Raw genomic sequence first — 42,439 nt, 5'->3', positions numbered from 1 at the left:
TTTGTTTCGGCATTTGCCATCAAGGAGCGGTAGGGCTCCCTGATGGCAAGAAGCCGGCGGCGTCAGGCCGCCGGGTCCGCTTCTGCGGTCTATGCTTTTGCGAGACGGTGTCCTTGCAGGATGTTGTTGGTGAGGGCGTACCAGAGCACGACGGCACGAATCTTCTCGATGCCGCGCACGGTCAATTGCCTGAGGTCCCAGTTCCGCCATCGGGCATGGATGCATTCGCAGATCGTGCGGGCTTGGTACTGTGCCTTGCCGGCTTCGCTGGCCATGCGAGCACGCCAAGCCGCTACCCCAGGACCGTCGCTGCTCCGGGGTAAAAAGGGATCGACACCGCTCCTGGATTTGGGGGGAGGACAGTAAATCTCAACACCTTCGCCATGCGCCCATTCGATGTCCTCGCCACTGCAGAACCCGCCATCGGCGAGGTAGCGGCCTGGCAAGCGCTTCAGCCGAGCGCGCGTTCGCTCCAGCATCGGCCGCATCAAGCCACGATCTGAGCCGCTGTTGTCGACATCGATCGCGACCACGAGCAGTTCGCCGGCTGCACTGGCGACCTGCACATTGTAGGCCGGGCGGAAGCCGGCATCCGCCATCTTCATCACCCGTGCTTGCGGATCAGTGGTGGAGGCACGTGATTCCTTCGGCTTTTTGCCGTTGCCGCCCTTGTCGTCGAGCTGCTTTCGCTTGCGCCTGATCTCAGCCAGCGCGGCTTGGGCCGCTTGCACCCGCTCGCTGCGTTCCCGCGCCGCACGCTCCCTGGCAGCCCGGATGCGCCGATTGCTGGCTTCCGGATCCGCATCAACCTCGCGCCTGAGCTCTTCCACTACGGCCTTCGCCTGTGCCATCTGCCGATCCAGCGTCGCCTCCCGCCGGAAGGAGCCAGTTCCCGCACTCGCCCGTATCCGCACCCCGTCCTGAGTCAGCTTCTCCAGATCGACCAGCCCTGCCTCATTCAGGGCCATCAGATGTTCGACCAGCAAACGGTCGAGCAAGTCGGCACAGCCGACCCGGAAGTCCGACAGCGTATGATGGTTCAAAGACACGCCGCCGCAGAGCCAGCGATAGACGTCGTGACTATCGCAGAGTCGGTCCAAGGCACGCGCGCTGCCAACGCCATCGCTCGTGGCGTAAAGCCAAAGCGCCAGCAACAGCCGCGGCGACGGTGCTGGATGGCCGGGCGTGTTTTCCCTCGCCTTGACCCGATCCTCCAGCTCGCTCAGGTCCAGCCCCTCAACATAAGCCCAGATCACCCGTGCCGGATGATCCTGCCCGATCAGGCTATCAATATCGACCGCTCGCAACTCGATCTGATTGCGAACAGGCTCGCGCAGCCGAGGTCCACCCCGCGGCACCTCCTCGGTTCGTGGCCCCGACTGTTCCGGCAATTCGCCAAAAAGTCCGTCGTCAGACATCACTGCCTCCAGCAATCAACCTGCTCAGAGAATCACATCCGCCCAACGCCCGGTACAAAAAGATTCACAGTCTCGTAGGGTGGGTAAAGGCGCACTCGCGCCGTGCCCACCATCTTTTCGCGAGTGCAACGAAAGTGGTGGGCACGCTTCGCTTTGCCCACCCTACAGTCGCTCGCTATAATCGCCGGCAAAAAGGTCCGCCATGATCCACGTCTGCTCCCTCGCCGCGCTTCCCGAAACTGTCCGCCTCACCGGAGCCAGCCACGTGCTGACGGTGATGGCCAATGTCGAGCAGGTGGCGCGCCCTGTCTCGGTGCTGCCGGCCAATCATCTCAAGGTGTCGATGGACGACATCACCGAGGAGATGGACGGCTTTGTCGCGCCGTCGGAAGCACATATCGAGCAGGTGCTGAACTTCGTGCGCGGCTGGGACCGCATCGCGCCGATGGTCGTGCATTGCTATGCCGGCATCAGCCGCTCCACCGCGAGCGCCTTTGCCGCCGCCTGCGCGCTCAACCCGCAGCGCGACGAGAGCGAGATCGCCAGAAAGATCCGCGCGGCCTCGCCGATCGCCTCGCCGAACCGGCGCATCGTCAGCCTCGCCGACCGCGCATTGGGGCGCAACGGCCGCATGCTGCGCGCGCTCGACGAGATGGGCCCAGGTGCGATGCTGGTCGAGGGCCGCCCCTTCGCAATCGAGCTCGAATGACCCCAACGCGCCACATCGCAGGTGCGCTCCCTCTCCCGCTTGCGGGGGAGGGTTGGGTTGGGGGTGCTTCCTCAATGAACACTCCCCGAGCGGAGACAGCCCCCACCCGGATCGCATCTTACGATGCGATCCGACCTCCCCCGCAAGCGGGAGAGGTGCAGCGAGTTCGCGGACACATCGAGCCGATCAGCATGACCTCCGTTTCAGTAACGCTGTCGGTTGCCGGATGAGCGACAAGCTGCTGACGCCGATCGAGATCGGCCTGACTGCCGCGATTGTCGCGATCGAGCACCATGAGCCGCTGGTCCTCACCGCGCGCGGCGACGACGGGCTCATCGGCCTGCCGTTCGGTCCGTTCGATGCGCTGAGCCATCGCACTTTCGAAATCGGTTTGCGCGCCTGGGTCGAGGAGCAGGCGGCCTTAAGGCTCGGCTATGTCGAGCAGCTCTACACGTTCGGCGATCGCGGCCGCCATGCCGAGGTCGCCGACACCGGCGCGCACACCGTGTCGATCGGCTATCTCGCGCTGACGCGTGCGGTCGACGGAGCGGTCGCCGCGACGGCGGCGAGCTTCGAGCCCTGGTACCGGTTCTTTCCCTGGGAGGACTGGCGCGAGGAGCCGCCCGCGATCATCGCCCACGACATCGTCCCGCCGCTGACGAAATGGGCAGAGGAGGAAACGCCGGAGACGACCCGTGCGCTGCCGCGCAAGGATCGCGTGCGGCTCTATTTCGGCGTCGATGGCGCGGCCTGGGACGAGGAGCGTGTGCTCGACCGCTACGAGCTGCTCTATGAGGCCGGCCTGATCGAGGAGGCGCGACGCGACGGCCGCCCTGCGGCATTAGCGCGCAAGACGCTGCCCGCGCTCGGCACTTCGATGCGGTACGACCATCGCCGAATCCTCGCCACCGCGATCGCCCGGCTGCGTGCAAAACTGAAGTATCGTCCTGTCGTCTTTGAACTTTTGCCTGCCGAGTTCACACTCACCGAATTGCAGTACACGGTGGAGGCGATCTCCGGCCGGCACCTGCACAAGCAGAATTTCCGCCGATTGGTCGAGACGGAAGCCTTGGTCGAACCGACCGGGGTGATGTCGACACAGACTGGCGGACGGCCGGCAGCGCTCTATCGCTTCCGGCGCGAAGTGCTCCAGGAGCGGCCGGCACCCGGCTTGCGCGTGCGCTCCCGGCGCTAGACCATTTGCGTGATCGGCCGTTGTGCGCCGATTGCCTGGAGGCCTTATGTTCGACGCCCCGTTCGACGTCTTTGCGGTGATGCTCGCGGTCGCCGCCTTCCTGATCGCGATGAAGGCCTCCAATCAGGCAACCGAGCTGCGCAGGCGGCTGAGCTCGCTGGAGGCAGCGCTGCAAGGCCAGCGGCCGATCCAGCCGCCGCCGCTGGTGCCCTTCCAGGAGCAGGGGTCGGCGCCCGCCGAAGCCGCGCCAGAGCCGCCGCCCATCGCGCCCGAGGCCGAACTGGCGCCGCCTCTCGTCGCTGATGCCGCCGCACCGCCGCCGCTCGAGCCGAGCCCCGATGTGCCGCCGCCGGCACCGACTGCCGGGCCCGGCTTCGAGGAGCGCCTCGGCACGCGCTGGGTGGTGTGGATCGGCGGCCTTGCGCTCGCGCTCGGCGGCTTCTTCATGGTGCGCTATTCGATCGAGGCCGGCCTCGTCGGCCCCGGCGTGCGCGTCTTCCTCGGCGGCCTGTTCGCGCTGGCGCTGCTCGGCGCCGGCGAATGGACGCGGCGCAAGGAGAGCATCTCCAACATCCAGGCGCTGCCGATCGCCAACATTCCGGCGATCCTCACCGCGGCCGGAACGGCGGTGGCGTTTGCGACCATCTACGCCGCCTACGCGCTCTACGGCTTCCTCGTTCCCGCGACAGCCTTCGTGATGCTCGGCCTCGTCGCGCTCGCCACGCTCGCCGCTGCGTTGCTGCATGGACCCGCGCTCGCCGGCCTCGGCGTGGTCGGCGCCTTCGTCACGCCCGTCCTCGTCTCCAGCGGCAAGCCGGACTATTGGGCGCTCTACGTCTATCTCGCCGTCGTCAGCGCCGCGAGCTTCGGTCTTGCCCGCATCCGGCTGTGGCGCTGGCTCGCGGTGACCACCATCGCCTTCGCCGTGCTCTGGACCTTCCCCGGCCTCGATGTCGCCGAGTTGCAGGTCGCGCCGCATGCCTTCCACGTGATCGCAGGCTCCGTGCTCGCCGCGCTCCTCGTCGTCTGCGGCTTCATGTTCGGCCCCACGATCGACGACGGCCAGATCGAGCCGGTCTCGTCGAGCGCGCTCGCCGCGTATCTGTTCGGCGCGATGCTGATCGTGCTGTCGAGCGCGCATGCCGATCTTGCGCTGATCGCCTTCACGCTCCTTGTCGCGGCAACGCTCGCCGTTGCCTGGCGCGCACCGGCGGCGACCGGCGCGCTGGGCGCGGCCAGCGCCACCGTCTTCATCGTGTTCGCCGAATGGGCGGTGCGCGCCAATCCGGACATGCTGGTCCTGCCGGGCGGCCCCCTGCCCGGCATCGGCCCGACCGCGACCGACAGCGCAGTGACCTTGCATCTTGTGATGGCAGCGATCTTCGCGGCCGGCTTCGGCGTTGCCGGCTTTCTCGCACAGGGCCGTTCAAGCTCGGCGATCATCCCGATCGTGTGGTCGGCGACCGCGGTCGCAACCCCGATCGCGCTTCTCGTCGCGCTTTACGCACGCATCGCCCATCTCGACCGCTCGATCCCGTTTGCGATCCTTGCGGTGCTGCTTGCCGCTTCGTTCGGCGCAGCGACTGAAGCGCTCACGCGCCGCGAGACCCGGCCGGGTATTGCGATCTCCATCGCCCTGTTCGCCACCGGCACGCTCGGCGCGCTCGCGCTGGCGCTGACCTTCGCGCTGGAGAAGGGCTGGCTGACAATCGCGCTGGCGCTGATGTCGCTCGGCACCGCCTGGATCTCGATGCAGCGGCCGATCCCGTTCCTGCGCTGGCTCGCCGCCATCTTCGCAGGCATCGTCACCGCGCGGATCGCCTACGATCCGCGCATCGTCGGTGACGCCGTGGGCACCACACCGATCTTCAATTGGCTGCTGTGGGGCTACGGCCTGCCCGCGCTGTCGTTCTGGGCGGCGAGCCGCTTCCTGCGCCGCCGTGGCGACGATCCGCCGCTGCGGATGGTGGAGGCCGCCGCGATCCTGTTCACGGCGCTGCTCGCCTTCATGGAGATCCGTCACCTCGCGACCGGCGGCCGCATGACGTCGCCGCCCTCGCTACTCGAATTCGCGCTCCAGCTCTGCGTCACCCTCGCGATGGCAATCGGGCTGGAACGGCTGCGGTTGAGGACCCACAGCATCGTGCACAATGTCAGCGCCGTCGCCCTCACGGTGATCGCCGGGCTGATCAGCGTGTTTGGCCTCCTGATCCTGGAGAATCCGTGGCTGCTCAGCAGCGTCGATGTCGGCGGCCTCGTGTTCAACCTGCTGCTGCTCGGCTACGCGCTGCCGGCGGTGCTCATGCTGCTGCTGTCCTATGCGGTGGCAGGACATCGCCCCGCGCCTTACGCCAACACTATTGCGGGCGGCGCGCTGGTATTCGCGCTCGCTTACGTGACGCTGGAGATCCGCCGCTTCTATCACGGGCCGGTCCTGCTCTACGGCGCAACGACGGGCGCCGAGCAATACACCTATTCGATCGGATGGCTCGCTTTCGGCGTGGTGCTGCTCGGCGTCGGCATCCTCGTCAATTCGGAGCGTGCGCGGCTCGCCTCCGCCGTCGTGATCGCGCTCACGATCCTGAAAGCCTTCGTCGTCGACATGTCGACGCTGACGGGCGTCTATCGAGCGCTGTCGTTCATGTGCCTCGGTATCGTGCTGGTCGCGATCGGCTGGCTGTACCAGCGCATCCTGTTCCGGCGGCAGGCATCGCCGCCGCCGGCACCGCAGACAAGCGCGTAAGGGTCAAGCCGCGCGGACCGAATCCAGGAACTGCGCGACTTCGACCTTGAGACGCGTGCTGTCGCTCGCGAGCGACTTGGCGGCCGACAGCACCTCCGTCGAGGCCGAGCCGGTCTCGATCGCGCCGCGCTGCACGTCGGTGATGTTCGAGGAGACCTCCTGCGTGCCGACCGAGGCCTGCTGCACGTTGCGCGAAATCTCCTGCGTGGCTGCGCCCTGCTCCTCGACGGCCGCTGCGATGGCGGAAGCCACCTCGGACAGCCGTTCGATGGTGCCGCCGATCTCCTGGATGGCGCTGACGGACTCCTGCGTTGCCGCCTGGATGCCCGCGACCTGCTGGCCAATCTCGCCCGTCGCCTTCGCGGTCTGCTCGGCCAGGGCCTTGACCTCGGAGGCGACCACAGCGAAGCCGCGGCCGGCTTCGCCCGCGCGCGCCGCCTCGATGGTCGCGTTCAGCGCCAGGAGGTTGGTCTGACCCGCGATCGTGTTGATGAGCTCGACGACGTCGCCGATGCGCGACGCGGCCTGCGACAGCGCGTTGACTCGCTCATTGGTGCGCGTCGCCTGCTCGACGGCCTCGACCGCCATCCGCGCCGAATCCTGCACCCGACGGCTGATCTCGGTGATGGAGGACGACAGCTCTTCCGAGGCCGACGCCACCGCCTGCACGTTGGTGGACGCCTCCTCGGACGCGGCGGCAACGACGGTCGCGAGCTCCTGACCGCGCTGCGCGGTGCTGCTCAGTGTCGTCGCGGATGCCTCGAGCTCGGTCGAGGCCGACGACACGGTCCCGACAACCTCGCCGATCATGACCTCGAACTTGCGGGTGATGGCGTCGACGCGGCGGCCGCGTTCGATCTTGGCTTCGGCATCGCGCGCCGCCGTCTCGTCAGCCGCCTTCTTGGCGATCAGCGCTTCCTTGAAGATCTGGAGCGCATCCGCCATCGAGCCGATTTCGGTCCTCTCACCGCGATGCGGCACCTCGGCCGAGAGGTCGCCCTCACCGAGCGCCTGCATCGGGCGGATGATGGACGCGACACCTCGAGAAACGTCGCGCACGAGGTAATAGGCGGCGCCGATCGCGACCACGACGGCAACAACGATGACGCCAACCAGCAAGCGGAAGATGGTGGCATAGCTGTCGGCCGCCTGCTTCGTCTCCATCTCAGCGCCTTGGTTGTTGAGCTCGATGTCCTTCTGGAGCAGCGGATCGGCCGCCTGGGCCATCTTTGCGACCTTGGTCTGCAGCAACTCGTTGGCATCGGTCGGGAAGCGGCCGACGCCCTTGCGCGACAGCGCCGTCACCTCCTGCACGCCGTTCAGATACTCGGCCCACGCCTTCGTCCACTGCTCGTAGAGGGATCGCTCTTCGGTCGACGTGATCAGGGGCTCATAGACCTTGCGCGTCTGCTCGATGCGCTCGCGCAGCGAGGCCAGCCGCTTCTCGGCGGCATCCTTGCCGCCAGCGGTGTCCTGCATGAGGTGCAGGCGGAGCGCTACGCGCAGCTCGTTGATGTCGGCTCGCAGCGAGCCGAGCGCGCGCACGCTCGGCAGCCAGCTTTGCGCGATCTCGACGGTGTGGGCATTGATGTTCTGCATGGTGCCGATCGCCATCACGCCGACGCCGGCGAGCGAGAGCACGAGGACCGACAGAACGGTCAGAATCTTGAAAACGATCGACAACTTCGACATCAGACGAGGTCCCGGACGGTGATGATACCTGGCCACGCGCAGCAAACTCGCGCCGCCATCGTCGCGTCGACGAGGGGACGGAGGTCAGTTCAACAATGCTGGCTGGTTCTTGTCCGGTAGGATTGCGCTCATAGTTGCAAACAGCCGTTAACGGGAGCCTCCGTAAAATTACGGATATGGCTCGCCTCAGGCCGCCCGCACCGAGTCAAGAAAGCGCGCGACCTCGCTCTTGAGCCGGTTGCTCTCGCGCGACAGCGATTGCGCGGCCGAATGCACCTGTGCGGACGCAGCCCCAGTCTCGCCGGCGCCGCGCTGGACGTCGCCGATGTTGGCCGAGACCTCGAAGGTGCCGCGCGCGGCGTGCTGGATGTTGCGGGAGATCTCCTGCGTCGCGGCGCCCTGCTCCTCGACCGCGGCGGCGATGGTCGACGAGATCTCCGACATCCGCGCGATGGTGTCGCCGATCTCCTTGATCGCGCCGACGGAGTCCTCCGTCGCCGTCTGGATCGCGCCGATGTGCTGGCTGATCTCGCCCGTCGCCTTCGCGGTCTGCTCGGCGAGCGCCTTCACCTCAGTCGCCACCACGGCAAAGCCCTTGCCGGCCTCGCCCGCCCGCGCCGCCTCGATCGTCGCGTTCAGGGCCAGGAGGTTGGTCTGGCCGGCGATGGTGTTGATCAGCTCGACCACATCGCCGATGCGGCCCGCGGCCTTCGTCAGCTCGGCGACGCGCGCATTGGTGCGCTGCGCCTGCTCCACCGCGACGTCGGCCACGCGCGCCGATTCCTGCACCTGACGGCTGATCTCTGAGATCGACGACGTCATCTCCTCGCTCGCGGAGGAGACCGACCGCACGTTCGCGGACGCCTGCTCCGAGGCCGCAGCCACGGCCGTGGCAAGCCCGTTGCCGCGCCCGGCGGCCTGCGTCAGCGTGTTGGAAGAGGCCTCGAGCTCGGTTGCTGCCGACGAGACGGTCTCGATGATCTCGCCGATCGCGCCTTCGAACGTATCGGCGAGGCGCTGCATATCCGCCTTGCGCTGCGCGCGCCGATGCGCGTCCGCTTCCGCCTGCTCGGCGCGCAGCCGCTCGGCTTCCGTCATGTTGGTCCTGAACACTTCGACCGCGCCCGCCATCTCGCCGATCTCGTCCTTGCGACCGATGCCGGGGATAGTGATCGACAGTTCGCCGCGCGCAAGCCGCGTCATCGCACCGACCATCGCGGAGAGCGCCTTCGAGATCGAACGTCCCAGCAAGAAGCCCACCGCGGCGAGCACGACGACGGTGACACCGAAGGCGACCATCATCCACAGGCGAACGGCCTCTTGCGTCGCGGCCTCGGCGGCGTCGGCCTGTCTATACATCGCTTCGACGGCGGTCCGCACCTCCGCCATCAGCGGCTCGAGCTCGCGAAACGTCTTCATCATGCTCGCGTCATAGGCCGCGCTCTGCTGCGCAGTCTCCGCCCATGCGAGGAACTCCGACTGGTATTTCTGCAGCTTCGCCGTGATGTCGGTCATGACCGAAGCGGGCACCGCCGCGGCTTCCATGGCCTTGGCGAACTCGCCTGCAGCCTTCTTCAGCTCGGCAATGTATTTCGGATCGCGCCGAAGCATGAAGTCCTTCTCGTGCCGGCGCATCATCAGCATCCAGCTCGTCAGCCGCGGATTGTCGAGCTCCTTGAGCTTTGCCTCGATGTCATGCACGGCGCCGCGGAGCGAGCCGGACAGGCCGACCGTCTCGTTGAGGCCGAGCTTGATTTCGGCGCCGAGCAGCGCGGCGAAATCCGCGGCGTAGCGCTTGAAGCCGTCCTGAGCCTGCCTCGTCTTGTCCGACAGCGCGCTCATGCCGCCGGCCGACATCAGCCGCTCCACCTCGTCAAGATCCCGGTTGATCGGCCCGATCAGCTCGGCATGAGCCTTGGCGTAGCTCTCGTTGCGGCGCTGCTGAAAATTCTTCTCGTTGCGGCGCGCCTCGAGCATCTCGATCGATATCTGCTTGTTCAGATCGACGATCGCGCGGGCGCGATTGGCGGTGGCGCGGGAGCCGTCCTGGGACAGGCTGCCGATCAGATAGATCGCGCCGAAAGCAACCAGCCCGACGAGGCCGAAGAAGCCGATCGCCATGACCTTGTGGGTGAGGCGGATGGAAAGGCCGCTCATGAATGTGCTCCAGTACGATCGAGACGCAATACAGGGAGGGCTCGGCAACGGCCCGGAAAATCGCGGCGATGATGACTGCTTCGCTTTTCTGGAAAGTTAACCTTGCGCATCATTCGTCGCGGCGTCGCAACATGAACGCGCACGAGCGCTACGCGGCTACGCGCGACGGTTGTGCAATCGCCGAGGGATCTCGAAAGAAGCGGGTGAGGAAGAGCGAAGCGATGGGGCGCTATCTGTGTCGCACCATCCAGCGCGACGCTGCGTGCTCAATCGATGTTGTTGGGAAGCGGATAGGTCTCGCCGACCAGGCTGATGCGAAACACCGGCCTCTTCTCTTCGTCGAGCAGCTCCATGCTCCATTTGGCATTCGGCTTCAGGCTGCGCGCGATGCCGCCGAGCAGGTTGGCGCAGACCTCGGTCATCTCCGTCCAGGCCGCTGCGCGATCGTCGAATTCATAAGGCTGGTCGGCGGCGCCGGAATACCGACCCGTACTGATGCGAAAAAAATAAAGCGACATCGTCGAACCCTTCATAGGGCTGCCCCCCGGCCGTCACCCAAACTGGGCGCGAGTCGCTACCAAGGCATGAAAGAAACCGCCCGTATGACTACGGCGCGGCGGCCCGAGGGCTGCTGAATATCGTCGACAAGGCGTGCGCGCACCTCCCGCGCGCGGCCCAGAAACTCAATCGGTCGAGCGGCGCAGCTCGAGCGGACCTTCGCTCCTGGCGGGCTCCGATTTGACCGGCTCGAGCCGGCCGCGCTCGACGCGCGGCGTCTCAACCCGTGCGGCGACTTCGGTGCTCGACGAGGCGACCGAACCGGAGCGCTCCGACGCGCGCAGCGAGCGCGGCCGCGCAGCAGCGCGCGCCATCAGCATCTGGTTGCCACCCTGGTGATGGAAGTCGCAATAGGCGAAGCCCATGCCCGATACCGAGCCGCGGAAGCTGCGCTCATCGGTCTTTTCGAGGTTGAAACACGGCTCGAATGGAATGCCCTTGATCGAGGCGCAGACGTTCTGGCCACGAATCTGGAGCGTGTTGCCGGGCAGGCGGATGTGGCGCACCGGACCTGCGCCGGAGAACTGCACCGCGCCGGCAGCGCCGAGATCGTCGAGAATACGGCCTGCGCCGCGGGTACCGTCGAAGCAGGTGAAGGCGAAGACCTTGCCGGCAACGAAGCGGCGCGCCTCATCGGCGTTCATGCTCCCAGCAATGGCCGGCGTGAACGTCGCTGCCGCCGTGACAGCCCCCAACACAATACGCGCAAGCATGCTCAAACTCCGAACAACCCCCGCAGCGGGCGATGCCTGATCTCTCTTTACCCGCTGATTACCATACTAACCATGGCAACAATGGAGCAGCTTGGTTGGTAAAGTCTGAACGCCGTTAGAGAATCTTTACCACGATCCGGCCGCGGACCTCGCCGGCAAGAATTTTCGGGCCCCATTCGATGGCCTCGCCGAGCGAAATTTCATGAGTGATTTCAGATAGTTTCGTCCGATCCAAGTCGGACGCCAGGCGCAGCCAGGCGGCCTTCCGCGGCGGAAGCGGGCACATCACCGAATCGATGCCGAGAAGGCACACTCCGCGCAAAATGAACGGCGCGACCGAGGACGGCAGGTCCATGCCGGCGGCAAGGCCGCAGGCCGCGATCGCCCCGCCATACTTGGTCATCGACAGGAGGTTGGCGAGCGTGGTCGAGCCGACGCTGTCGACGCCTCCCGCCCAGCGCTCCTTGGCTAGTGGCTTCGCCGGCGCCGACAATTCGCTGCGGTCGATGACTTCGGCTGCTCCCAGGTGCTTCAGATAGTCGGCTTCAGAGGCGCGGCCGGTGGAGGCGATGACGTGATAGCCGAGCTTCGACAGCACGGCGGTTGCGACTGAGCCGACGCCGCCGGCCGCGCCCGTCACCACCACGGGGCCGCTCTTCGGCGACAGCCCATGCTTTTCCAGCGCCAGCACCGAGAGCATCGCGGTGAAGCCTGCGGTGCCGATCGCCATGGCGTCGCGCGTCGATAGCCCCTGTGGCAATGCGACCAGCCAATCGCCCTTCACCCGCGCCTTCTCGGCATAGGCGCCGAGATGGGTCTCGCCCATGCCCCAGCCGGTGCAGACGACCTTGTCGCCCGCTTTCCATTGCGGATGCGAGGATTGCTCGACCGTGCCGGCAAAGTCGATGCCGGCGATCATCGGGAAGCGTCGCACCACCGGCGCCTTGCCGGTGAGCGCGAGGCCGTCCTTGTAGTTCAACGTCGACCATTCCACGCGCACAGTGACGTCGCCGTCCATCAGTTCGGCTTCGTCGAACTGCGTGAGCGCGGCGGTGGTGCCCTTGTCCGCCTTGTCGATCCGGATCGCCTTGAATGTGGCCACGGCTGAACTCCCTGACTTTGTTTCAGGGGATGTTTAGCCGATCAGGCAGGCTGTGCAACCGCCCGCTGGACCGGTTTCTCCACGATCGGCAGATTGATCAGCGCCGAGAGCACGCCGAACAGGATCGAGAGCCACCAGATCGGCGTATAGGAACCGAACCGCTCGAACACGATGCCGCCGAGCCAGACGCCGAGGAAGCCGCCGACCTGATGGCTGACGAAGGCAAAGCCGTAAAGCGTTGCGAGCCAGCGCGTGCCGAACATCAGCGCCACCAGCGCAGAGGTCGGCGGCACCGTCGACAACCAGGTCAGGCCGGAGACCGCGCCGAACGCGATCGCCGAGAACGGCGTGATCGGGAACGAGATGAAAGCCAGCGTCGCGAGCGCACGCGTAAAGTAGATCGTCGAGAGGATGTAGCGCTTGGGCAAATAGTTCTGGAGATAGCCGACGCTCAGCGAGCCCATGATGTTGAACAGGCCGATCGCCGCGATCACCCAACCGCCGGTTTGCGTCGAGATGCCGCGGTCGACGAGGAACGCCGGCAGATGAACCGTGATGAAAGCGAGTTGGAAGCCGCAGGTGAAGAAGCCGAGCACCAGCAGCACATAGGAGCGATGACCGAAGGCTTCTGCGAGCGCCTTGGTGAAGGACTGCTCATCCGCGGCCGTCGCGCTGGCGGAGCTTTCGATCGGCGGCGTGGAGAGCGCCAGCGATAGCGGGATGATCAGCAGCATCAGTAAGCCGAACACAGTGAGCGCCTGCTGCCAGCCGAAATTGTCGATCAGCGCCACACCGACCGGCGCGAACAGGAACTGGCCGAATGAGCCCGCCGCGGTGCCGGCGCCAAGCGCAAGGCCGCGCTTCTCGGCCGGCAGCAGCTTGGTGAACGCCGACAGCACCAGATTGAACGAGCAGCCGGCGAGACCAAAGCCGATCATGACGCCCGCACCGAGGTTCAGCGACATCGGAGTCGACGAGTAGCGCATCAACAACAGGCCGCCGGCATAGAGCACTGCACCGACGCACATCACCCGGAACAGGCCAAAGCGGTCGGCGACCGCGCCGGCAAACGGTTGGCCCAGTCCCCACAACAGATTCTGCACGGCAATCGCGAGACCGAACACATCGCGGCCCCACGCGAACTCATGGCTCATCGGCTGCACGAAGAAGCCGAGCGCAGATCGCGGGCCGAAGCCGAGCATGCCGATCGCACAGCCACAGAGAATGATGATGGCCGGCGTGCGCCAGGTGGAGGAACGTGAAACCGGACCGAGCTCGCTCGCTTGTGTCGACATGCAATTCCTCATGTGTCGCTGGCGGGTCCGGGATAGGCAACGCCGAACAGCGATTTAATGCAGTTGCATGAAAATCCCAAGTCAAAAGTGATTGCGTTCCACGAAGAGCTGTCGCGGGAGCATTGCGTTTCAACGAGGCCTCGCCTGACGCGCGAGGCGCGATTTGACGAGAATGTGTGCGGCAGGACCTAGCGGCCCCCACATCGGCGTGCTATTTTAGATTTACTCAATTTGAGTATATCAAGAGCTCGACGAAGTCCCACCGGCCCCTCGGCCGGATTTCTCAGGCCCCATATATACTCACCTAGAGCATAACCATGCACGGGAGGCTTCGATGCCGATCACTGGAATTTACGGCCCCGACGATTTCACCAGCCGGCCTCAAGGCCAATCCGCCACCTCTGCCCGCCCCGCGCCTGTCCGCACGGCGCCAGCGCTGCCGATGCCGTCGCTGGCATGGACGGCCGGGGTCGAAGCGGCGACCGCTCATCTCTACGAGCGGGTCAAGCACGTGATCCCGCCGATCGAGTGGCCGCTGATGGCGCCGACCATCAAGGCGATCAACGAATTGAAGCAGGCGCGGGGCGCGGTGATCCTCGCGCACAACTACCAGGCGCCCGAGATCTTCCACTGCATCGCCGACATCGGCGGCGACTCGCTCCAGCTTGCGGTCGAAGCGACCAAGGTGAAGGCCGACATCATCGTCCAGTGCGGCGTGCACTTCATGGCCGAGACCTCGAAGCTGCTCAACCCGGACAAGACGGTGTTGATCCCCGACACGCGCGCCGGCTGCTCGCTTGCCGCCAGCATCACGGGCGCCGATGTGCGGCTGCTCCGTGAAAAGTTTCCCGGCGTGCCTGTCGTCGCCTATGTCAACACGTCGGCGGAAGTGAAGGCCGAGGTCGACATCTGCTGCACTTCATCGAATGCTGTGCAGGTGGTCGAAAGCCTGAACGCGCCCAGCGTGATCTTCCTGCCCGACCGCTATCTCGCGACCTATGTCGCCTCAAAAACCGATGTGAAGATCATCGCCTGGAAGGGCGCCTGCGAGGTGCACGAGCGCTTTACCGGCGAAGAGCTGCGTAGCTATCGCGACGCGGACCCGTCCGTGCAGATCATCGCGCATCCCGAGTGCCCGCCGGACGTATTGGCGGAAGCCGACTTCACGGGCTCGACCGCGCACATGATCAATTGGGTGCGCGAGAAGCGGCCGAAGCGGCTCGTCATGATCACGGAATGCTCGATGGCCGACAATGTGCGCGCCGAGCTTCCCGACGTCGAGATGCTGCGCCCCTGCAATCTCTGCCCGCACATGAAGCGCATCACACTATCCAACATTTTGGACAGCCTGCTGACGCTTCGCGAGGAGGTGACGATCGATCCCGCACTCGCGATGCGCGCACGGCGCTCGGTCGAGCGGATGATCAATCTGAAGAATTAGCGACACACGCGCCGTCGTTCCGGCGGAGAGTTTGGAGAAAAACCATGACCAACATCCACAATCTCACCCGCACCACCGACGACGTCGTCATCGTCGGCGGCGGGCTTGCCGGGCTGTTCTGTGCGCTGAAGCTGGCGCCGCGGCCGGTGACGCTGATTTCGGCGGCGCCGCTCGGACAGGGCGCATCGTCGGCTTGGGCGCAAGGCGGCATCGCCGCGGCGGTGGCCGAAGGCGACAGCCCCGAATCACATGCCGCCGATACCGTCGCAGTCGGCGGCGGCCTCGTCGATGAAGCGGTCGCACTTGGGATCGCGCGCGAGGCGGGCCTGCGAATCCACGATCTGCTCGCTTATGGCGTGCCATTCGATCGCGACCTCGAAGGCAAGCTCGCGGTCGGCCGCGAGGCCGCGCATTCGGCGCGGCGCATCGTGCATGTGCGCGGCGACGGGGCGGGTGCAGCGATCATCGCGGCCTTGAGCGAAGCCGTGCGCCGCACGCCCTCGATCCGCGTCATCGAGGGTCTTGCTGCCGAAGCCCTGCTGACCGAGGACGGCGCGGTCACCGGCCTCCAACTCCGTGAGGTCGCGAACGCGGCGGCACGGCCGACATTTCTCGCCTCACGCGCGATTGTGCTCGCAACCGGCGGCATCGGGCATCTCTATGCCGCCACCACCAACCCGGTCGAGGCCGGCGGATCTGGCCTCGCAATCGCCGCGCGCGCCGGTGCCGTGATCGCTGATCCCGAATTCGTCCAGTTCCACCCGACCGCGATCACGGTCGGCCGCGATCCGGCGCCGCTGGCGACGGAGGCGCTGCGCGGCGAAGGCGCGACGCTGATCAATGGCAACGGCGAACGCTTCATGCTGGCGCGCCATCCGCTCGCCGAACTCGCGCCGCGCGACATCGTGGCCCGCGGCGTGTTCGCCGAGATCGCGGCAGGGCACGGCGCCTTCCTCGACGCGCGGCAGGCGCTCGGCGCGCGCTTCGCGGAAAAGTTTCCGACCGTGCATGCGAGCTGCATCGCCGCCGGCATCGATCCCTCGACGCAAGCCATTCCGATTGCACCGGCCGCGCACTACCACATGGGCGGGATCGCGGTGGACGCGCGCGGCCGCAGCTCGATCGACGGACTCTGGGCCGGCGGCGAAGTGTCGTCGACCGGGGCGCATGGCGCCAACCGGCTCGCCTCCAATTCGCTGCTGGAGGCTGTGGTCTACGCCGCGCGCATTGCCGACGACATTGCCGGCTGCGCGATCCCCTCGCCTGCCCGGCTCCCCGATGGACTGGTGGCGCCGCCCGGCGGCACGGCGGATGCCGCGGCCGTGAAGCGGCTGCGTGCGATCATGAGCTCACGGGTCGGCGTAGCCCGCGACGGCGACGGCCTTGCGGAAGCGGTGCGCCACCTTGGCGCCCTCGAACGCGAGGCCACGAGCGGCGCGCTGTGCAACATGGCGACAGCAGCCCTGCTCGTGGCAGCCGCAGCCTGGGCCCGGCGCGAGAGCCGCGGCGCGCACTTCCGCTCCGATCATCCGGTGGAGGTTGCCTCGCGCGCGCAGAGAACCATGACCACGCTCGCAGCGGCGCGCGAGGTGGCCGAAAACCTCACCGAGCACTCACGGCCGCGAACCGCGCAACCCATGATCGCCTGACGGAGCCTTGCATGATCACGCCCGCTTCTCTGCTTTATCCCGACGCCTTCCTCTCGCCGCTTGCGATCGACGAAGCCGTGCACCGCGCGCTCGACGAGGACCTCGGCCGCGCCGGCGACATCACCTCGCTGGCGACGATTCCCGAGGCCACGACGGCGCAGGCCATCCTGGTCGCGCGTCAGGCCGGCGTGATCGCCGGACTGCCGCTTGCGCTCGCGACGCTACACAAATTGTCGCCGAACATCGAGGTGCGGACGCAGGTCCGCGATGCGGCACGCGTTGCCCGTGGGCAGCACGTGTTGACGATCACCGGTCCCGCACGCGCCATTCTCACGGCGGAGCGCACAGCGCTGAACTTCGTCGGCCGGCTGTCGGGCGTCGCGACGCTGACGGCCGACTACGTCCGTCAGACGGAAGGCACGAGAATGCGCATCTGCTGCACCCGAAAAACCACACCGGGATTGCGGGCGCTGGAGAAATACGCGGTGCGCTGCGGTGGCGGCTTCAACCACCGCTTCGGCCTCGACGATGCGATCCTGATCAAGGACAACCATATCGCGGTCGCCGGCGGCATCCGCCCGGTGCTGGAGCGCGCCCGTGCCCATGCCGGCCATCTCGTCAAGATCGAGATCGAGGTCGACAGGCTCGCGCAACTTCGCGAGGTCCTCGACAGCGGGCTTGCCGATGCCGTGCTGCTCGACAACATGGACCTCGCCACGCTGCGCGAGGCGGTCAAGCTTGCAGCCGGTCGCGTCGCGCTGGAGGTCTCCGGCGGCGTCACACTGGAATCGATTGTCGCGATCGCGGCAACCGGCGTCGACTACGCCTCGTCCGGCGCGCTGACACACTCGGCGCCGAATTTCGACTGCGCGCTGGATATCGAGGCGTGAGGTGGCTCACTCCCTCTCCCCGCTTGCGGGGAGAGGGTTGGGGTGAGGGGGAGTCTCCGCAAGGGCGGTGAAAACCGGACTCGTGGAGAGTCCCCTCACCCGGAATCCGCGCTCCGCGCATTCCGACCTCTCCCCGCAAGCGGGGCGAGGTAAAGCAGATTACCGCCGCTCGCTCACGCCCATCTCGGCGGAGCTCTTCGCTTCCTGGGCGAGCTCGGCGGAGAGTGCGGCCGTCTGCGCCGGCGTGCCCCAGCTCGGCTCCTCGCTGCCATCGCCCCAGGCGCGCGGCCGGTAGAAGGTGTGCACGCCGAACTTGTACATCTTCTTCATCTCGGCGACCCAGGACGGGCGCACCCAATAGGCGTGGTAGTGCGTGGACTTGCCGACCTCGGGCAGCCAGACCTGGCCGTCGAGCATCGCCTTCGCGATCTTCTTGGCGCGCTCCCACATCTCGGGCTCGCGGATCACGTCGGGATTGTTGTCGCAGGCGAAGGTGAACTGGCAGGCGAAGTGGCGGTACTTGTTCTGGTAGACCACGCCGCACACCGTGTCCGGATATTTGCCGGAGAACACGCGGTTCATCACCACTTGCGCCACCGCGATCTGGCCGCGCACGGCTTCGCCGCGGGACTCGAAGTAGACGGCTTCCGCCAGACACTTCTCGGATTTCGCGCGCGACTTTTCGTCGAGGGCGAGCCGCTCGGCCGGTGACTTGGCGCGCTGGTTGTCGACATTGACCTCGCCCTTCGGCGCGACGCTCTCGCCGCTCTCGGTCGCCTTCGCAACCTCTTCCGACGGCGGCGGCAGCGAGGCCATCACCTTCATATCAGGGTCGGGCAGCACGATCAGCGGCTCGGCACCGGGCTGCCAGCTCTCGATGCTCTCGAGGCTGCCGCCGAGCGAGGAGCTGCCGAAGAACAGGTTCGACGTCTTCACGCTGAAAGGCTCGCGCGATGGCGCGGTCGCCACCGGCGCCTGCTTCAGCGCGTCGAGCGGCTGGGCCGCAAGCGACAAAGCGATGTCGCCGGCCTTCGGCGGGTTGGAATATTGCGGCAGCGGCGGCGCGCGCATCGCTTCCTGGAGCTCGGGATCGAGCGCGGCTGCGGACTCCGGCGACATTGGCTGCGGCAGCGCCGCGGCCTTGGCGCCGAACACAGAGCTGTTCGACGTCGCGGGATCTTCCTGCGCCGGTGCTGCCGGCGGCGTCGCTGTCTCAGGGGCGGGCGTGACGGTGGCGAGACGATCGCCCTTCAGCGAGCGATCGACCTTGGGAAAATCGGAAGCCTGATAGCGCGGCGGCGTCTGCAGCGCCGGATTGCGGGTGATCGTGCCGGTGATGTCGCGGCCATCGAGGCTTGCGAGGCGAACCATCGCGCTCTGCGGCACCGATGTTCCGATCGGGCGGGCGAAGCTGTAGGTGGCGAGCTGGATCGAGGACGCCGCCGAAAACACCTGCTTCTGCCAGCGCTCGGCAACGCCGGGCTGGCGCGCCAACAGCGAAGCAATGTCCTGATAACCGGTCTCTCTCGGCATCAATGCGAAGATGCAGAGCCCGATGCCGAAGGACGCGAACCGCGCGCCCTTCGGATGGTTACGCAACATAAACATCGATACGCTCACGCAACACTTACGCTCGTCTGATCGAAGTCAGTACATCCGTGCAATTCGATCTTTATTGTCAGTATCTAATTTAGGTTGCCGGGGCGTTAATCGACGTTGCCCGCATGGCACACTCAAGCAATCGCAGGCGTTTTCACGAAGCGATCGATGGCGTTGGTAAATGCGCCCTCACGTGAAACGGTAAACATTCGGTCAACGCGCATGGTGAAGGAATTCTTGATGACGCGTGTCATTATGGAACGCGTGCGGTTCCGTCGTTACAGGAGTCTCGTCACATCAGCGCCGTCATGCCCCGCGAAGGCGGGGCATCCAGCACGCCGCGGCTTCTCCGAATTACGTCACCGCCTCTGGAATACTGGACCGGCCGCCCCAGTGCGCAATTGCGCACAAGGCGGGCGATGACAGTGAGAGTGTGGCGCGTACGTGCCCCGAGCTCGTCATTGCGAGCGCAGCGAAGCAATCCAGACTGCTTTCGCGGGAAGACTCTGGATTGCTTCGCTGCGCTCGCAATGACGGCGTGGCGGAGAGCGGAGATCAAAATGAAAGAGGCGGAGCCTTGGCCCCGCCTCTCTCAACTCAAAATCTGACCCTTCGGCTCACGCCTGGCTGGCAATCGCCTTGCCGAGCGCGGCCTGCGCGGCGGCGAGGCGGGCGATCGGCACGCGATAGGGCGAGCACGAGACGTAGTCGAGACCGACCGCGTGGCAGAACGCGACAGAGGCGGGATCGCCGCCGTGCTCGCCGCAGATGCCCATCTTGAGCGAAGCGCGCGTCTTGCGGCCGCGCGCGACGCCGATCTTGACGAGCTCGCCGACGCCTTCCTGGTCGAGCGAGACGAAGGGATCGATCTGCAGGATGCCCTTCGTCACGTAGGGACCGAGGAAGCTCGCGGCATCGTCGCGGCTGATGCCGTAGGTGGTCTGGGTGAGATCGTTGGTGCCGAAGGAGAAGAACTCGGCGCTCTCCGCGATCTCGCCCGCGACCAGGCAGGCGCGCGGCAGCTCGATCATGGTGCCGACCTGATAGGCGAGCTTGGTGTTGGTGTCGCGCATCACCGCCTGCGCGGTCGAATCGATCCGCGCCTTGACGAGATCGAGCTCGGCCTTGGTCGCGATCAGCGGCACCATCACCTCGAGGCCGACGGCCTTGCCGGTGCGCTTCTGCGCTTCGACCGCGGCCTCGAAGATCGCGCGGGCCTGCATCTCGGCGATCTCAGGGTAAGCAATCGCGATGCGGCAGCCGCGGAAACCGAGCATCGGATTGAACTCCGAGAGCTCGCGCGCGCGGTCAGCCAGGCGCCGCGGATCGGTGTTCATGGCGCGGGCCACTTCCTCGATCTCGGCGTGGGTGTGTGGCAGGAATTCGTGGAGTGGGGGATCCAAGAGCCGGATCGTGACGGGCAGGCCCTTCATGATCTCGAACAGCTCGACGAAGTCGGCGCGCTGCATCGGCAGGAGCTTTGCCAGCGCGGCACGGCGCGACTGCTCGTCCTCGGAGAGGATCATCTCACGCACCGTGCGGATGCGCGTCTCCTCGAAGAACATGTGCTCGGTGCGGCAGAGGCCGATGCCCTGCGCGCCGAACTTGAGCGCGGTGCGCGCGTCTTCCGGCGTATCGGCGTTGACGCGCACGCCGATCTTGCGGACCTGGTCGGCCCAGTTCATCAGCGTGCCGAACTCGCCGGAGAGCTCCGGCTCGATCATCGGCATGCGGCCGGCCAGCACCTGGCCGAGCGAGCCGTCGATGGTGATGACGTCGCCGCTCTTGAAGGTGCGCGATCCGATGCTCATCGTGCCGCGGCCGTAATCGACGCGGATCGTGCCGCAACCGGAGACGCAGGGCTTGCCCATGCCGCGCGCGACCACTGCGGCGTGCGACGTCATGCCGCCGCGGGTGGTCAAGATGCCTTCGGCGGCATGCATGCCGTGGATGTCTTCGGGGCTGGTCTCGATACGGACCAGGATGACCTTGCGTCCGTCGGCCTGGAGCTTGGCCGCTTCATCCGAGGAGAACACGATCTCGCCGGAGGCGGCACCCGGCGAGGCCGGCAGGCCGGTCGCGATCACATCGCGCTTGGCGTTGGGATCGATGGTCGGATGCAGAAGCTGGTCGAGCGAAGCCGGATCGATCCGCGTCACCGCTTCCTTCTTGGAGATCAGCCCCTCATTGGCGAGCTCCACCGCAATGCGCAGCGCCGCCTTGGCGGTACGCTTGCCGCCGCGGGTCTGGAGCATCCAGAGCTTGCCCTGCTCGACCGTGAACTCCATGTCCTGCATGTCACGGTAGTGCTTCTCGAGCAGCGTGTAGATGCGCGTCAGCTCCTTGAAGGCGTCCGGCATCGCCGATTCCATCGACGCCTTGTCGGAGCCCGATTCCTTCCTCGCCTCCTCGGTGATGTCCTGCGGCGTGCGGATGCCCGCCACCACGTCCTCACCCTGTGCATTGATCAGGAACTCGCCGTAGAGCTTGCTCTCGCCGGTCGAAGGATTGCGCGTGAAGGCAACGCCGGTCGCCGACGTCTCGCCCATGTTGCCGAACACCATGGCCTGCACGTTGACGGCGGTGCCCCAGGATTCCGGAATGTCGTGCAGCTTGCGGTAGGTCACCGCGCGCGCATTCATCCAGGAGGAAAACACCGCGCCGATCGCGCCCCAGAGCTGATCGTGCGGATCCTGCGGGAAGTCCTTACCCGTCTCGCGCGCGACCGCGTCCTTGTACTTGCCGACCAGCTCGACCCAGTCGTCGGCGGACAGGTCGGTATCGAGCGTGTAGCCCTGGCTATCCTTGAAGGTGTCGAGGATCTCCTCGAAGTGATGATGCTCGAAGCCGAGCACCACGTCCGAATACATGGTGATGAAGCGGCGATAGCTGTCGTAGGCGAAGCGGCGATCGCCGGACAGCTCGGCCAGTGCTTCCACGGTCTCGTCGTTGAGGCCGAGATTGAGCACGGTGTCCATCATGCCCGGCATCGAGGCGCGCGCGCCCGAGCGCACGGAGACGAGCAGCGGGTTCCTGGCATCGCCGAAGACCTTGCCCGTCAACTTGCCGACATAGTCGAGCGCCTTCTCAACCTGCGCCTTCAATTCCTTCGGATAGTTTTTGTCGTGTGCGTAGAAATAGGTGCAGACCGAGGTCGGGATGGTGAAGCCGGGAGGCACCGGCAGGCCCAGATTGGCCATTTCGGCCAGGTTGGCGCCCTTGCCGCCGAGCAGGTCGCGCATCTCTGACCTTCCCTCGGCCTTGCCGTCGCCGAAGGTGAAGACCCACTTCCCGGCCTTGACCGCGCTCGGTGCCGCTTTTGCGGCCACCTTAGGCGCAACGGCCTTGGTCGCAGGCTTCGCGGCCGGCTTTGCCACCGACTTGGCAGCCACCTTGGCAGCCGGCTTTGCGACCGGCTTCGCGGCGCTCTTCGGAAGCGCCTTGCGGGCCGGCGGGGTGGCTTTCGCCTTGGCAGAGGACTTTGATTTCGCTGGCATTTTCTTAGGCTTCGAGGCGGCTTTGGCCATGGCTTGCAACAACCTGCGAGAGGGACGGGAAATCGCGGGCCTTACACCATTTTGGGCGGGCCCGCGCAAGTCGAACAGTTCCGGAAAATGAACGCCTAGAGGTGCAGCCACTTCAGGAGCCCAAGCCCGATCGCGCCGTTCACGATCAGAAAGATCGCGACGATCAGGTTGAGGAGCCGCGGCATGATCAGGATGAGCACGCCCGCAATCAACGACAGGATCGGCGAAATGTGGGCGACGGTGATGTGCATGAATTATCTTTCTGTGGCGTGAGACGTGAGGCGAATCGCGGGCGGATCATAGCCGGGCGAGTTCCGCGAGTAGAGACGCCTTGGGCCCCATGCGAGTTCCCGCCCTCGCAAAAACTGCCCGAAATTGCCGCGAATGCGGCGATGCATTTCTCGGAACATTGCAATGACGCATGCATTGGCAATCGGTCGCGCAACTTGCGCTTCCGAAACTATCACGTCGAAGGAGTTGCCCATGCGGAACAGGATTCTTGCTCTTGCAGCGCTCGCGGCCGCGATCGGCTCGCCCGTCGCGGCGCAGGCGCAAACCAGCACGGTGGGACGTGCTCCCGTTGTGGTCGATAGCGGCCCGACCATTGCGGTCGAGCAGCGGCCGGCCTTCCGCGCATATGTCGTCGAGCAACGCGTGCCGACCTTCAATGTACCCGATCGCATCGTGGTCGGTGCCACCTTACCCGAAAGCGGTGTGACCTATTATGACGTGCCGCAACGCTTCGGCGCGACGACGTACCGCTACACCGTCGTGAACGGCGAGACCGTGCTGGTCGAGCCGCGCTCACGGCGCATCGTCGAGGTGCTCGACTAGCACCACTCGACTCGATGTCCGGCGCGCCGATCGAGAGGCGCGAGCAATGTAAAAATCGGACATCAGGCCCTGCCCGGTCTCCCCCCACCGGGCGGGGCTTTTTTCCCAATGACCGCCGTCATTCCGGGACACGCCGAAGGCGTGGGCCCGGAATCCATCGGGCCGCAGCGCGTGACGATGAATGGATTCCGGGCTCGCGCTTCGCGCGCCCCGGAATGACAGCCTCAATTGTGGCGCGCTCAATCCTGGATCTTCGAGAAATCCGCGACCGCACGCGTGGCGCTGCGGATCTCGTTGAGCAGCTTCAGGCGGTTCTCGCGCACCTTCGCATCCTCGTCGTTGACGCGGACCTTGTCGAAGAACGCATCGACCGGCGGACGCAGTTTTGCCATCGCACTCATCGCGGCGGCAAAGTCTTCCTTGGCGACGGCGGCGCTTGCCTCAGCCTTCACCTCACCAATCGCCTTCGCCAGCGCCTTCTCTTCAGGCAGGCTGTAGAGGCCTGCATCCGGCGCGCCGTCGAACGTGCGCTTGTCCTTCCTCTCCTCGATGCTGAGGATGTTGCTGGCGCGCTTGGTGCCGGCGAGCAGATTCTTGCCGTCGTCGGTGTCGAGGAATTTTCCGAGCGCCTCGACGCGGCGGACGATCATCAGGAGATCGTCCTGGCCGCCGAGCGCGAACACGGCGTCGACGAGATCGTGCCGCGCGCCCTGCTCACGGAGCTGCACCTTCAGGCGGTCGGCGAAGAAGGCGAGCAGATCGCTCGGGATCTTCTGTGCATCGGCCGGCTTGACCGACAAACCAGCGAGCGCGGACGCCGCCACGTTCGACAGCGAGAGCCGAAGCGCGTTCTCTGCGATCAGCCGGATCACGCCCAGCGCCGCACGGCGCAGCGCATATGGATCCTTCGATCCCGTCGGCTTCTCATCGATCGCCCAGAAACCGGCGAGCGTATCGAGCTTGTCGGCGAGCGCCACCGCCACGCTCACCGGATCGGTCGGCACGCGATCGGCGGGGCCCTGCGGCTTGTAGTGTTCCTCGCAGGCCGCGGCGACGGAGGCGTCTTCGCCCTGGGCGAGCGCGTAGTACTTGCCCATCAGGCCCTGGACCTCAGGGAATTCGCCGACGACTTCGGTCAGCAGATCCGCCTTGGCGAGATGCGCGGCGCGCTTGGCCTTGACGACGTCGGCGCCAACCGTTGGCGCGAGTTCGGCGGCAAGACGCTCGATGCGCTTGATACGTTCGGCCTGCGTCCCGAGCTTCTCGTGGAACACGATCCGCTCGAACTTCGGCAGACGATCCTCGAGCCTGGTCTTCAGGTCTGTCTCGTAGAAGAACTTTGCGTCCGACAGGCGCGCGCGGATCACGCGCTCGTTGCCGCCGATGATGGTCTTGCCGCCGTCGGTCGCCTCGATATTGGCGACCAGAATGAACTTGTTGGCCAGCTTTCCGGTCTTCTCAGTGCTCTTGGGATCACTGACCACAAAGCATTTCTGGTTGTTGCGGATGGTGGCGCGGATCACTTCCGCGGGCGTCGCCAAGAATTCCTGATCGAACGAGCCCATCAGCACGACCGGCCATTCCACGAGGCCCGCGACCTCGTCGAGCAGGTTCTGGTCCTCGACGAGGTCAAACCCTTGCGCGAAGGCAAGCTGCTTGGCGTCGGTCAGGATCGCATCCTTGCGCCGCTCGGCATCGAGCACGACCTTCGCGTTCAGGAGCTTCGCCTCATAGTCCTCGAAGCGGCGCACCTTAAACGCAGCGGGCGCGAGGAAGCGATGGCCGTAGGTCGTATTGCCGGCCTCGATGCCATCGACCGAGAAGTTCACGATATCGGGCTCTTCGGTCTCGAGCCCGAACGTCGCGGTGATCGCGTGCAGCGGACGCACCCAGTTCAGCGAGCCGGGCTTGGCCGAGCGCACGCCCCAGCGCATCGATTTGGGCCAGGGGAAGGTGCGGATGATCACCGGCAAAATCTCGGCGAGCACGTCGATCGCTGCGCGGCCGGGCTTTTCGATCAGCGCGATGTAGAAATCGCCCTTCTTGTCGTTCTGGATTTTCGCTTCGCTAAGCGAAGATAGGCCCGTGGCTTTCAGGAAGCCCTGAATTGCAGGCTCCGGCCCGCCGACGCGCGGGCCGCGGCGCTCTTCCTTCAGATCGGGCTGACGCACGGGGATGCCGTGCACGGTCAGCGCGAGGCGGCGCGGCGTCGCGAAAGCTTTCGCGCCGTCATAGACGAGGCCTTCGGCGACAAGCTTGTCGGTGACCATGCGCCGCAGGTCGTCGGCCGCCTTGGCCTGCATGCGCGCGGGAATCTCTTCGGAGAACAGTTCAAGCAACAAATCGGGCATCAGGCCGCTCCACCGGCTTCGGTGTGCACCCAGGCTTCGCCGCAGGCCTTTGCCAGCTCGCGCACCCGGAAGATGTAGCTCTGCCGCTCCGTCACCGAAATCACGCCGCGCGCATCGAGCAGGTTGAAGACATGGCTTGCCTTGATGCACTGGTCATAGGCCGGCAGCGCCATCAGGTGCCGCCTCTGGTTGTCGGCTTCACGCCAACCCGCCGCGAGATATTTCTTGCAGGCCTCCTCGGCCATCTTGAACTGTTCGAACAGCATCGTGGTGTCGGCATATTCGAAATTGTGCCGCGAATATTCCTGCTCGGCCTGGAAGAATACTTCCCGGTAGCTGACCTTCTCGGCGCCCTCGCGGCCGTTGAAGTTCAAATCCATGATGCGGTCGACGCCTTGCAGATAGCAGGCGAGCCGTTCGAGCCCGTAGGTGAGTTCGCCCGCGACCGGCGCGCATTCGACGCCAGCGACCTGCTGGAAGTAGGTGAACTGCGACACTTCCATGCCGTCGCACCAGCATTCCCACCCGAGACCCCACGCTCCCAGCGTCGGGCTCTCCCAATCGTCCTCGACAAAGCGGATGTCATGGAGGGCCGAGTCGATGCCGATCGCGGCGAGCGACTTCAGATACAGCTCCTGGAGGTTCGGCGGCGACGGCTTGAGGATCACCTGGAACTGGTAATAGTGCTGGAGCCGGTTCGGGTTCTCGCCGTAGCGCCCGTCCTTCGGCCGCCGCGAGGGCTGCACATAGGCGGCATTCCACGGCCTCGGCCCGAGCGCGCGCAGGGTGGTCCCGGGATGGAAGGTGCCGGCGCCGACTTCCATGTCATAGGGCTGCAGAATCACGCAGCCGTAATCCGCCCAGTAGCGCTGTAACGCCAGGAGCAGGCCCTGGAACGAGCGGTCCGGGCGCATATGGGCGGGCAATGAGGCGTCCATCGTCGGATCAGGCTCTCGCGGGGGGGTTTGAATCGCGCGGGACCGTATCGACGGCGGGGATGGGAATCAAGGCGAAGGGGGTGGATTCGGGCCAAACAGCCCATCATCCCAATGCGGTAGGGTGGGCAAAGGCGCTCTTACGCCGTGCCCACCATCTTTCCAAGACAGCGATCCTCGCGGTGGGCACGCTTCGCTTTGCCCACCCTACGGCAGCAGCTCATGGAGAGAGCTAACCCGGGCGATAGGCTCCGGTCACGGGGTCACGCTTCAGCGTCTGGATTTCCCCCATGCGGGCGGTTTCGGCGACGCGCGACAGGCGCATCTCCTCCAGCTCCTGGTTGATCCGAATGGCGGTCTTGTAGGCCCAGCGGACCACGGCAAGCCCGCCCAGGACGCCCGCGAAAGCGACGAACGGCGGCATCGGTCGATCCTTGTTCAAAGCTCAGCCCCCACGCGCATTCTCGCGCAGACGCGCCTGCGCTGCAATTGGCTCGGTTTGGACCAAATGGCGCGGGGGCGGCCGCCCCTAGAACCCGAATTTCGCCCAAATCGCCCTGGTTTCCAGCGCCGAGATCAGCTCGTCCGGCAAGCCGGCCACCGATTCCAGGGCCGAGAGCTGGCCCGCGCCGGGTGCTTTCCGGCCGAACAGGCCGGAGAGCAACCCGGTCGGCTGCGCGATCACGGGGGTGAGAACCTTCTCGCCATAGCGGGCACGAAGAGTTGAGCGGATATCGCCGATGCCGTCGGCCAGCCCCAGCGAGATCGCGCTCTCGCCGGCCCAATATTCGCCGGTGAACAGGGTATCGTCGGCCCCCTTCAGCCGCGCGCCGCGGCTCTCCTTCACCAGTGCAATGAAGATGTCGTGGATTTCGCGCTGGATCGACTTGAGCCTTGCCACGTCATCGGGATTTTCGGGAAGGAACGGATCGAGCATCGCCTTGTGTGCGCCGGCCGTGTAGAGCCGCCGCTCGATGCCGAGCCGCTTGATCGCCTCCTGGAAACCGAAACTGCCGCCGACCACGCCGATCGAGCCAAGGATCGAGGAGGGATCGCAGAAGATCTCGTCGCCTGCGCAGGCGATCATGTAGCCGCCGGAGGCCGCGACGTCCTCGACGAACACCAGCACCGGCAGCTTCTTCTCCGCCGCGAGCTGCTTGATGCGCAGATAGATCTGGCGTGACTGCACCGGCGAGCCGCCGGGCGAATTGATCACAAGCGCCACCGCCTTGGCATTACGGAAGGCGAAGGCCCGCTCCAGCACCCGGGCGACGCCCGTGAGCGTCATGCCTGGACGCAACGGCGTCACCGCACCGATTACACCCGACAGCCGCACCACCGGCACGATTGCCGCGCCCGGGCGAAACCGCGCCGGCAGATATTGCATGAATTTGTCGGCCAGGCCGGAGCCTCCGCGATCGTTCAAATGCTCGGCCATGCCGTTACCTCACTTTAACCATTTCTTATCACGCGACTGTCATTGACGATGCCTGGAACGTGTTTTGCAAAGCAGCCATTGGGAAGCTGCAATGAGGCAGCGGAGAAAACACCATGAAGATCTACCTGCTGCTGCTGTTGATCGGCGCGCTTTTCACGGCGCTTCGCTTCACGTCCCCGCAGGAACAGCAATCGGAATCAGTTCCGCAGTAGGTCCTCACGGCTCCGCCAGCGGCAGAACCGCTCTCCCTTCCAGAATCTCGTTGACCTCATTTTTGGGCACGCTTGACGCTTCGTTAAGCATCAGCCCCGGCAGCAGCCGCGTCGGTGCACGGCCGCCTTTGACCGCATGCACCAGCACGCGGATCGCGGGCCGTCCCGCCTCGCCATGAACGGCCAGGATGGACAAGCCGCCGAAACCGCGTGACAGCGCTGCCAACACCTCCGCTATCCCATCCGCGCGCCAGATCAAGGTCAGCGCGCCGCCCGACTTGAGGATACGCCGCGCTGCATGCACCCAAGCATGCAGCGTCTCGTCGGTCGCCACATGCGCGGTGTGGCGCGCCTGATCCGGCGAGCCGCGATGTCGTGCCGGGTCGTTGAAGGGCGGGTTCATCAGCACCACGTCGGCGCTGTCGGGCGGAAGCCCGTTCGCCGCAAAGGCCGACGCATCAGTCGCGACGTCGAGCACGATCACATCGGCGGGGATCGCGTTCGCCGCCGCATTGGCGCGCGCGAGTTCCGCCAGCTCCGGATCGATCTCGACCAGGCTGAGCCGGATCCCGGCGACGCGCCGGGCGAGCGCCAGCCCGGCCGCGCCAACACCGGCGCCGAAATCGACCACCCGCTCGCCTGCCTCAGCCCGCGTCGCTGCCGCGAGCAGAATGGCGTCGTGCCCGGCCCGGTGGCCGGACCGCTTCTGCCTCAGCCGCAACTGTCCGCCGAGAAAGGCGTCTTCGGTGATATCTGCCTGGGCTTCAATCATCGCCGCGCAATTCGTGACTGAGCCCGGCCTCGGTCAGGAGCTGCCGCGCCTCCCGGGCATCCTCCTCGTGGACCAGGATGCGCCGCGGCAGGATGCCGAGCGAGCCCTCGATGATGCTCATGTTCTGGTCCAGCACCAGATGATGGATGTTCGCGCTGTCGAGCAGCGCGCCGATCGCCGACACCAGCACCATATCGTTGGTCCGAACCAGTTCGCGCAAAACGGGCCTCCTGCCTGAAAGGGTGTAAGCGGCAAATGTCAATGGTTCCACAGCCCTTGCCGCATCCGCCCGCAGTTTCTATTGTCTTTCCATCAGAATAGCCCCTCCGGGGCAAATATTGGAGACCGGCGTGGCCGTCATCGTACCTTTCGAATCCCCCGGCGCGTCGATCGAAGAGCTGGTTGCCCTTGTCGCCCCCGACATGGAGCGCGTCAACGCGACCATCCTGTCGCGGACCGGCTCCGAGGTGACCATGATCCCGGAGGTCGCCAACCACCTGATCTCCTCCGGCGGGAAACGCCTGCGGCCGATGCTGACGCTCGCCATGGCCAACCTCGCCGGCTACACCGGCGACGGCCACATCAAGCTCGCCGCCTCCGTCGAGTTCATGCATACCGCGACACTCCTCCACGACGACGTCGTCGACGAGAGCGAGATGCGCCGCGGCAAACTGTCCGCGCGCATGCTCTGGGGCAACGAGGCGAGCGTGCTCGTCGGCGACTTCCTGCTCGGCCAGGCCTTCCGCATGATGGTAGAGGTCGGCTCGCTGCGCGCGCTCGACATCCTCTCCGCGGCCGCCGCGACCATCGCCGAGGGCGAGGTGATGCAGCTTGCCGCCGCCAAGAACACCGCAACCACCGAGGACGAATATCTCGCCGTGATCCGCGGCAAGACGGCCGAGCTGTTCGCGGCCGCCTGCGAGGTCGGCCCCGTGATCGCCAACCGCCCGAAGGCGGAGCAGACCGCCTGCCGCTCGGTCGGCATGAATCTCGGCATCGCCTTCCAGCTCGTCGACGACGTGCTCGACTATGGCGGCAAGAGCGCCAAGCTCGGCAAGAACACCGGTGACGATTTCCGCGAAGGCAAGATCACGCTGCCCGTGGTGCTCGCCTTCCGCCGCGGCAACGACACCGAGCGCGCCTTCTGGATCCGGGCGCTCGAGCGCGGCGAAATCGGCGATGCCGACCTCGACCACGCCATCGGCCTCATGAACAAGCACCGCGCGCTCGAGGACACCCTCAGCCGCGCCCAGCACTACGGCGCCATGGCGGTGGATGCGCTCGCGCTGTTCCCGCCCTCGCCGATGAAGAGCGCGCTGGAGCAGGTGGTGGCGTTCTGTCTGGCGCGGTCGCACTAGGCGAGACGGCTCAACGCCTCTTGCGCTGCAATTAGCTCCGTCATCCTGAGGCACGAGCGGCGCGGTGCATGGCGCCGCGCCGGAAGCCTCGAAGGATGAACGCCCGGATGCAGCGGGGCCGCCGCCCTTCGAGGCCTCCGCTAACGCTGCGGCACCTCAGGGTGACGGTGATGCAGATGTGCGCGTTGCTTCCACCTCGTCATTGCGAGCGCAGCGAAGCAATCCAGTCTGTCACTACGGCAAGACTTTGGATTGCTTCGCTGCACTCGCAATGACGGAACAACGTGCGCGGACGCCACTCCCCAACACGAACTTCAAATCACGGCCCCTTCCCATTCTCGCGGCTCGCTCCACCCGCGGTTTGAGGCTCTCTAACGAGTGACTTGCATTTTGAAAGTCACTACCCTAGCTTCACGCCATGCAGCCCAAATCCCCCTCCATCCTGGAATGCCCGGTAGGCCGCGCCGTGGAAACGGTCGGCGAATGGTGGAGCATCCTGATTCTGCGCGATGCGTTTCAGGGCGCCACGCGCTTCGACGAGTTTTCGCAAAGTCTCGGAATCGCGCCGAACATCCTGTCGCGGCGCCTCGCCCATCTCACCGAGACCGGCATGTTCGTCCGCCGCCGCTATCATGAGCGCCCGCCGCGCTACGAATATGTTCTGACATCCAAGGCGCGCGACTTCTTCCCGGTGATCGTGGCGCTGCTCGCCTGGGGCAACAAGCATCTCGCGCCAAAAGGCGAGGCCATCCTGCTGGCGAACCGGGACGACATTCGTCCGCTCGATCCGGTCGTCGTCGACGCCGCCGACATGCATCCGATCACGCTCGCCAATGCGGTGGTCATCGCCGGGCCGCGCGCGAGCCGCGGGATGCGGCAGCGGCTCGCCTCGCTCAAGGCCATGAACCCGGCCGTCGCGCCGGCTGGAGACTGACATGCGTCGTATCGTCGTGACGGGAATGGGGGCGGTGTCTCCGCTCGGCTGCGGTGTCGAACTGTCGTGGCGCCGGCTGCTCGCCGGGCGCAGCGGGCTTCGCGCGCTGCCCGAGTGGTCGCAGACACTGCCGGCGCGCATTGCCGGGCTCGTACCCGACAAGACCGTCGACCTCGAAGGCGGCTTCGATCCGGCACAGGCAGCCGCGCCAAAGGATCAGCGCAAGATGGACCGCTTCATCCTGTTTGCACTGCTTGCCACCGCGGAAGCGGTCGTGCAGGCCGGATGGGCGCCGCAGGATGCGGCCGCGCAGGAGCGGACCGCGACGATCATCGCCTCCGGCGTCGGCGGATTTCCGGCGATGGTCGAGGCGGTGCGCACCACCGACCAGCGCGGCGTGCGCCGGCTCTCGCCGTTCACCATACCGTCGTTCCTCGCCAATCTTGCCGCGGGCCACGTCTCGATCAAGCATGGCTACAAGGGGCCGCTGGGAACGCCGGTCACAGCCTGCGCCGCCGGAGTGCAGGCGGTCGGCGATGCCGCGCGCATGATCCGCGCCGGCGAGGTCGACGTCGCGATCTGCGGCGGTGCTGAAGCCTGCATCGATCTCGTCAGCCTCGGTGGCTTTGCCGCGGCACGCGCGCTGTCGAGCGGGTTCAACGACGAGCCGGCGCGTGCCTCGCGCCCGTTCGACCGCGACCGCGACGGCTTTGTCATGGGTGAAGGCGCGGGCATTCTGGTGATCGAGGAGCTGGAGCACGCGCTCGCGCGCGGCGCTGCGCCGATCGCCGAAGTCGTCGGGTACGGTACGACGGCCGACGCCTATCACATGACGTCGGGTCCGCCGGACGGCGACGGCGCCCGGCGCGCCATGGAGATCGCGCTGCGGCAGGCGCGCCTTGCGCCAGCCGACCTGCAGCACCTGAATGCGCATGCGACGTCGACGCCGGCCGGCGACGAGAGCGAGCTTGCCGCGATCGGCGCGCTGTTCGGCCGCAACGCCAGCATCGCGGTGAGCGCGACAAAATCGGCCACCGGTCATCTGCTTGGCGCTGCCGGAGGTCTGGAGGCGATCTTCACCATCCTCGCTTTGCGCGACCAGATCGCTCCGCCGACGCTGAACTTCGAAAGCCCCGATCCAGGTGCCGAGGGCATCGACATCGTTTCCAGCGCGGCGCGACCGATGCCGCTGACACATGCCATCTCCAACGGATTCGGCTTCGGTGGCGTCAATGCCAGCGTGATCTTCCGCCGGATCGACTCAACGATCTCGTCAAGACCGTAGGATTGCGACGATCCTCCGCTTGCGCGCGGCCGGACTTGTTGGCAAGCAGGTGAGCTGTGAGCCCACCTCCAAGCATGGATCGGTGCACGTGATGAGCGAAACGAATATCTGGCTGTTCCTGGCCGCGGCTGTTGTCATTGCCGCCGTGCCCGGCCCCGGCATCTTCTACGTCGCGGCGCGGACCTTGTCGGAAGGACGTGCAAGCGGCTTCGCATCGACCGCGGGCACGGCGCTGGGCGGACTGGTGCACGTGGTGGCTGGCAGCCTCGGCATATCGGCGATCCTCCTGGCGAGCGCCGAGCTGTTCGCCATCGTAAAATTCGTCGGCGCGCTGTATCTGGTGTGGCTCGGCATCCGTACGTTTCGCAGCGCCGGCCGCGCGCTACCGCTCGAGAGTGAGGCCGTCGGCGACAAGCGCGCCTTCCGCGACGGCGTGCTGGTCGAGGCACTGAACCCGAAGACCGCGGCATTCTTCCTCGCCTTCATTCCGCAGTTCCTCGATCCGGCAGCCTCAAACCCCACCCTGCAATTCATCATGCTCGGCGCGATCTCGGTGGCGCTGAACACGCTCGCCGATGTCGTCGTCGTGCTGATGGCATCCGCGACACGCAGGCACCTGATCGGCCGGCCGCATCTGATGCGACGCCTCACGCAAGGCTCCGGCGTCTTCATCGCAGGCCTCGGCCTCTCGCTCGCGCTGGCGCGGCGGCCCGTGCATAGCTAGGGCGCCGCCAGTCAAGGAGGATCGCAGCACGATGCTCGTTCCGCAAAGTCGCTACTACGAATCTCACGGCCTGCGCCTGCATTATGCAGACTGGGGCAATGAGGGCGCGCCGATCGTCATCCTGGTTCACGGCGGCCGCGATCATTGCCGGAGCTGGGACGTCATCGCCCGATCGCTACAACCGCATTTTCACGTGCTCGCGCCCGACCTGCGCGGGCACGGCGATTCCGACTGGACCCGGGGCGGCAGCTACGCGCTGACGGAATATGTCTACGATCTCGCCCAGCTCGTCCGCACGATTGCGGCGCCGCAGGTGATCCTCATCGGCCATTCGATGGGTGGCATGGTGAGCCTGATCTATTCGGGATCATTTCCCGAGCAGGTCTCTTCGCTGGTCGTCCTCGACGGCGTGACCGTGCTGCCGGATGCGCCAAAGGCGCCGACGCACGAGCGCATCACCAAATGGATCGGCCAGCTCGACAAGCTCCATGACCGCGCACCGCGCCGCTACCGTTCGATCGAGGACGCGGCGGCGCAGATGATCACCTACAACAAGCGGCTGTCGCGCGAACTGGCACTGCACCTCGCAACGCACGGGACGCGGCAGAACGAGGATGGCACCTATAGCTGGAAGTTCGATCCCTACCAGCGCACCAGCGCGCCGCACCGGCTCTGGTCGGATGATCATGTCGCGCTGTGGGCGCGCATCGCCTGTCCGACGCTGCTCTTGAATGCTGGCGAAAGCTTCCTCGCCGGCACCAAGGCGGCTGGCCTGGAGCGCTACTTTCAACGGGCGCGAATCGAAACCATCGCCGGCGCCGGACACTGGCTGCAGCACGATCGGCCAGCCGAGGTGCTCGGCGCGATCCGGCGGTTTTTGGGGCTTACGGAGGACGGCGGGAGCTAGCTCAACCGCAGTAGGGTGGGCAAAGGCGCAACAGCGCCGTGCCCACCATGCACCCAGATCGGGCAATCGACGTGGTGGGCACGCTCCGCTTTGCCCACCCTACAGCGTCTTGTGCGTGGCGCACATCTCCATCCACGTCATTGCGATCGTAGCGAAGCAATCCAGTCTGCCACTGCGGCAAGATTCTGGATTGCTTCACTGCGCTCGCAATGACGAAAAAGCCTAGCTCAACGTCCCCGCATGCACCCACCAGCCAGGGTGATCACTGCGGATTCTTTCCGCGGCGGCATGCGCCTCGGTCGGCGCGCCGAAGATCGCAAAGCACGTCGCGCCCGAGCCCGACATGCGGGCGAGCTTGACGCCGGCGGAGGCGCGCAGCGCCTCCAGCACGTCGCCGATGACGGGCTCGATGCGCATCGCGGGCGCTTCGAGATCGTTGGCCACTGTCTCGAGAACCTCGACCCAGTCGGCGATGGAGGCGCCCTCCTCCGGCCAGGCCGGAGCTTCGATCACGTCGGTGACGCCGACCAGGAGCTCGCCGTTGCGCAAGCCCAGCGCCTGGAACACGTCCTTGGTGGCGACCGGCACGCGCGGATTGACCATGACGCAGGGCATGCTCGGCAGCATCAAGGGCAACAGCTGCTCGCCGACGCCGGTCATGTCACAGGCGCGCGAGAGCAGGCACACCGGCACGTCGGCGCCGGTCGCAAGCGCGACCCGCCGCAAACGGGGATCATCGAGTGCGAGATCGTTGAGACGGGCGAGCAGCCGCAGCGCGGCCGCAGCGTCGGCCGAGCCGCCGCCGATACCGGCTGCGACCGGCAACACCTTGTCGAGCGCGAAGGCCCCCAGCTTCAGGTTCGGCACCGCCTCGGCCAGAAGCTTCGCGGCCTTGAACACGAGATTGTCGGATGTGTCGCCGCAGGCCGCGGCGAGTGGCCCCGTGGTGGTGAGCTTGAGCTCGCCGCCCGGCTCGAGCGTGAGCTGGTCCGCGCAGTCGGCGAACGCGACCACGCTTTCGAGATCATGATAGCCGTCGGCGCGACGGCCGACGACGCGAAGGCTCAAATTGACCTTCGCCCGTCCCTCTTCAATCAACGCCGGCATCGGCGACACGCCCCCAAAAGCACTTAACCTCAACCGCCCTTGCCGTCGTCCTTCTTCTTTTCGGCCTGCGCGGCCGAGGAGTTCGAATTGTCTTCAGTGAGACCGTTGGCGATCTTGGCCTCGATCTTCGGCAGATCGTCCGGCTCGGGCTTGAGATCGCGGGCGTGCGACCACTGGAATTTGGCCTCCAACGTGCGCCCGACGCGCCAATAAGCGTCACCGAGGTGATCGTTGATGGTGGGATCCTCGGGCTTCAGGTCGATCGCGCGCTCGAGGTTCTTCACCGCCTCCTCGTAATTGCCGATGCGGTAATAGGCCCAGCCGAGCGAATCGACGATGTAGCCGTCGTCGGGACGCTGCTCGACGGCGCGCTTGATCATCTTCATGCCTTCGTCGAGATTGACGCCCTGGTCGATCCAGGAATAGCCGAGATAATTGAGCACATGCGGCTGGTCAGGCTGCAGCTCGAGCGCCTTCTTCATGTCGGCTTCGGCCTTCGCCCACTCCTTGGAGCGCTCCTCGCAGATGCCGCGATAATAGTACCAGACGCTGTTGGCCTTGTCGTTGCCGGCCGGCAGCACGTCGACGCCTTGCGAATAGGTTGCGCCGCAGTCGCCGAACTTCTTGCGGCCGCGCTCGATGTTGCCGAGCGCCATGATCGCTTCGAGATCCTTGGGATCCTCGCTCACCACGGTCTTGAGAATCTTGATCGCCTCGTCGGTGCGGTCGGCGGAATCGAGATCGACGGCAAGCTGAATCTGTGCATTGCGCTTCAAGGGCGAGGACGACGGCACGCGCTCGTAGACCTTGATCGCCATCTGCGGCCGCTTCACCGACTCGTAGAGATCGGCGAGCGAGAGCAGCGCCAGCGGATGGGTGGGCTGCAGATAGAGCGAGAGCTGGAGATAGACCAGCGCCAGATCCTCGCCGCCGCGGCGGGTCAGCGTGGCGCCGATGCCGTAGAGCGCCTCGGCCGCACCGGCCTGCGCGGAATCGACCAGCGGCGGCAACTTCTTGCCGGCGCGAGTCTCGCGCAGACCCTCCTGGATCAGCGGGTGACGGGCGAGCTTCTTGTCGAAGGCCTCGTAGACGGCGGTCGCCGCTGCAGCATCCTTGTTGCGCGACAGCCAGCGAGCGTAGGCCTCACTCACGCGCAGCATGGAATCGTCGAGCTTATAGGCGCGCTCGAACCGCGTGCCGGCATCCTTCTCCTTGCCGGCGAGTTCGAGGATCATGCCGGTGTGGAGATCCTTGAACAGCGGATACCATTCCGGACCGGCCAGCTTGTCGATCGTGGCGACGGCGCCCTTAGCATCGCCGGCGCCGTAGGCGGCCCAGCCCGACAGCAGCGTGGCGACGAGATCGGTGATCGGTCCGCGGATCGACTGGTTGATGTTGCTCTGCGCGGTCGCATATTTCTTCACCTTGAGATCGTGCACGCCGACGACGAGGCGCGCGACGCGGTTGGTCTTGTCGATGGTGAGGATGCGCTCGGCGAGCTTGACCGCTTCATCGATGTCGCCGTCGGCGACCGAGGAGATGAAGGCGCGGTCGAGCAGCTCGTTGTTCTTGGGATCGGTGCGTAGCGCCGAACGGTAGAAGGCGGCGGCGGAGGCCGCATCGCGCTCGACGCTGGCGTGGCGGGCGGCGAGATAGCTGCCGGAGGTGGTCAGCGCCTTCAGATCGTTCCGGGTCGGAAACTGCGCCGCCGTGTCGGACGGATGATCCGGCGTCTGCGCCAGGACCGCGCCCGGGACCGCCACAAGTGCAGAGCCCGCAAGGGCGATGGCAGCAACAGTCCAGCGGTTGAAACGATTTGAAAGCATCAGGGCTCGCCTTGAGTTGGTAGTGCCTGGATTTGCAGCAGAAAGCCGTCTCGCATGCGAACGCGACCGGCGGCATCGAGATCCGGAACCGTCAGGCCGGACAATGCCGCTTTTGGCGTCTCACCGCAAGGATTCGGACCGGCGATCCCCTCCGCACGCCCCAAATCGGCCAAGTGCGCCCCAAGACGCTCCTAGTATGGCCTTATCGTGGCCGCGGACGATGGTCCGCAGCCCGTTCTCACGCGAACGTGCGTCAGATTGACGTTTCGGCCTTGTCTTACATGGCCTCGTAGTTCGGGCCGCCGCCGCCCTCCGGGGGAACCCAGGTGATGTTGCCGTTGGGGTCCTTCACGTCGCAGGTTTTGCAGTGGACGCAGTTCTGGGCGTTGATGACGAAGCGCGGGCTCGCGCCCTCCTCCACCCACTCATAGACGCCGGCCGGGCAATAGCGGTTCGAGGGCCCTGCGAAGACGTCGTGCTCGGACGTCTTCTGGAGGTTCATGTCGGCGACCTTCAGATGGACCGGCTGGTCCTCCTCATGGTTGGTGTTGGACAGGAACACCGAGGACAGCTTGTCGAAGGAGATCTTGCCGTCCGGCTTCGGGTAGTTCTTGGGCGCATGCTGCTTGGCCGGATCGAGCGTCGAACGATCGGGCTTCGAATGAGACTGCGTGCCGAACAGCGAGCCGCCGAACAGCGTGTTGCACCACATGTCGAAGCCGCCGAGCGCGACGCCGAGCACGGTGCCGAACTTCGACCACAGCGGCTTGACGTTGCGGACCAGGAACAGGTCCTTGCCGACCGACGAGGAACGCCAGGCGTTCTCGTATTCGACGAGTTCGTCATTGGCGCGGTCTGCAGCGAGCGCGGCCGCGACATGCTCGGCGGCGAGCATGCCGGTGCCCATCGCATTGTGCACGCCCTTGATGCGGGGAACGTTGACGAAGCCGGCCGCGCAGCCGATCAGCGCGCCGCCGGGGAAGCTGAGCTTCGGTACCGACTGGTAACCGCCCTCGGTGATGGCGCGCGCGCCATAGGCGAGCCGCTTGGCGCCTTCGAAGGTGCCGCGGATCGCGGGATGAGTCTTGAAGCGTTGGAACTCGTCGAACGGCGACAGATACGGATCGTCGTAGTTCAGGTGCACGACGAAGCCGACGGCGACGAGGTTGTCGTCGTAGTGATAGAGGAACGAGCCGCCGCCGGTCTTCATGTCGAGCGGCCAGCCGAAGGAATGCTGGATCATCCCCTTCTGGTGCTTGGCAGGGTCGATCTGCCAGACTTCTTTCAGACCAATGCCGAATTTCGGCGGCTCGCTCTTGGAGTCGAGCGCGAACTTCGCGATCAGCTGCTTGGTCAGACTGCCGCGCGCGCCTTCCGCGAACAGGGTGTACTTGCCGAGCAATTCCATGCCACGGGTAAAGGAGTCCTTCGGCTTGCCGTCCCGACCAATGCCCATGTCACCGGTGGCGATGCCCTTCACCTTGCCCTGCTCGTCATAGAGCACTTCGGCAGCCGCAAAGCCCGGATAGATCTCGACGCCGAGCGCTTCCGCTTTCCGCGCCAGCCAGCGGCAGACATTGCCGAGCGAGCCGATATAGCAATGATGGTTGTCCATCAGCGGCGGCATGATGAAGTTCGGCAGCTTGATCGCGCCGCCGCCGGTCATCCAGTAAAAGCGGTCGTCCTTGACCTGCGTCTTCAGCGGGCAATCGGGATCATTCCGCCAGTCGGGAATTAGCTTGTCGAGGCCCTCGGGATCGATCACGGCGCCGGAGAGGATGTGCGCGCCGACCTCGGAGCCCTTCTCCACCACGACGACATTGAGATCGGCGTTGAGCTGCTTCAGCCGGATCGCGGCCGAAAGGCCCGAGGGGCCGGCGCCGATGATGACGACGTCGAATTCCATGGATTCGCGCGGGGGAAGTTCTTCGGTGCTCATCTGATCTCAGCCCTTGAGACGGTTCCTTGTCATTTGCGCCCCCTTGTTTCCGATTTTTCCGGGTAGGACAACAGCGGAAATGCGTTCCGCTGGGATGCAAGGCGCTCCAAACTGATATAAAAGTCAGACCTTCCAGATGATCCCCGAACCTACCCCCACCGTCCGCGAGCTACTAGCCTTCTATCTGGAGGCCGGTGTCGACTGTGCGCTCGCGGAGGAGCCAATTGACCGTCTGGCGGAAGTGGACGCCCCGCCGCCGGCCCCGCGCGTGGCCCCGCTGGCAGAGGCGCCGCGGCCGGTCGCGGCGCCGGCCGTCATGCGCGGCGAGGTGGCGCCTGCCCCCGACATTGCAATTGCCTCGGCGCGCGAGGCCGCGCGCACAGCGCCGACGCTGGAGGCGCTTCGCGAGCTGATGCAGAGCTTCGAGGGCTGCGCGCTCAAACACACCGCGACGCGGCTGGTGTTCGCCGACGGCAATCCGCAGGCCCGTATCATGTTCGTCGGCGAAGCGCCGGGGCGCGACGAGGACATCGAAGGCCTGCCCTTCGTCGGCCGAAGCGGAAAACTGCTCGACCGCATGATCGGCGCGATCGGGCTCGACCGCAGCAAGGCCTATATCGCCAACGTGATTCCATGGCGGCCGCCCGGCAACCGCACGCCGACGCCGCAGGAGACGCAGATCTGCCTGCCCTTCATCCAGCGCCAGATCGAGCTGGTGAATCCCGACGTGCTGGTGACACTCGGCAATCCCTCGACACAGACGCTACTGTCGACCCGCGAAGGCATCATGCGCACCCGCGGGCGCTGGTTCGACTACGACACGGGCGCGCGCACCATCCGCGCGCTGCCGACCTTCCACCCGGCCTATCTGCTCCGCTCGCCGTCCTACAAGCGGCTGGCCTGGCAGGATCTGCGCGCGATCGCGAAGGTGCTGGGGAGCGGCTCGGCGTAACCACATACGTCGTCATTCCGGGGCGCGGCGAAGCCGCGAACCCGGAATGACGTGTTACATTCCCTTCGGCCGCACGATGGCCCAGCCGATGCGCAGGAGCTGCTGGCGTCCGGTCACGAGCCACTCGAAGGCGCGCGGCACCTCGGGCACGATGCCGGGAAAGCGCTTGAGGATGTCGGGCGGCGGCGTGCCGGCGGTGTCGGAAGCGCGCCAGACCACGACGCCGCCGGTCTCGCTGAATTTCGCTGAATTCATCCACGGCGTGCGCGCAGGATCGGCATCGATGAAGAGATGCGGCCGGCCGGAATGCAGCGCGATCAGGCTCGCAAGCTGCGTCTCGCCGGCGACCGCACGCAGGCGATGATTGGTGCGCCGGGCAAAGCTGTCGTCGAAGAAGTCGGAGATCGCGCGCGCCGGCATCGAGGTCGCGATCTCACCGGTGCCGGTCCAGGGCATGGCCAGCACGGCGAGCACAACGCCCGCCGCCGGCGCCACGACGGCTGCGGCCCACACCCTGCGCAGCATCCGCGCGCGCCGCATCGCGATCAGGTCGCCGGCCGCTACGACCACGGCAAGTCCCGCCATCACCAGCACGACACCGGCGCCGCCGACGACACCGTCGAGGCCGAACAGGCCGGCGATCAGCACCGCGCCGAGCGCGGGCGCAAGCGCGAAGAAGTAGACGAAGTTGCGCGCCAGCGGCGCGACCGGCGGCCGGTAGATGATCGGCGGCTCTTCGGTCTTGCCCGCGAACCAGCCGGTGTTCAGGAAGGCGAGCGCCGGGATCGCGGCCGCGCCGAGCACGAGCCCGCCGAGCAGCCAGGCTGCATTGAGCGCGCGGGCGTTCAGCTCCGAGGCTTGCGGCAGAGGCGGCAGGGCCAGGGTCTCGGCGCGCATCAGCCAGACAGCATAGGGCAGCGCCAGCACGGCGACGACCACGATCGCAAACAGAGGGTCGAGCGCGCGCAGCGTCCTGCGGCCGCCGGCGGTCGCGACCGCGAAGACGACGAGCAGCGCGAGCAGAAAGATCGCTGCGGGCGTCGTCAGCAGCAACAGCCCAGCCTCGATCGACCAGGCGAACCAGGCATTGCCGCGGCGCTGGCCGATGATCTGCCAGGAATGCAGCAGCAGCAGCGTCCAGAGCGGCCGCGCCAGCACCAGCGGACCGAAATCGAGCGCGGGCGAGGAGAAGGCCAGCACCGTCATGGTCAGCAGCACGGCGAGCACCGCCTGCTGACTGCCGACCACGGCTCGTGCGAGGTGATAAAGCGCGATGAAGGTCGCGATCTCGCAGAGCTCGCCCAGGACGTAGACGCCGAACATGTGGTTGCCGGCCATGCGATAGGCGATGTCGGCGAGCCAGATCGGCAAGGGCGGGCCGAGATCAGTGCCGACTTGGTACTCGCGGCCGAAGGCCAGCAGGGTTGCAAGGCTGCCGGGCGGACTGCGGTAGAACACGAGCGCCACGACCAGCCACATCGCGGCCTGCAACAGCACCACGATCCACACGATCAGCCGCGGCCGGGCGCGAATGAGCTCGATGACGAGGGAGGTAAACCGCATGCAACGTCCGAAGGTGCAGCCAACCCGTCCAAGCCGGCCCTATTCGCTCTCACCTGATTTGATAAAGCGCGCTGTGCGTCGTGGCAACTGAGTCTCTTCTCCCTCTCCCCGTTCTTACGGGGAGAGGGCTGGGGTGAGGGGTTGCGTCCGCAAGGACGGTGACAAAGAGACTCGCGGATGCTCCCCCTCACCCGGAATTCAAGCTGCGCTTGATTTCCGGCCTCTTCCCGCAAGCGGGAAGAGGCGAAGAAAGTGCGCCCCGGCGTTCTAGAGGTTCGCTGACGCGTCGATGTCGATTTGAGTTTCCACCTGCACCTCAACCTCCGTCACAGAGAACAGGTCCGGCACCGGCTCGACCGTCCAGGGCATGTGCTTGGCGCGGGCGGCGACGACGGGGGCGAAGAAGGTGCGATGGTGGACGGAGGGGCCGAGGCGGTCGAGCGCCTCGAGATGCTCCGGCACGGCGTAGCCCTTGTGCTGCTCGAAACCGTAGCCCGGGCAGTCCTGCGCCAGCGCGCACATCAGCCGGTCCCGCGTCACCTTGGCGACGATCGAGGCCGCGGCGATCGACAGGACAATGCCGTCGCCGCCGATCACGGCCTCGCAGTCGCAAG

34 protein-coding genes are annotated in these 42,439 nt (G+C 66.0%); 13 read left to right on the top strand and 21 right to left on the bottom strand.

Features of this window, described 5'->3' with window-relative positions; translation table 11 throughout:
- Positions 1-89 precede the first annotated feature (89 nt).
- Positions 90-1,418 carry an IS1182-like element ISBne1 family transposase gene (locus AXW67_RS16365; protein WP_076611901.1) on the bottom strand — a complete coding sequence of 443 codons (1,329 nt, stop codon included), beginning with the start codon at positions 1,416-1,418 and terminating at the stop codon, positions 90-92.
- A 202-nt stretch (positions 1,419-1,620) separates the two neighbouring features.
- On the opposite strand from AXW67_RS16365, the gene AXW67_RS16360 reads away from it, so the two are divergent.
- The 3 genes from AXW67_RS16360 to AXW67_RS16350 all read left to right on the top strand — a co-directional run bounded on the left by AXW67_RS16360 (position 1,621) and on the right by AXW67_RS16350 (position 6,065).
- The gene (locus AXW67_RS16360) at positions 1,621-2,127 is read left to right on the top strand and encodes a tyrosine phosphatase family protein (protein ID WP_063678700.1); all 507 of its coding nucleotides are present in this window, start codon (positions 1,621-1,623) and stop codon (positions 2,125-2,127) included.
- A 226-nt stretch (positions 2,128-2,353) separates the two neighbouring features.
- On the top strand, positions 2,354-3,322 hold the full coding sequence (locus tag AXW67_RS16355; protein WP_063678699.1) for an NUDIX hydrolase: 969 nt from the start codon (positions 2,354-2,356) through the stop codon (positions 3,320-3,322).
- Positions 3,323-3,368: 46 nt separating this feature from the next.
- Positions 3,369-6,065 carry a DUF2339 domain-containing protein gene (locus tag AXW67_RS16350; protein WP_063678698.1) on the top strand — a complete coding sequence of 899 codons (2,697 nt, stop codon included), beginning with the start codon at positions 3,369-3,371 and terminating at the stop codon, positions 6,063-6,065.
- Between the two features lie 3 nt (positions 6,066-6,068).
- On the opposite strand, the gene AXW67_RS16345 is transcribed toward AXW67_RS16350, so the two are convergent.
- The 6 genes from AXW67_RS16345 to AXW67_RS16320 all read right to left on the bottom strand — a co-directional run bounded on the left by AXW67_RS16345 (position 6,069) and on the right by AXW67_RS16320 (position 13,582).
- Entirely contained in the window at positions 6,069-7,757 is a 1,689-nt protein-coding gene (locus tag AXW67_RS16345) for a methyl-accepting chemotaxis protein (protein WP_063678697.1), read from the bottom strand.
- 186 nt (positions 7,758-7,943) lie between these two features.
- Entirely contained in the window at positions 7,944-9,914 is a 1,971-nt protein-coding gene (locus tag AXW67_RS16340) for a methyl-accepting chemotaxis protein (RefSeq protein ID WP_063678696.1), read from the bottom strand.
- A 266-nt stretch (positions 9,915-10,180) separates the two neighbouring features.
- Positions 10,181-10,432, bottom strand: a complete 252-nt coding sequence (locus AXW67_RS16335; protein ID WP_027553771.1) for a DUF6894 family protein — start codon at positions 10,430-10,432, stop codon at positions 10,181-10,183.
- A 165-nt stretch (positions 10,433-10,597) separates the two neighbouring features.
- A complete protein-coding gene (locus AXW67_RS16330; RefSeq protein ID WP_063678695.1) occupies positions 10,598-11,185 on the bottom strand; it encodes a hypothetical protein in 588 nt (195 codons plus the stop codon).
- 115 nt (positions 11,186-11,300) lie between these two features.
- On the bottom strand, positions 11,301-12,287 hold the full coding sequence (gene acuI, locus AXW67_RS16325; RefSeq protein ID WP_063678694.1) for an acrylyl-CoA reductase (NADPH): 987 nt from the start codon (positions 12,285-12,287) through the stop codon (positions 11,301-11,303).
- A 41-nt stretch (positions 12,288-12,328) separates the two neighbouring features.
- Positions 12,329-13,582 carry an MFS transporter gene (locus tag AXW67_RS16320; protein ID WP_063678693.1) on the bottom strand — a complete coding sequence of 418 codons (1,254 nt, stop codon included), beginning with the start codon at positions 13,580-13,582 and terminating at the stop codon, positions 12,329-12,331.
- Between the two features lie 334 nt (positions 13,583-13,916).
- On the opposite strand from AXW67_RS16320, the gene nadA reads away from it, so the two are divergent.
- The 3 genes from nadA to nadC are packed head-to-tail and all read left to right on the top strand — an operon-like array spanning position 13,917 to position 17,562.
- Positions 13,917-15,023, top strand: a complete 1,107-nt coding sequence (nadA, locus tag AXW67_RS16315) for a quinolinate synthase NadA (RefSeq protein WP_063678692.1) — start codon at positions 13,917-13,919, stop codon at positions 15,021-15,023.
- A 44-nt stretch (positions 15,024-15,067) separates the two neighbouring features.
- On the top strand, positions 15,068-16,672 hold the full coding sequence (locus tag AXW67_RS16310) for an L-aspartate oxidase (protein WP_063678691.1): 1,605 nt from the start codon (positions 15,068-15,070) through the stop codon (positions 16,670-16,672).
- A gap of 11 nt (positions 16,673-16,683) precedes the next feature.
- Positions 16,684-17,562 carry a carboxylating nicotinate-nucleotide diphosphorylase gene (nadC, locus tag AXW67_RS16305; RefSeq protein WP_063678690.1) on the top strand — a complete coding sequence of 293 codons (879 nt, stop codon included), beginning with the start codon at positions 16,684-16,686 and terminating at the stop codon, positions 17,560-17,562.
- Between the two features lie 159 nt (positions 17,563-17,721).
- Here the strand turns inward: nadC and AXW67_RS16300 are convergent, their stop codons facing one another.
- The 3 genes from AXW67_RS16300 to AXW67_RS40530 form a co-directional block, all read right to left on the bottom strand.
- On the bottom strand, positions 17,722-19,170 hold the full coding sequence (locus AXW67_RS16300) for a cell wall hydrolase (RefSeq protein ID WP_063678689.1): 1,449 nt from the start codon (positions 19,168-19,170) through the stop codon (positions 17,722-17,724).
- A gap of 608 nt (positions 19,171-19,778) precedes the next feature.
- Entirely contained in the window at positions 19,779-22,688 is a 2,910-nt protein-coding gene (ppdK, locus tag AXW67_RS16295; RefSeq protein WP_063678688.1) for a pyruvate, phosphate dikinase, read from the bottom strand.
- Positions 22,689-22,783: 95 nt separating this feature from the next.
- Positions 22,784-22,939, bottom strand: a complete 156-nt coding sequence (locus tag AXW67_RS40530; RefSeq protein ID WP_018648785.1) for a DUF3096 domain-containing protein — start codon at positions 22,937-22,939, stop codon at positions 22,784-22,786.
- 232 nt (positions 22,940-23,171) lie between these two features.
- On the opposite strand from AXW67_RS40530, the gene AXW67_RS16290 reads away from it, so the two are divergent.
- A complete protein-coding gene (locus AXW67_RS16290; protein ID WP_027553780.1) occupies positions 23,172-23,522 on the top strand; it encodes a DUF1236 domain-containing protein in 351 nt (116 codons plus the stop codon).
- A 239-nt stretch (positions 23,523-23,761) separates the two neighbouring features.
- On the opposite strand, the gene glyS is transcribed toward AXW67_RS16290, so the two are convergent.
- The 6 genes from glyS to AXW67_RS16260 form a co-directional block, all read right to left on the bottom strand.
- On the bottom strand, positions 23,762-25,873 hold the full coding sequence (gene glyS / locus AXW67_RS16285) for a glycine--tRNA ligase subunit beta (protein ID WP_063678687.1): 2,112 nt from the start codon (positions 25,871-25,873) through the stop codon (positions 23,762-23,764).
- Complete coding sequence (locus AXW67_RS16280) at positions 25,873-26,811, bottom strand: glycine--tRNA ligase subunit alpha (RefSeq protein ID WP_027553782.1); 939 nt, start codon at positions 26,809-26,811, stop codon at positions 25,873-25,875. The genes glyS and AXW67_RS16280 overlap by 1 nt, the downstream gene beginning before the upstream one ends.
- A gap of 229 nt (positions 26,812-27,040) precedes the next feature.
- A complete protein-coding gene (locus AXW67_RS16275; RefSeq protein ID WP_027553783.1) occupies positions 27,041-27,232 on the bottom strand; it encodes a hypothetical protein in 192 nt (63 codons plus the stop codon).
- A gap of 105 nt (positions 27,233-27,337) precedes the next feature.
- Complete coding sequence (locus tag AXW67_RS16270; protein WP_027553784.1) at positions 27,338-28,246, bottom strand: S49 family peptidase; 909 nt, start codon at positions 28,244-28,246, stop codon at positions 27,338-27,340.
- Between the two features lie 216 nt (positions 28,247-28,462).
- Entirely contained in the window at positions 28,463-29,230 is a 768-nt protein-coding gene (locus AXW67_RS16265) for a tRNA1(Val) (adenine(37)-N6)-methyltransferase (protein ID WP_063678686.1), read from the bottom strand.
- Positions 29,223-29,450, bottom strand: coding sequence for a putative signal transducing protein (locus AXW67_RS16260; RefSeq protein ID WP_063678685.1), 228 nt, complete (start codon positions 29,448-29,450; stop codon positions 29,223-29,225). The genes AXW67_RS16265 and AXW67_RS16260 overlap by 8 nt, the downstream gene beginning before the upstream one ends.
- Positions 29,451-29,580: 130 nt before the next feature.
- Between AXW67_RS16260 and AXW67_RS16255 the strand changes: the two genes are divergently transcribed.
- From AXW67_RS16255 to AXW67_RS16235, 5 genes are all read left to right on the top strand, one after another.
- Positions 29,581-30,588, top strand: coding sequence for a polyprenyl synthetase family protein (locus tag AXW67_RS16255; RefSeq protein WP_027553787.1), 1,008 nt, complete (start codon positions 29,581-29,583; stop codon positions 30,586-30,588).
- 418 nt (positions 30,589-31,006) lie between these two features.
- Positions 31,007-31,522, top strand: coding sequence for a winged helix-turn-helix transcriptional regulator (locus AXW67_RS16250; RefSeq protein ID WP_063678684.1), 516 nt, complete (start codon positions 31,007-31,009; stop codon positions 31,520-31,522).
- A 1-nt stretch (position 31,523) separates the two neighbouring features.
- On the top strand, positions 31,524-32,807 hold the full coding sequence (gene fabF, locus AXW67_RS16245; RefSeq protein WP_063678683.1) for a beta-ketoacyl-ACP synthase II: 1,284 nt from the start codon (positions 31,524-31,526) through the stop codon (positions 32,805-32,807).
- Positions 32,808-32,898: 91 nt separating this feature from the next.
- Positions 32,899-33,531, top strand: a complete 633-nt coding sequence (locus AXW67_RS16240) for a LysE family translocator (protein WP_063678705.1) — start codon at positions 32,899-32,901, stop codon at positions 33,529-33,531.
- Between the two features lie 31 nt (positions 33,532-33,562).
- Positions 33,563-34,438, top strand: a complete 876-nt coding sequence (locus AXW67_RS16235) for an alpha/beta fold hydrolase (RefSeq protein ID WP_063678682.1) — start codon at positions 33,563-33,565, stop codon at positions 34,436-34,438.
- A 222-nt stretch (positions 34,439-34,660) separates the two neighbouring features.
- Here AXW67_RS16235 and AXW67_RS16230 read toward each other — a convergent pair whose 3' ends face one another.
- The 3 genes from AXW67_RS16230 to AXW67_RS16220 form a co-directional block, all read right to left on the bottom strand.
- Positions 34,661-35,545 carry a 4-(cytidine 5'-diphospho)-2-C-methyl-D-erythritol kinase gene (locus tag AXW67_RS16230; RefSeq protein ID WP_063678704.1) on the bottom strand — a complete coding sequence of 295 codons (885 nt, stop codon included), beginning with the start codon at positions 35,543-35,545 and terminating at the stop codon, positions 34,661-34,663.
- Between the two features lie 29 nt (positions 35,546-35,574).
- Entirely contained in the window at positions 35,575-37,371 is a 1,797-nt protein-coding gene (locus AXW67_RS16225) for a tetratricopeptide repeat protein (protein WP_027553793.1), read from the bottom strand.
- Positions 37,372-37,648: 277 nt separating this feature from the next.
- The gene (locus AXW67_RS16220; protein WP_063678681.1) at positions 37,649-39,310 is read right to left on the bottom strand and encodes an electron transfer flavoprotein-ubiquinone oxidoreductase; all 1,662 of its coding nucleotides are present in this window, start codon (positions 39,308-39,310) and stop codon (positions 37,649-37,651) included.
- Between the two features lie 136 nt (positions 39,311-39,446).
- On the opposite strand from AXW67_RS16220, the gene AXW67_RS16215 reads away from it, so the two are divergent.
- Complete coding sequence (locus AXW67_RS16215; RefSeq protein ID WP_063678680.1) at positions 39,447-40,262, top strand: uracil-DNA glycosylase; 816 nt, start codon at positions 39,447-39,449, stop codon at positions 40,260-40,262.
- A 54-nt stretch (positions 40,263-40,316) separates the two neighbouring features.
- On the opposite strand, the gene AXW67_RS16210 is transcribed toward AXW67_RS16215, so the two are convergent.
- Positions 40,317-41,825, bottom strand: a complete 1,509-nt coding sequence (locus AXW67_RS16210; RefSeq protein ID WP_063678679.1) for a glycosyltransferase family 39 protein — start codon at positions 41,823-41,825, stop codon at positions 40,317-40,319.
- A gap of 267 nt (positions 41,826-42,092) precedes the next feature.
- Positions 42,093-42,439, bottom strand: a 347-nt coding sequence (locus tag AXW67_RS44080) for a ribonuclease HII (RefSeq protein ID WP_430648718.1), incomplete at its 5' end; no start/stop codon positions are given.

Origin of the sequence: Bradyrhizobium neotropicale (assembly GCF_001641695.1) — a bacterium.
GTDB classification, from domain to species: Bacteria; Pseudomonadota; Alphaproteobacteria; order Rhizobiales; family Xanthobacteraceae; genus Bradyrhizobium; species Bradyrhizobium neotropicale.
The sequence above is the reverse complement of the archived record's forward strand: the minus strand, read 5'-3'. Positions and strand labels throughout refer to the sequence as shown.

What these genes read in the sequence shown, in the direction of transcription:
- AXW67_RS16365 (WP_076611901.1), bottom strand. Translation starts at nt 1,418, where the DNA reads ATGTCTGACGACGGACTTTTTGGCGAATTGCCGGAACAGTCGGGGCCA.
- AXW67_RS16360 (WP_063678700.1), top strand. Translation starts at nt 1,621, where the DNA reads ATGATCCACGTCTGCTCCCTCGCCGCGCTTCCCGAAACTGTCCGCCTC.
- AXW67_RS16355 (WP_063678699.1), top strand. Translation starts at nt 2,354, where the DNA reads ATGAGCGACAAGCTGCTGACGCCGATCGAGATCGGCCTGACTGCCGCG.
- AXW67_RS16350 (WP_063678698.1), top strand. Translation starts at nt 3,369, where the DNA reads ATGTTCGACGCCCCGTTCGACGTCTTTGCGGTGATGCTCGCGGTCGCC.
- AXW67_RS16345 (WP_063678697.1), bottom strand. Translation starts at nt 7,757, where the DNA reads ATGTCGAAGTTGTCGATCGTTTTCAAGATTCTGACCGTTCTGTCGGTC.
- AXW67_RS16340 (WP_063678696.1), bottom strand. Translation starts at nt 9,914, where the DNA reads ATGAGCGGCCTTTCCATCCGCCTCACCCACAAGGTCATGGCGATCGGC.
- AXW67_RS16335 (WP_027553771.1), bottom strand. Translation starts at nt 10,432, where the DNA reads ATGTCGCTTTATTTTTTTCGCATCAGTACGGGTCGGTATTCCGGCGCC.
- AXW67_RS16330 (WP_063678695.1), bottom strand. Translation starts at nt 11,185, where the DNA reads ATGCTTGCGCGTATTGTGTTGGGGGCTGTCACGGCGGCAGCGACGTTC.
- AXW67_RS16320 (WP_063678693.1), bottom strand. Translation starts at nt 13,582, where the DNA reads ATGTCGACACAAGCGAGCGAGCTCGGTCCGGTTTCACGTTCCTCCACC.
- nadA (WP_063678692.1), top strand. Translation starts at nt 13,917, where the DNA reads ATGCCGATCACTGGAATTTACGGCCCCGACGATTTCACCAGCCGGCCT.
- AXW67_RS16310 (WP_063678691.1), top strand. Translation starts at nt 15,068, where the DNA reads ATGACCAACATCCACAATCTCACCCGCACCACCGACGACGTCGTCATC.
- nadC (WP_063678690.1), top strand. Translation starts at nt 16,684, where the DNA reads ATGATCACGCCCGCTTCTCTGCTTTATCCCGACGCCTTCCTCTCGCCG.
- AXW67_RS16300 (WP_063678689.1), bottom strand. Translation starts at nt 19,170, where the DNA reads ATGTTTATGTTGCGTAACCATCCGAAGGGCGCGCGGTTCGCGTCCTTC.
- ppdK (WP_063678688.1), bottom strand. Translation starts at nt 22,688, where the DNA reads ATGGCCAAAGCCGCCTCGAAGCCTAAGAAAATGCCAGCGAAATCAAAG.
- AXW67_RS40530 (WP_018648785.1), bottom strand. Translation starts at nt 22,939, where the DNA reads ATGCACATCACCGTCGCCCACATTTCGCCGATCCTGTCGTTGATTGCG.
- AXW67_RS16290 (WP_027553780.1), top strand. Translation starts at nt 23,172, where the DNA reads ATGCGGAACAGGATTCTTGCTCTTGCAGCGCTCGCGGCCGCGATCGGC.
- glyS (WP_063678687.1), bottom strand. Translation starts at nt 25,873, where the DNA reads ATGCCCGATTTGTTGCTTGAACTGTTCTCCGAAGAGATTCCCGCGCGC.
- AXW67_RS16280 (WP_027553782.1), bottom strand. Translation starts at nt 26,811, where the DNA reads ATGGACGCCTCATTGCCCGCCCATATGCGCCCGGACCGCTCGTTCCAG.
- AXW67_RS16275 (WP_027553783.1), bottom strand. Translation starts at nt 27,232, where the DNA reads ATGCCGCCGTTCGTCGCTTTCGCGGGCGTCCTGGGCGGGCTTGCCGTG.
- AXW67_RS16270 (WP_027553784.1), bottom strand. Translation starts at nt 28,246, where the DNA reads ATGGCCGAGCATTTGAACGATCGCGGAGGCTCCGGCCTGGCCGACAAA.
- AXW67_RS16265 (WP_063678686.1), bottom strand. Translation starts at nt 29,230, where the DNA reads ATGATTGAAGCCCAGGCAGATATCACCGAAGACGCCTTTCTCGGCGGA.
- AXW67_RS16250 (WP_063678684.1), top strand. Translation starts at nt 31,007, where the DNA reads ATGCAGCCCAAATCCCCCTCCATCCTGGAATGCCCGGTAGGCCGCGCC.
- fabF (WP_063678683.1), top strand. Translation starts at nt 31,524, where the DNA reads ATGCGTCGTATCGTCGTGACGGGAATGGGGGCGGTGTCTCCGCTCGGC.
- AXW67_RS16240 (WP_063678705.1), top strand. Translation starts at nt 32,899, where the DNA reads ATGAGCGAAACGAATATCTGGCTGTTCCTGGCCGCGGCTGTTGTCATT.
- AXW67_RS16235 (WP_063678682.1), top strand. Translation starts at nt 33,563, where the DNA reads ATGCTCGTTCCGCAAAGTCGCTACTACGAATCTCACGGCCTGCGCCTG.
- AXW67_RS16230 (WP_063678704.1), bottom strand. Translation starts at nt 35,545, where the DNA reads ATGCCGGCGTTGATTGAAGAGGGACGGGCGAAGGTCAATTTGAGCCTT.
- AXW67_RS16225 (WP_027553793.1), bottom strand. Translation starts at nt 37,371, where the DNA reads ATGCTTTCAAATCGTTTCAACCGCTGGACTGTTGCTGCCATCGCCCTT.
- AXW67_RS16220 (WP_063678681.1), bottom strand. Translation starts at nt 39,310, where the DNA reads ATGAGCACCGAAGAACTTCCCCCGCGCGAATCCATGGAATTCGACGTC.
- AXW67_RS16215 (WP_063678680.1), top strand. Translation starts at nt 39,447, where the DNA reads ATGATCCCCGAACCTACCCCCACCGTCCGCGAGCTACTAGCCTTCTAT.
- AXW67_RS16210 (WP_063678679.1), bottom strand. Translation starts at nt 41,825, where the DNA reads ATGCGGTTTACCTCCCTCGTCATCGAGCTCATTCGCGCCCGGCCGCGG.